At 51.9% G+C, this 51,358-nt stretch carries 48 protein-coding genes and 2 riboswitches (1 of these 50 only partly in view); of the genes, 27 read left to right on the top strand and 21 right to left on the bottom strand.

The annotated features are described in order from the left end of the window. The 4 genes from OGV67_RS10830 to OGV67_RS10815 all read right to left on the bottom strand — a co-directional run. The coding region (locus OGV67_RS10830; protein WP_012132456.1) for a dimethylsulfoxide reductase iron-sulfur subunit DmsB at positions 1 to 614 on the bottom strand (614 nt) is incomplete at its 3' end. A gap of 10 nt (positions 615 to 624) precedes the next feature. Beyond that, complete coding sequence (gene ynfF, locus OGV67_RS10825; RefSeq protein ID WP_047457179.1) at positions 625 to 3,060, bottom strand: selenate/tellurate reductase subunit YnfF; 2,436 nt, start codon at positions 3,058 to 3,060, stop codon at positions 625 to 627. A gap of 142 nt (positions 3,061 to 3,202) precedes the next feature. Continuing rightward, positions 3,203 to 5,641, bottom strand: coding sequence for a selenate/tellurate reductase subunit YnfE (gene ynfE, locus OGV67_RS10820; protein WP_353654558.1), 2,439 nt, complete (start codon positions 5,639 to 5,641; stop codon positions 3,203 to 3,205). A 171-nt stretch (positions 5,642 to 5,812) separates the two neighbouring features. After that, complete coding sequence (locus OGV67_RS10815) at positions 5,813 to 6,121, bottom strand: DUF1161 domain-containing protein (RefSeq protein WP_012132453.1); 309 nt, start codon at positions 6,119 to 6,121, stop codon at positions 5,813 to 5,815. Between the two features lie 102 nt (positions 6,122 to 6,223). On the opposite strand from OGV67_RS10815, the gene OGV67_RS10810 reads away from it, so the two are divergent. After that, positions 6,224 to 6,958: a YnfC family lipoprotein gene (locus tag OGV67_RS10810; protein ID WP_024130347.1), complete on the top strand. Its 735-nt coding sequence runs from the start codon at positions 6,224 to 6,226 to the stop codon at positions 6,956 to 6,958. 4 nt (positions 6,959 to 6,962) lie between these two features. On the opposite strand, the gene speG is transcribed toward OGV67_RS10810, so the two are convergent. Together speG and OGV67_RS10800 are read right to left on the bottom strand one after the other, a co-directional pair. Further along, on the bottom strand, positions 6,963 to 7,523 hold the full coding sequence (gene speG, locus OGV67_RS10805; RefSeq protein ID WP_012132451.1) for a spermidine N1-acetyltransferase: 561 nt from the start codon (positions 7,521 to 7,523) through the stop codon (positions 6,963 to 6,965). Positions 7,524 to 7,557: 34 nt separating this feature from the next. Further along, positions 7,558 to 7,899: a DUF1283 family protein gene (locus OGV67_RS10800; protein ID WP_012132450.1), complete on the bottom strand. Its 342-nt coding sequence runs from the start codon at positions 7,897 to 7,899 to the stop codon at positions 7,558 to 7,560. A gap of 145 nt (positions 7,900 to 8,044) precedes the next feature. On the opposite strand from OGV67_RS10800, the gene OGV67_RS10795 reads away from it, so the two are divergent. The 5 genes from OGV67_RS10795 to OGV67_RS10775 all read left to right on the top strand — a co-directional run bounded on the left by OGV67_RS10795 (position 8,045) and on the right by OGV67_RS10775 (position 13,809). After that, positions 8,045 to 8,371, top strand: coding sequence for a YnfA family protein (locus OGV67_RS10795; RefSeq protein WP_024130346.1), 327 nt, complete (start codon positions 8,045 to 8,047; stop codon positions 8,369 to 8,371). Between the two features lie 109 nt (positions 8,372 to 8,480). Next, entirely contained in the window at positions 8,481 to 9,695 is a 1,215-nt protein-coding gene (gene rspA, locus OGV67_RS10790; RefSeq protein ID WP_112002428.1) for a starvation-sensing protein RspA, read from the top strand. Between the two features lie 13 nt (positions 9,696 to 9,708). After that, the gene (locus OGV67_RS10785) at positions 9,709 to 10,728 is read left to right on the top strand and encodes a Zn-dependent oxidoreductase (RefSeq protein WP_012132447.1); all 1,020 of its coding nucleotides are present in this window, start codon (positions 9,709 to 9,711) and stop codon (positions 10,726 to 10,728) included. Between the two features lie 53 nt (positions 10,729 to 10,781). Further along, a complete protein-coding gene (locus OGV67_RS10780) occupies positions 10,782 to 12,161 on the top strand; it encodes an MFS transporter (protein WP_012132446.1) in 1,380 nt (459 codons plus the stop codon). A 175-nt stretch (positions 12,162 to 12,336) separates the two neighbouring features. Next, positions 12,337 to 13,809 carry a mannitol dehydrogenase family protein gene (locus OGV67_RS10775; RefSeq protein WP_115614806.1) on the top strand — a complete coding sequence of 491 codons (1,473 nt, stop codon included), beginning with the start codon at positions 12,337 to 12,339 and terminating at the stop codon, positions 13,807 to 13,809. A 107-nt stretch (positions 13,810 to 13,916) separates the two neighbouring features. Here the strand turns inward: OGV67_RS10775 and OGV67_RS10770 are convergent, their stop codons facing one another. Continuing rightward, complete coding sequence (locus OGV67_RS10770) at positions 13,917 to 14,603, bottom strand: GntR family transcriptional regulator (protein WP_012132443.1); 687 nt, start codon at positions 14,601 to 14,603, stop codon at positions 13,917 to 13,919. An 87-nt stretch (positions 14,604 to 14,690) separates the two neighbouring features. After that, the gene (gene ydfG, locus OGV67_RS10765; protein ID WP_024130344.1) at positions 14,691 to 15,437 is read right to left on the bottom strand and encodes a bifunctional NADP-dependent 3-hydroxy acid dehydrogenase/3-hydroxypropionate dehydrogenase YdfG; all 747 of its coding nucleotides are present in this window, start codon (positions 15,435 to 15,437) and stop codon (positions 14,691 to 14,693) included. 137 nt (positions 15,438 to 15,574) lie between these two features. Here ydfG and dcp point away from each other — a divergent pair, with 137 nt between their 5' ends. The 3 genes from dcp to OGV67_RS10750 all read left to right on the top strand — a co-directional run bounded on the left by dcp (position 15,575) and on the right by OGV67_RS10750 (position 20,072). Beyond that, positions 15,575 to 17,620, top strand: a complete 2,046-nt coding sequence (gene dcp / locus OGV67_RS10760; protein WP_115614805.1) for a peptidyl-dipeptidase Dcp — start codon at positions 15,575 to 15,577, stop codon at positions 17,618 to 17,620. A gap of 200 nt (positions 17,621 to 17,820) precedes the next feature. Then, complete coding sequence (locus tag OGV67_RS10755) at positions 17,821 to 18,999, top strand: serine hydrolase domain-containing protein (RefSeq protein WP_115614804.1); 1,179 nt, start codon at positions 17,821 to 17,823, stop codon at positions 18,997 to 18,999. A 182-nt stretch (positions 19,000 to 19,181) separates the two neighbouring features. Continuing rightward, positions 19,182 to 20,072 (top strand): diguanylate cyclase, encoded by an 891-nt coding sequence (locus tag OGV67_RS10750; RefSeq protein WP_024130343.1) that lies wholly within the window; start codon positions 19,182 to 19,184, stop codon positions 20,070 to 20,072. A gap of 332 nt (positions 20,073 to 20,404) precedes the next feature. Here the strand turns inward: OGV67_RS10750 and mgtS are convergent, their stop codons facing one another. Further along, positions 20,405 to 20,500, bottom strand: a complete 96-nt coding sequence (mgtS, locus tag OGV67_RS10745) for a protein MgtS (RefSeq protein ID WP_000901367.1) — start codon at positions 20,498 to 20,500, stop codon at positions 20,405 to 20,407. A gap of 329 nt (positions 20,501 to 20,829) precedes the next feature. Here mgtS and OGV67_RS10740 point away from each other — a divergent pair, with 329 nt between their 5' ends. From OGV67_RS10740 to urtE, 6 genes are all read left to right on the top strand, one after another. Next, on the top strand, positions 20,830 to 21,933 hold the full coding sequence (locus OGV67_RS10740) for a cobalamin-independent methionine synthase II family protein (protein ID WP_110494271.1): 1,104 nt from the start codon (positions 20,830 to 20,832) through the stop codon (positions 21,931 to 21,933). Between the two features lie 263 nt (positions 21,934 to 22,196). Next, positions 22,197 to 23,468 carry an urea ABC transporter substrate-binding protein gene (urtA, locus tag OGV67_RS10735; RefSeq protein WP_012132435.1) on the top strand — a complete coding sequence of 424 codons (1,272 nt, stop codon included), beginning with the start codon at positions 22,197 to 22,199 and terminating at the stop codon, positions 23,466 to 23,468. A gap of 44 nt (positions 23,469 to 23,512) precedes the next feature. Further along, positions 23,513 to 25,087, top strand: coding sequence for an urea ABC transporter permease subunit UrtB (gene urtB, locus OGV67_RS10730; RefSeq protein ID WP_012132434.1), 1,575 nt, complete (start codon positions 23,513 to 23,515; stop codon positions 25,085 to 25,087). Continuing rightward, the gene (gene urtC, locus OGV67_RS10725) at positions 25,087 to 26,160 is read left to right on the top strand and encodes an urea ABC transporter permease subunit UrtC (RefSeq protein WP_115614803.1); all 1,074 of its coding nucleotides are present in this window, start codon (positions 25,087 to 25,089) and stop codon (positions 26,158 to 26,160) included. The genes urtB and urtC overlap by 1 nt, the downstream gene beginning before the upstream one ends. Beyond that, on the top strand, positions 26,160 to 26,957 hold the full coding sequence (gene urtD, locus OGV67_RS10720) for an urea ABC transporter ATP-binding protein UrtD (protein ID WP_024130341.1): 798 nt from the start codon (positions 26,160 to 26,162) through the stop codon (positions 26,955 to 26,957). The genes urtC and urtD overlap by 1 nt, the downstream gene beginning before the upstream one ends. 9 nt (positions 26,958 to 26,966) lie before the next feature. Then, positions 26,967 to 27,665 carry an urea ABC transporter ATP-binding subunit UrtE gene (gene urtE / locus OGV67_RS10715; protein ID WP_012132431.1) on the top strand — a complete coding sequence of 233 codons (699 nt, stop codon included), beginning with the start codon at positions 26,967 to 26,969 and terminating at the stop codon, positions 27,663 to 27,665. A 46-nt stretch (positions 27,666 to 27,711) separates the two neighbouring features. Here urtE and ydeE read toward each other — a convergent pair whose 3' ends face one another. Then, entirely contained in the window at positions 27,712 to 28,899 is a 1,188-nt protein-coding gene (gene ydeE / locus OGV67_RS10710; protein WP_047457146.1) for an efflux MFS transporter YdeE, read from the bottom strand. A 195-nt stretch (positions 28,900 to 29,094) separates the two neighbouring features. On the opposite strand from ydeE, the gene eamA reads away from it, so the two are divergent. Continuing rightward, entirely contained in the window at positions 29,095 to 29,994 is a 900-nt protein-coding gene (gene eamA, locus OGV67_RS10705; RefSeq protein ID WP_047457143.1) for an O-acetylserine/cysteine exporter, read from the top strand. Positions 29,995 to 30,026: 32 nt separating this feature from the next. Here eamA and marB read toward each other — a convergent pair whose 3' ends face one another. Genes marB through marR form a run of 3 tightly spaced genes read right to left on the bottom strand, consistent with a single transcriptional unit; the run spans position 30,027 to position 31,112 of the window. Then, on the bottom strand, positions 30,027 to 30,245 hold the full coding sequence (gene marB, locus OGV67_RS10700; RefSeq protein ID WP_110494266.1) for a multiple antibiotic resistance protein MarB: 219 nt from the start codon (positions 30,243 to 30,245) through the stop codon (positions 30,027 to 30,029). A 30-nt stretch (positions 30,246 to 30,275) separates the two neighbouring features. Continuing rightward, the gene (marA, locus tag OGV67_RS10695; RefSeq protein WP_024130339.1) at positions 30,276 to 30,659 is read right to left on the bottom strand and encodes an MDR efflux pump AcrAB transcriptional activator MarA; all 384 of its coding nucleotides are present in this window, start codon (positions 30,657 to 30,659) and stop codon (positions 30,276 to 30,278) included. An 18-nt stretch (positions 30,660 to 30,677) separates the two neighbouring features. Then, entirely contained in the window at positions 30,678 to 31,112 is a 435-nt protein-coding gene (gene marR / locus OGV67_RS10690; RefSeq protein ID WP_012132424.1) for a multiple antibiotic resistance transcriptional regulator MarR, read from the bottom strand. A 250-nt stretch (positions 31,113 to 31,362) separates the two neighbouring features. Here marR and OGV67_RS10685 point away from each other — a divergent pair, with 250 nt between their 5' ends. Further along, complete coding sequence (locus OGV67_RS10685; protein ID WP_012132423.1) at positions 31,363 to 32,028, top strand: MarC family NAAT transporter; 666 nt, start codon at positions 31,363 to 31,365, stop codon at positions 32,026 to 32,028. 53 nt (positions 32,029 to 32,081) lie between these two features. Here the strand turns inward: OGV67_RS10685 and OGV67_RS10680 are convergent, their stop codons facing one another. The 3 genes from OGV67_RS10680 to ptrR all read right to left on the bottom strand — a co-directional run bounded on the left by OGV67_RS10680 (position 32,082) and on the right by ptrR (position 35,332). Then, positions 32,082 to 33,275 carry a sugar transporter gene (locus OGV67_RS10680; RefSeq protein ID WP_012132421.1) on the bottom strand — a complete coding sequence of 398 codons (1,194 nt, stop codon included), beginning with the start codon at positions 33,273 to 33,275 and terminating at the stop codon, positions 32,082 to 32,084. Between the two features lie 164 nt (positions 33,276 to 33,439). Next, a complete protein-coding gene (locus tag OGV67_RS10675) occupies positions 33,440 to 34,384 on the bottom strand; it encodes an L-lactate dehydrogenase (protein ID WP_049011690.1) in 945 nt (314 codons plus the stop codon). 81 nt (positions 34,385 to 34,465) lie between these two features. Further along, complete coding sequence (ptrR, locus tag OGV67_RS10670) at positions 34,466 to 35,332, bottom strand: putrescine utilization regulator PtrR (protein ID WP_115614802.1); 867 nt, start codon at positions 35,330 to 35,332, stop codon at positions 34,466 to 34,468. A gap of 104 nt (positions 35,333 to 35,436) precedes the next feature. On the opposite strand from ptrR, the gene sad reads away from it, so the two are divergent. From sad to OGV67_RS10645, 5 genes are all read left to right on the top strand, one after another. Further along, entirely contained in the window at positions 35,437 to 36,825 is a 1,389-nt protein-coding gene (sad, locus tag OGV67_RS10665) for a succinate-semialdehyde dehydrogenase (RefSeq protein WP_115614801.1), read from the top strand. 102 nt (positions 36,826 to 36,927) lie between these two features. Further along, positions 36,928 to 38,517: a methyl-accepting chemotaxis protein gene (locus tag OGV67_RS10660; RefSeq protein ID WP_115614800.1), complete on the top strand. Its 1,590-nt coding sequence runs from the start codon at positions 36,928 to 36,930 to the stop codon at positions 38,515 to 38,517. Between the two features lie 63 nt (positions 38,518 to 38,580). Next, positions 38,581 to 39,507 carry a glutaminase B gene (glsB, locus tag OGV67_RS10655; protein WP_104868674.1) on the top strand — a complete coding sequence of 309 codons (927 nt, stop codon included), beginning with the start codon at positions 38,581 to 38,583 and terminating at the stop codon, positions 39,505 to 39,507. Further along, on the top strand, positions 39,507 to 39,866 hold the full coding sequence (locus OGV67_RS10650; RefSeq protein ID WP_115614799.1) for a DUF4186 domain-containing protein: 360 nt from the start codon (positions 39,507 to 39,509) through the stop codon (positions 39,864 to 39,866). The genes glsB and OGV67_RS10650 overlap by 1 nt, the downstream gene beginning before the upstream one ends. A 149-nt stretch (positions 39,867 to 40,015) precedes the next feature. Then, positions 40,016 to 41,467, top strand: a complete 1,452-nt coding sequence (locus tag OGV67_RS10645) for a tagaturonate reductase (protein ID WP_115614798.1) — start codon at positions 40,016 to 40,018, stop codon at positions 41,465 to 41,467. Positions 41,468 to 41,627: 160 nt separating this feature from the next. Here the strand turns inward: OGV67_RS10645 and OGV67_RS10640 are convergent, their stop codons facing one another. Then, positions 41,628 to 41,954 carry a GFA family protein gene (locus OGV67_RS10640; protein ID WP_024130336.1) on the bottom strand — a complete coding sequence of 109 codons (327 nt, stop codon included), beginning with the start codon at positions 41,952 to 41,954 and terminating at the stop codon, positions 41,628 to 41,630. Positions 41,955 to 42,277: 323 nt separating this feature from the next. Here OGV67_RS10640 and OGV67_RS10635 point away from each other — a divergent pair, with 323 nt between their 5' ends. Beyond that, a complete protein-coding gene (locus OGV67_RS10635) occupies positions 42,278 to 42,799 on the top strand; it encodes a GNAT family N-acetyltransferase (protein ID WP_115609309.1) in 522 nt (173 codons plus the stop codon). Between the two features lie 35 nt (positions 42,800 to 42,834). On the opposite strand, the gene OGV67_RS10630 is transcribed toward OGV67_RS10635, so the two are convergent. Further along, the gene (locus OGV67_RS10630) at positions 42,835 to 43,548 is read right to left on the bottom strand and encodes a GNAT family N-acetyltransferase (protein WP_012132412.1); all 714 of its coding nucleotides are present in this window, start codon (positions 43,546 to 43,548) and stop codon (positions 42,835 to 42,837) included. Between the two features lie 243 nt (positions 43,549 to 43,791). Here OGV67_RS10630 and OGV67_RS10625 point away from each other — a divergent pair, with 243 nt between their 5' ends. After that, positions 43,792 to 44,388, top strand: coding sequence for a GNAT family N-acetyltransferase (locus OGV67_RS10625; RefSeq protein ID WP_115614797.1), 597 nt, complete (start codon positions 43,792 to 43,794; stop codon positions 44,386 to 44,388). Between the two features lie 280 nt (positions 44,389 to 44,668). On the opposite strand, the gene OGV67_RS10620 is transcribed toward OGV67_RS10625, so the two are convergent. After that, positions 44,669 to 45,448 (bottom strand): HAD-IIB family hydrolase, encoded by a 780-nt coding sequence (locus tag OGV67_RS10620; protein WP_047463680.1) that lies wholly within the window; start codon positions 45,446 to 45,448, stop codon positions 44,669 to 44,671. Positions 45,449 to 45,650: 202 nt separating this feature from the next. Beyond that, positions 45,651 to 45,725, top strand: a riboswitch (Fluoride riboswitch). Positions 45,726 to 45,961: 236 nt separating this feature from the next. On the opposite strand from OGV67_RS10620, the gene OGV67_RS10615 reads away from it, so the two are divergent. Together OGV67_RS10615 and eno are read left to right on the top strand one after the other, a co-directional pair. Then, on the top strand, positions 45,962 to 46,390 hold the full coding sequence (locus tag OGV67_RS10615; protein WP_012132409.1) for a universal stress protein: 429 nt from the start codon (positions 45,962 to 45,964) through the stop codon (positions 46,388 to 46,390). Positions 46,391 to 46,405: 15 nt separating this feature from the next. Further along, positions 46,406 to 47,692, top strand: coding sequence for a phosphopyruvate hydratase (gene eno / locus OGV67_RS10610; protein WP_115614796.1), 1,287 nt, complete (start codon positions 46,406 to 46,408; stop codon positions 47,690 to 47,692). Here the strand turns inward: eno and OGV67_RS10605 are convergent. Next, on the bottom strand, positions 47,689 to 49,224 hold the full coding sequence (locus tag OGV67_RS10605) for a MutS-related protein (RefSeq protein WP_115614795.1): 1,536 nt from the start codon (positions 49,222 to 49,224) through the stop codon (positions 47,689 to 47,691). The two genes, eno and OGV67_RS10605, sit on opposite strands and share 4 nt — an antisense overlap. Beyond that, positions 49,221 to 50,780, bottom strand: a complete 1,560-nt coding sequence (locus OGV67_RS10600) for a MutS-related protein (RefSeq protein ID WP_286465495.1) — start codon at positions 50,778 to 50,780, stop codon at positions 49,221 to 49,223. Before OGV67_RS10600 ends, OGV67_RS10605 begins: the two co-directional genes overlap by 4 nt. Positions 50,781 to 50,830: 50 nt before the next feature. Further along, positions 50,831 to 50,893, bottom strand: a riboswitch (Fluoride riboswitch). 75 nt (positions 50,894 to 50,968) lie between these two features. Between OGV67_RS10600 and OGV67_RS10595 the strand changes: the two genes are divergently transcribed. Next, on the top strand, positions 50,969 to 51,358 hold the 5' end (the start) of the coding sequence (locus OGV67_RS10595) for a glycoside hydrolase family 10-like protein (protein ID WP_047463675.1). 933 nt of this gene lie beyond the right edge of the window; 390 of the gene's 1,323 nt are visible here — the first part of the coding sequence; the start codon lies at positions 50,969 to 50,971; the stop codon falls past the right edge of the window.

Genomic DNA, 51,358 nt, shown 5'->3' with positions numbered 1-51,358 from the left:
ACCTCCTTCGGATTTGCCAGATAACCCGTGGTATCCCCGGTCGGGCGGCTGTTGGCGTTGGGTTTAATCACAATGTTCGGTCTGGTGAAGTGCGCGCCCGGCAGCGGCGCAACGGCCGCCAGCGTGCCATGTTTCTTCCGCAGCTCTTCTATCGGGCCAAAGTCCAGCGCGCGCAGCGGGCAGGACTCGACGCAGATCGGCTTTTTGCCGTCGGCAACGCGGTCATGACAGCCGTCGCATTTGGTCATGTGGCCTTTGGCGGCGTTGTACTGCGGCGCACCGTACGGGCAGGCCATATGGCAGTAGCGACAGCCGATGCAGACATCCTCATCCACCACCACAAAACCGTCCTCGCGTTTGTGCATCGCGCCGCTCGGGCACACTTTCGTGCAGGCCGGGTCTTCGCAGTGGTTGCAGGAGATGGAAAGATAGTAGGCAAAGACATTCTGGTGCCAGACGCCGTTATCCTCCTGCCAGTCGCCGCCCGCATATTCATAGATGCGGCGGAAGCTGACGTCCGGGGTTAAATCTTTGTAGTCTTTGCAGGCCAGTTCGCAGGTTTTGCAACCGGTGCAACGACTGGAGTCAATAAAAAATCCATATTGGGTTGTCATCGGTTACTCCTTATACCTTCTCAACCTGAACGAGATTGCTGTGAGACGGGTTCCCCTTCGCCAGCGGAGAAGGACGATGTGATGTCAGAATGTTGATGGAACCGCCGTGATCGACCTGGTCGCCAAACATATCCGCCTTGAGCCAGGCGCCTTGTCCGATGGCGGTAACGCCCGGCAAAATGCGTGGCGTAACTTTTGCCGGGATCAGCATCTGCCCGTTATTGTTAAATACGCGCACCGTGTCGCCCTGTTTGATGTTGCGCGCTTTCGCGTCAATGGGGTTAATCCAGATCTCTTGCGGGCACGCTTGCTGCAACACATCAATATTGCCGTAGCTGGAGTGGGTGCGGGCTTTATAGTGGAAGCCGGTCAATTGCAGCGGATAGGTTATTCGGATGGGATCGTCCCAGCCATCAAACCCTGGCGCATAGGCGGGTAGCGGATGAACGATCTCATCGTTTTCCAGCTCCCAAGTGTCGGCGATGGTCGCCAGCCGCTCGGAGTAGATTTCAATCTTCCCTGATGGCGTTTTCAGCGGACTGGAGGCAGGATCTTCGCGGAATGCGCGGAAGGCGACATAGTGTTCCTCCGGGCATTTTTTCTTGAAGATGCCGGTGGTTTTCATCTCTTCGTAGTCCGGCATTTCCGGGTTACGCGCTTTGGTTTTGGCATGCAGGTATTTCACCCACTCATGCTGGGTACGGCCTTCCGTAAATGTCTGGTAGACGTCCGGGCCGAGGCGTCTGGCGATTTCGCTCAGCGTCCAGTAGATCGGCTTTCTTTCAAATTTTGGTGAGGTGGCCGGTTGCCCCAGGATGACATAACCCATGTTGCCTGCGGATTCGTGCGAAATAAGATCTTCCTGTTCCGTTGGCATCAGATCCGGCAGCAGAATGTCGCAGTATTTGGCGGACGCCGTCATGAAGTGCTCAATCCCGACGATCATTTCGCACTTGCTGTCGTCCTGTAATACGTCATGAGTGTGGGCGATGTTGCCATGCTGGTTAATCAGCGTATTGCTGGCGTAGCACCACATAAATTTGATCGGGACATCAAGTTTATCTTTACCGCGCACGCCGTCGCGTGTGGCGGTCATTTCCGCGCCATGATCGATGGCGTCTGTCCAGGTAAAAACGGAGATCTGCGTTTTTACCGGGTTATCCAGCATAGAAAACCACTCTACGCCGAGGTCCCAGGTGCCTTCACGCACGCCGGAGTTGCCGCCGTTGATCCCGACGTTGCCGGTCAGGATAGAGAGCATGGCGATCGCGCGCGCAGTCTGTTCGCCATTGGAGTGACGCTGCGGCCCCCAGCCCTGACAGATATACGCCGGTTTTGCTGAGCCGATTTCCCGTGCCAGCTGGATGATTTTTTCCGCCGGGATACTGGTGATATGCGCGGCCCATTCCGGTGTTTTGGCTATACCGTCCGGGCCATCGCCCAGAATATAGGCTTTATAGTGTGCATTACGCGGCGCGCTGGCGGGTAAGGTCGTTTCGTCGTAACCGACGCAGTATTTATCGAGGAAAGGCTTGTCGATCAGATTTTCGGTGATGAGTACCCAGGCGATCCCCGCCGCCAGCGCGGCATCAGTACCGGGACGAATAGGGAGCCATTCATCTTCGCGACCCGCCGCCGTATCGTTATAACGCGGATCGATGACGATCATTCTGGCGTTGGAGCGTTCGCGAGCCTGTTCCACATAGTAGGTCACGCCGCCGCCGCTCATGCGCGTTTCTGCCGGGTTGTTGCCGAACATTACCACCAGTTTACTGTTGGCGATGTCATCTGGGCTGTTACCGTCATTCGTGCCGAACATATAACTCATTGCGGCGCTGATTTGTGCGGTACTGTAGCTGCCGTAACGGCTGAGATAACCGCCGCATGAGTTCATCAGACGATAAGGCACGTTGGAGTTCGTGATGTTCCCGCCATCCACGCCGGTGCCATACAGCACATGTACGGCTTCGTTGCCGTAGTCTTTCAGAATACGCTTCAGGTTGTCGCCAATGGTATCCAGCGCTTCATCCCAGCTGATACGTTCAAATTTGCCTTCGCCGCGTTTACCGACGCGTTTCATCGGGTATTTAAGGCGATCCGGGTGATTCATACGGCGACGGATTGAGCGTCCGCGCAGGCAGGCCCGCACCTGATGATTGCCGTAGACGTCATCGCCGGTGGTGTCGGACTCGACCCAGTACACCGCATCATCTTTCACATGCAGCCGTAGCAGACAGCGACTCCCGCAGTTGACGGTACAGGAACTCCAGACCGCTTTTTCTTCCACTGGCGCAGGCGAAAGGCCGTCAGCGGCGCGGGCGATTCGGGAGAAAGGAAGCGTGAAGGCGCTACTGGCGAGCGCGAGACCACTAATGGCGGATGTTTTCACCAGACTACGACGGCTGATAGTGGCCGTCATGAGCGCCTCAGGCGTGGTGATTTTCATAGTTACTCACTTTGCTTATTGATTAAAAAAAAGAAACGCGATTTATAAAATTTGTTTTTACAGGACGTTGGTTTGTTCGCATGACCGATGGACGTGCGAACACATCCCCCGAAACGCCTGTAATCGTTTCAGGGGATGGGGGTTACACTTTCTCGATTTCGACCAGATTGGTGTGCTGCGGATTTCCTTTCGCCAGCGGAGAGGGGCGCTGCGTCGTTAACGTATTCACGCAGGCGCCATGATCGATGCGATCGCCTGACATATCGGCATCATGCCAGGCGCCCTGGCCCATCGCGCTCACGCCGGGGAGAATGCGTGGCGTGACTTTCGCCGGAATGCGGACTTCGCCGCGATCGTTAAATACCCGCACCATATCCCCGTTGGCGATACCGCGTTTTTGCGCATCCACGGGGTTAATCCAGACTTCCTGACGGCAGGCGGATTTGAGAACATCAATGTTGCCGTAAGAGGAGTGCGTGCGTGATTTATAATGAAAACCAAAGAGTTGCAGTGGGAATACGCTGCGCTTAGGATCGTCCCATCCTTCGAACGTTGAGGCATAAATGGGAAGCGGGCTGATGACGTCGCCTTTTTCCAGCTCCCAGGTTTGGGCGATTTTAGCCAGGCGGCTGGAGTAAATTTCTATCTTGCCGGACGGCGTTTTCAGCGGGTTTGCCTGTGGGTCTTCACGGAATTTTTTATAGGCCACGAAATGGCCGTTGGGATCTTTACGCTTGTAGATCCCCATTTTTTTCAGCTCGTCATAGCCCGGTAACTCCGGGTCTTTAGCCAGCATTTTGGCGTACAGATATTGCAGCCACTGTTCCTGGGTTCGCCCCTCGGTAAACCTCTGGTGCACGTCCGGGCCCAGCCGCTTCGCGACTTCGCTCATTATCCAGTAAATGGGCTTACGCTCGAATTTAGGGGCGGTCGCGGGCTGGATGAAGATTAAATAACCCATATTGCCCGCGTAGTCGTTAGGAATGATGTCTTCCTGTTCGACCGTCATCAGGTCCGGCAACAGAATATCGGCGTATTTCGCGGAAGAGGTCATAAAGTTGTCGATGACCACGATCATTTCGCACTTCGATTCGTCTTGCAGGATCTCGTGTGTTTTATTGATATCCGAATGCTGGTTGGTGATGGTATTGCCCGCGTAATTCCAGATGAACTTGATCGGCACATCCAGCTTTTCTTTACCGCGCACGCCGTCGCGCAGGGCGGTCATTTCCGGGCCGCGGGCAATGGCGTCCGTCCAGGTAAACACGGAGATCTGCGTTTTTACCGGGTTTTCCGGTAACGGCATGCGTTCAATGGTGATGGTATAGGTGGATTCGCGCGCGCCGCTGTTCCCGCCGTGAATACCGACATTGCCCGTCAGAATCGGCAGCATCGCAATCGCGCGTGCGGTGAGTTCACCGTTCGCCTGACGCTGCGGGCCCCATCCCTGACAAATACAGGCCGGTTTAGCCGCGCCAATCTCTCTGGCGAGCTTAATGATGCGATCCGCCGGAATACCGGTAATGCGCGACGCCCACTCAGGTGTTTTGGCCGTGCCGTCTTCGCCCTGGCCCAGAATATAGGCTTTATAGTGACCATTCGCTGGCGCATCGGCCGGTAGTGTTTTTTCGTCGTAACCCACGCAGTAGTTGTCGAGGAAAGGCTGGTCGACAAGATCTTCGGTGATGAGCACCCAGGCCAGTCCGGCGACCAGCGCGGCATCGGTGCCGGGACGAATAGGTATCCATTCGTCTTCACGTCCTGCCGCGGTATCGGTATAGCGTGGATCGATAACGATCATGCGCGCATTTGAACGTTCCCTGGCCTGTTCCAGGAACCAGGTAATTCCGCCGCCGCTCATACGGGTTTCTGCCGGGTTATTACCGAACATCACCACCAGTTTGGTGTTCTCGATATCGGAGGTGCTGTTACCCTCGTTCGAACCATAGGTGTAGGGCATGGCCGCCGCGATTTGCGCGGTGCTGTAGGTGCCATAGTGGCTAAGAAAACCGCCGTAACAGTTCATCAGGCGGGCCACCAGAGAGGCATAAGGCGAGGATCGGGTGATGTTGCCGCCGACGATACCGGAGGTGTAGTTAATGTACACCGCCTCGTTACCGTATTTATCGACCGTGTTTTTCAGGTTGTTGCTGATGGTATCCAGCGCTTCTTCCCAACTGATGCGCTCAAATTTTCCTTCGCCGCGTTTGCCTGTGCGTTTCATCGGGTAGTTGAGGCGATCAGGATGGTTAATTCGCCGACGGATTGAACGTCCGCGCAGGCAGGCGCGCACCTGGTGATTGCCATAGACATCTTCGCCGGTGTTGTCGGTTTCCACCCACCAGACTTCATCATCTTTGACATGGAGACGCAGGGCGCAGCGGCTACCGCAGTTGACCGAACATGCTCCCCAGACCACTTTGTCTTCAGCGGGCTGGATTGCCTGCTGCACGGCAGACGCCGCGGTACGCATCCCGAAAGGCAAGGAGAGCCCTCCGGCAGCGAGCGCCAGCGATCCTATCGCGGTGGATTTCACTAACGTCCTGCGGCTGATGCCTCCCTGTTGTTCAACATCGGACATAATTCACTCCATTATAGTTATCGTTATATAATTATGTTTATAACGAAATTAATAGGATACTAATGAAAGAGTGATTTTAACCCCTTATAGGTAGGGGTTATTAATCCATGTCAAAATTGAGGGAATCTTTCTAAGAGGGAGTAAGAGCCTGGTATATCAGGCTCTTATCTGTTACTGAGGTTCGACAGCATGCCCGTCCTGAGAAGGACTGGTACTGGCAGGAGCGTTTCCGCTGCTGGTGCGGGTATACAAAATTTTATGGGTATCGTTTGCACAGTGGCCTACGACCTGGGAATCGGGCTGATCCGCCTGGTCATTAGGAACAATAGTTAACGTAAAACTGGACTCCGCCACACCATTGTTAATGATGCGCTGTTCGATGTCGCTTTTGACTCTTTCACATGACTCCGGCGCCGCCAGTACCTGCGGGGAGGCGACGATGAGCAGACACGCTGCAATTCCTGCTGAGATTTTCATCATTCACTCCTTTATGAACACGATAATGAAAGCTTAGCATTTCTAGTGTAAACAACTGTATTTGCTAATATGATTGAGAATCATCTCCTTATCCTGGTGAATAACGTGAAGAAACAGACCCTGGTGAGCTTTCTGTGTGTGCTGCTTGTTGGATGTGATAACGCCACTGTTCTGGTCTCCTTTACCCCGGAAATGGCCAGCTTTTCCAATGAGTTCGATTTTGATCCGTTGCGCGGCCCGGTTAAAGATTTCAGCCAGACGTTGATGAACGACAAAGGGGAAGTGACGAAGCGCATCAGCGGAACGCTTTCGCAGGAAGGCTGCTTTGATACGCTGGAACTGCACGATCTGGAAAACAATACCGGGCTGGCGTTGGTACTGGATGCAAACTACTACCGCGATGCCGAGACGATGGAGAAAAGAGTTCGCTTACAGGGGAAATGTCAGTTGGCGGAGTTGCCCTCGGCAGGCGTGGTCTGGGATACGGACGATAACGGTTTTGTTGTTTCCGCAACGGGAAGAGAGACGAAGGTACAGTACCGCTATGATGCGGAAGGGTATCCGTTGGGTAAGACCACCATCAGTAAAGACAAAACGTTATCCATTGATGCAAAACCGTCGGCGGACCCGCTTAAAAAGCTCGACTATACGGCGGTCAGCCTGCTGAACGATCGCCCGTTAGGCAATGTGAAGCAGACGTGTGAATATGATAATTACGCCAATCCGATCAACTGCCAGCTTGTGATCGTTGATGAAAGCGTCGAACCCGCCGTTGCGCGGAGCTATACCATTAAAAATACGATTGATTATTACCCGGCTGCGTCTGACACAGCCGGGTAGCGGCTTACTGTGCGGTAGGCTTCAGCAGGCTTGAGCCCGGCGTTTTGTGATCGTCCAGATATTGCTGCTGGAAAATGCACATACGAATGGTGTTGCGGTATTGGCCATTGATAAAGAACTCATGAATCAGTTCACCTTCAACCATAAAACCTAACTTACGGTAAATGTGAATGGCTTTTTCGTTTTCTTTATCAACGATCAGATACAGCTTATAAAGGTTGAGTACGGTGAATCCGTAGTCCATCGCCAGCTTCGCTGCGCGCGAAGCCAGCCCTTTTCCCTGGTATTCCGGCGAGATGATGATTTGAAATTCAGCCCGGCGGTGAACGTGATTAATTTCTACCAGTTCGACCAGACCGGCTTTTTCGCCGTTGCACTCCACGACAAAGCGCCGTTCGCTCTGGTCATGAATGTGCTTATCATACAGGTCAGACAGCTCGACAAACGCTTCGTACGGCTCTTCAAACCAGTAACGCATTACGCTGGCGTTGTTATCAAGCTGGTGGACGAATCGTAAATCTTCGCGCTCCAGCGGGCGCAACTTAACACTGTTGGCGTGGGTCATTTTGTGTCCTTACCGTCTGTCGCTCAACGCACTGTTATGGCGCAACGGTACGGCCAGTACGACGATCCAGGCAACGCAGCGTATTCGGTTCCCAGTACGCGTTAAGGTTGGCGCTCTGTTCGCACTTGTCGCGGTTATCAAACGCGGCGTCGGCTTTGTCCCACTCTTTCTCCGTGCGCGTGTTCACTTTCTGGCGCAGGCTGCGGGTATCATTCCATTGTTCCTTTTCCATGGCTGCGTGTTGGCGGCTTTGCGCGCTGTCTCCAGATTCAATGATCAGTTTGCTGGTATTCGCGAATGCGGAGGTGGTATACACGACAGCACCCAGCGCAAGCATTGCCGTCAGGCACAGGCGTTTGCTAAGTGTATTGTTCATGGTTAATTCCTTTCATGATAGAGGGATAAAACTTGTTTAAATTCTACACCATTCCTGGCGCAGGGCATACCCATCCTGCGGGTATGGATACGAAGGCGCTATTCTGGCGTATCATGCTTAAACCTGACGTAACGCAATGATGATGATGCTAAAAACAACACTTCTTTTTTTCATGACCGCACTGTGCGAAATCGTGGGCTGTTTTCTGCCCTGGCTATGGTTGAAGCGGGGCGCAACGGCCTGGCTGCTGGTTCCGGCGGGAGTCTCACTGGCGTTATTCGTCTGGCTGCTGACGTTGCACCCGGCCGCCAGCGGCCGCGTCTATGCGGCTTATGGCGGGGTCTATGTCTGTACTGCGCTGTTATGGTTACGCTTTGTTGACGGCGTCAGACTCAGTCTTTATGACTGGTCAGGCGCACTGATCGCACTCTGTGGAATGCTGATTATCGTTGCCGGGTGGGGGCGCGCTTAAGCGCCTCATTTTGTGATCGATGAGCGATTTTTTGATCATTATACTTGTATGGTAGTAGTTCAGGTGTGTAAATTTCCTGCATCGCACAGAAGAGATGTAAGGAACAACAATGAAGATTGTAGGGGCTGAAGTTTTTGTCACATGTCCGGGACGTAACTTTGTCACGCTGAAAATCACCACCGAGGACGGTATCACCGGCCTGGGCGACGCTACCCTGAATGGCCGTGAGCTGTCGGTGGCATCCTATCTGAAAGATCACCTTTGCCCGCAGCTTATTGGCCGCGATGCGCACCGTATCGAAGATATCTGGCAGTTCTTTTATAAAGGCGCCTACTGGCGTCGCGGGCCGGTCACGATGTCTGCCATTTCAGCCGTTGACATGGCGCTGTGGGATATCAAAGCGAAAGCCGCCAACATGCCGCTGTATCAGTTGCTGGGCGGCGCATCCCGCGAAGGCGTGATGGTCTATTGCCACACGACGGGTCACACCATCGATGATGTGCTGGAAGATTATGCGCGTCACAAAGAGATGGGGTTTAAAGCGATTCGCGTGCAGTGCGGCGTGCCGGGTATGCAAACCACCTACGGCATGTCTAAAGGCAAAGGCCTGGCCTACGAACCCGCTACGAAAGGCCAGTGGCCGGAAGAGCAACTCTGGTCAACCGAGAAATACCTCGATTTCACGCCGAAACTGTTTGACGCCGTACGTGCTGAATTTGGTTTTGAAGAGCATTTGCTTCACGACATGCACCACCGCCTGACGCCGATTGAAGCCGCCCGTTTTGGTAAGCGCGTTGAGGATTATCGTCTGTTCTGGATGGAAGACCCGACGCCTGCGGAAAACCAGGAATGCTTCCGTCTGATTCGTCAGCATACGGTGACGCCGATTGCCGTCGGGGAAGTGTTCAACAGCATCTGGGACTGCAAGCAGCTCATTGAAGAGCAACTGATTGACTATATCCGCACCACCATTACCCATGCCGGCGGCATTACGGGGATGCGCCGCATTGCGGATTTTGCCTCGCTTTACCAGGTGCGCACGGGGTCTCATGGGCCTTCTGATTTGTCGCCGGTTTGCATGGCCGCAGCGCTTCACTTTGATCTGTGGGTGCCTAACTTTGGCGTTCAGGAATACATGGGGTACTCCGAACAAATGCTTGATGTCTTCCCGCATAGCTGGACGTTCGATAACGGCTATATGCACCCAGGCGACAAGCCGGGTCTTGGTATTGAGTTTGATGAAAAACTGGCGGCGAAATATCCGTATGACCCTGCGTATTTGCCGGTCGCCCGTCTGGAAGATGGCACGTTGTGGAACTGGTAAGGAGTGATATGACATGAAAAGTATAGTGATTGAAAAACCTGACACGCTAGTTTTAGCGGAGCGTCCTATCCCTGAGCCTGCGGCCGGGGACGTTCGGGTTAAAGTGAAACTGGCGGGGATCTGCGGTTCTGATAGCCATATCTATCGTGGGCATAATCCTTTTGCAAAGTATCCGCGTGTTATCGGGCATGAATTTTTTGGTGTGATTGACGCCGTAGGCGAAGGTGTTAGCCACGCCAGAGTGGGGGAACGCGTATCGGTCGATCCCGTCATCAGTTGCGGGCATTGCTATCCCTGTTCAATAGGCAAGCCCAATGTATGTACCTCGCTGGTTGTTCTGGGCGTACACCGCGACGGCGGATTTAGTGAATATGCGGTCGTTCCGGCGAAAAACGCGTTTACGATCCCGGATGCCATTGCTGATAAGCACGCGGTGATGGTTGAACCTTTCACCATTGCGGCGAACGTTACCGGGCAGGTTAATCCGACAGAGAACGATATTGCGCTGATTTATGGCGCAGGGCCGATGGGACTGACGACGGTTCAGGCGCTGAAGGGCGTTTATAACGTTAAAGAGGTGATTGTTGCCGATCGTATTGATGAACGACTGGAGATGGCGAAAGAAAGCGGTGCCGACTGGGTTATCAATAATGGACAGCAATCTCTGCAAGATTTCCTGGACGAAAAAGGGTTAAAACCGACGCTGATCGTCGATGCGGCGTGTCATCCGTCTATTTTACAAGAAGCCATCTCGCTGGCGTCGCCCGCCGCGCGCATTGTACTGATGGGGTTCTCCAGCGATCCTTGCCAGATTGTGCAGCAGGGGATTACCGGCAAGGAGCTGTCAATTTATTCGTCCCGTTTGAATGCGAATAAATTCCCGGTCGTTATTGGCTGGCTGGAAAAAGGTCTGATCGATCCCGATAAGCTCGTCACGCATACGTTTAATTATCACCATGTCACTGACGCGATTGAATTGTTTGAGAAAGACCAACGGCACTGTTGCAAGGTTTTACTCACATTCTCTGAATAATATTAATAAATGCGAGAGAGTGGTACGCATCTTACCTCTTAGAGATTGCCAATATGACTCAACAAAAACATGAACGGTCAACAAAAGATTTAATCAGAGCCGCCGTATCCGGTTGGCTGGGAACCGCCCTTGAATTTATGGATTTCCAGTTATATTCTCTGGGCGCTGCATTAGTTTTCCATGAGATATTTTTCCCGGAACAGTCCGCCGCAATGGCGCTTATTCTGGCGATGGGAACCTATGGCGCAGGATATATCGCACGTATTGTCGGCGCGTTTATTTTCGGCAAAATGGGCGACAGTATTGGGCGTAAAAAAGTCTTGTTTATCACTATCACCATGATGGGGATTTGTACAACCCTCATTGGGGTTCTGCCGACCTATGCGCAAATTGGTATATTTGCGCCTGTTTTACTGGTGACGTTACGTATTGTTCAGGGGTTAGGCGCCGGGGCGGAGATCTCCGGGGCGGGAACGATGCTGGCTGAGTATGCGCCTAAAGGGAAACGCGGCATTATTTCCTCGCTTGTCGCAATGGGAACAAACTGCGGTACGCTGAGCGCAACGGCAATCTGGGCAGTGATGTTCTTTGCGCTTGACAGAGAACAGCTTCTGGCCTGGGGATGGCGTATCCCATTCCTGGCGAGCGTTGTTGTCATGATCTTCGCTATCTGGCTGCGTATGAACCTCAAAGAAAGCCCGGTATTTGAAAAGGTCAATGAAAGCGAAAATGCGCCAGCGTTAAATAACGCATCAGAAAACACATTGGGTGCCATGTTTAGCAGTAAATCCTTCTGGCTGGCAACCGGTTTACGTTTCGGTCAGGCGGGCAATTCTGGGTTAATTCAGACATTCCTTGCAGGATATTTAGTGCAGACGTTATTATTCAATAAGGCGATTCCTACCGACGCGTTAATGATTAGCTCTGTCATTGGTTTTATTACTATTCCACTTTTGGGGTGGTTATCTGATAAATATGGTCGCCGCCTGCCTTATATTTTATTGAATATATCTGCGATTATTCTTGCGTACCCGATGTTGTCTATCATCGTGGATAAAACCTATAGCCCCGGCGTGATTATGACCGCGCTTATTGTTATTCATAACTTTGCCGTGCTGGGTCTCTTCGCGCTGGAAAACATTACGATGGCCGAGATGTTTGGTTCGCGTAATCGCTTTACCCGGATGGCGATTTCAAAAGAAGCCGGTGGATTAGTCGCCGTTGGATTTGGTCCTGTACTGGCGGGTATTTTCTGTAATATGACCGATTCCTGGTTGCCTATATTAGCGATGATCATTGCCTATTCTCTTATCGGCTTAATTTCAGCGATTTTGATGCCGGAAGTGAGAGATCGCGATCTGAGCGTGCTGGAGGATGCAGCGGACCTAAAGGCGGCAAGTAGCGTTCAGGGTTCGGCAACGCAGGTAGGGTAACGTCGCACAGGGCATGACCGGAATGGACAGGGAATGTTGAATTTCGGTCATGTTGTCACATAACTTTAAAATGATGTCATACCAATTGCAAAAAGCTTAATTCAAATCAAATCATACAACCCTACAGGCGTTACTCTGAGACAGTCCTGAATTCATTCATACAATAGGTCATACCATGCAAAACAAGCTCTTAACGGCTAAGGCTTCGCTTCCTCATTACGATCGCGCCAGACTGGTTCCTCGCATTGTGCATTTGGGCTTTGGCGCATTCCATCGCGCGCATCAGGGTGTCTACGCGGATATCCTCGCGGCGGAACACAACAGCGACTGGGGATATTGTGAAGTCAACCTGATTGGCGGCGAGCAGCAGATTGCCGACCTGAAGCAGCAAGACAACCTGTATACCGTGGCGGAAATGTCAGCGGATGCCTGGACCGCAAGGGTTGTTGGGGTGGTAAAAAACGCGCTGCACGCGCAGGTTGACGGTCTGGAAACCGTCCTGGCTGCCATGTGCGAGCCGCAGGCGGCGATTGTTTCCCTGACGATTACAGAAAAAGGGTACTGCCACTCTCCGGCGACCGGTCAGTTGATGCTGGATCACCCGATGATCGCCGCCGATCTGCAAAACCCGCAGCAGCCGAAATCCGCGCCTGGCGTGGTGGTGGAAGCGCTGGCGCGTCGTAAAGCGGCTGGCCTGGCGCCATTTACCGTGATGTCCTGCGATAACATGCCTGAAAATGGACACGTCATGCGCAATGTGGTTACTGCCTATGCCCGTGCGGTAGATGCAGAGCTGGCCGCGTGGATTGAGCAACATGTGACGTTCCCGTCCACGATGGTTGATCGTATTGTACCGGCGGTGACGGCTGACACGCTGGATAAGATCGAACAGTTAACCGGCGTACGCGATCCTGCGGGTGTGGCGTGTGAACCGTTCCGCCAGTGGGTGATTGAGGATAATTTTGTCGCGGGTCGCCCTGAATGGGAAAAAGCGGGCGCTGAACTGGTGGCAGATGTTATCCCGTTCGAAGAGATGAAACTGCGTATGCTTAATGGCAGTCACTCATTCCTGGCGTACCTTGGGTATCTGGCGGGCTATCAGCACATTAATGACTGCATGGAAGATGAAAATTACCGCCTGGCCGCGCATGCGTTAATGTTGCAGGAACAGGCGCCGACGCTGAAAGTGAAGGGGGTGGATCTGAAGCGTTATGCCGATTTGCTGATCGCGCGCTACAGCAACCCGGCGTTGCGTCACCGTACCTGGCAAATTGCGATGGACGGTAGCCAGAAACTGCCGCAGCGTATGCTGGACTCCGTTCGCTGGCATATCGCGCATAACAGCCATTTCGACCTGCTGGCCTTAGGCGTGGCGGGCTGGATGCGTTACGTTGGCGGCGTTGATGAGCAGGGGAATCCGATTGAAATTAGCGATCCGCTGCTGCCGGTTATTCAGCAAGCGGTTCAGGGCAGTGAAGAAGGGGAAAGTCGCGTTCAGGCGCTGCTGGCCATCGATGCGATTTTCGGTAATGAATTGCCGCACGTTGAGCTGTTTACGAATAAGGTGAAAGAAGCGTATCTGTCGCTGCTTGCCAACGGTGCGAAAGCAACCGTTGCAAAATATGCGGTGAATATCGCATCAGCGTAATCTCTGCGTGGTTGTAGGCCGGATAAGGCCTGCAACGTTCAACATCATTGACTATTGTAGGCCGGATAAGGCGGTTACGCCGCCATCCGGCTTGTTTGTCAGCGGGATTACTCTTCGCTGAACCAGTCGCTGTTTTCCTGGCGGATAAGCTGAACGGACTCGCCAATCTCCTGTAGATGCACAGTCATTGCGCGTTCCACCGCGTCGGCGTCATGCTTTTCCAGGGCGGCAAAAATATCATGATGCTGGCGCAGCAACATTTCAGGCGGCGACACATGATCCAGACTCATATAACGCACGCGGTCGATGGTGGCTTTAATATTTTCAACCGTATCCCACGCCAGCTGGCAATCGGCAATTAATGCCAGTTTCTGGTGAAATTCATCATCAAGCTGGAAGAAATCGTTGAGCTGCTTGCGGTCGATGGCGATCCGCTGCTGGTGAAGGTTCTGCTCCAGCTGATAGCACTGGCTGTCGGTGATCATCAACGCCGCGCGACGAACGACCGCACATTCGATGGCCTGTCGGACAAAACACCCATTCTGCACCTGCGATAATGAAATCTTATTCACATAGCTGCCGCGCTGAGGGCGGATTTGAATCAAACCGTTTTCCGCCAGCTTAATAAACGCTTCACGTACAGGCTGGCGCGACACGTTAAAGCGCACGGAAACCTCTTTCTCGGAAAGCGGTGTGCCTGGCGCAATCAGACAGTGCACGATGTCACGTCGGAGAATGCGGTAAATTTGCTGATTTACAGGCTGCGTAGGATTGAGTTGGGTTTCAACGGTCATTCGTTCTTACTTTTTAGAGAGTTAACCAGAGTACTCTACCACTTTTTTGTCACTATCTATACCCGGCCCGTGGGCCGGGTATAAAAATTAACCCCGATGAACGCTCAGTCCGGCAAAAGACTGCGTAACCGGCATCATTTCCAGCGTATTAATGTTCACATGCGCAGGCAGATTAGCGACCCACCATACCGCTTCTGTGACATCATCCGGCGTGAGCGCGGTTGTGTTCTCGTAGGTTTTACCCGCTTTGTCGTCATCGCCTTTAAAGCGGACGTTAGAAAACTCCGTGCCACCGACCAGACCGGGTTCAATATCGGTAACGCGTACCGCCGTACCGTGTAAATCCGTGCGCAGATTCAGACTGAACTGACGCACAAACGCTTTGGTTGCGCCATATACGTTGCCACCCGCGTATGGCCAGCTACCCGCGGTAGAGCCAATATTGATGATGTGGCCGCGATTGCGCTCCACCATGCCAGGCAGAACCGCGCGGGTCATGTAAATAAGACCTTTGTTGTTCGTGTCGATCATGGTTTCCCAGTCTTCCACGCTGGCTTTATGCGCGGGCTCAAGCCCCAGCGCCAGCCCGGCGTTGTTGACCAGCACATCAATGTTGCGCCACTCTGCGGGTAATGACGCCAGCATATCTTCAATGGATGCACGGTTACGCACATCTAAACGAGCGATAAACAGATTGTCGCCCAGCTCATCTTTCAATTCTTGCAGGCGTTCCTGGCGACGGCCAGTGGCAATCACTTTGTGTCCATTCTCAATAAAACGACGTGTAATGCATTCGCCGAAACCTGCGGTCGCACCGGTGACTAAAACGATCATCTCACTGTTCCTCAACGCTTTTTGTGTTGTATTACCATAGCACGCCATCTCTGTTCAGGGGTAATCCTCGTTAATGGGATTGCGGTCATTTCAAGGGAGACCTACTCTAATGAACAAATCGTTTGCAGGAGTGAAAAATGTCGTTAACGAATCCATTCTTTAGCCAGAGCGTATTGCCTTACCAGGCCCCGCGTTTTGATCTGATTGAAGACCGCCATTACCGCCCGGCGTTTGACGAAGGGATGCGGCAAAAGCGCGCTGAAATTGATGCGATTGTCCAAAACCCGCAAGCGCCTGATTTTGAGAACACGTATCTGGCGCTGGAGCAAAGCGGCGCCTTGCTCACCCGTGTGACAAGCGTGTTTTTCGCCATGACAGCGGCGCATACCAATGACGAATTACAGCGCCTTGATGAAGCCTTTTCCGCTGAACTGGCGGCGTTGGCAAATGATATTTATCTCAACAGTACGCTCTTTGCGCGTGTGGATGCGGTCTGGCGACAGCGGGAGACGCTGGCGCTGGATGCCGAGTCGTTGCGTCTTGTGGAGGTTATCCACCAGCGTTTTGTACTTTCCGGCGCGCAGCTTGGCGATGACGATAAAGCGCGGCTCAGGAGCCTGAATACCGAATCCGCCACGCTGACCAGCCAGTTTAATCAGCGGCTGTTGGCGGCGAATAAATCCGGTGGGATGGTGGTTGATTATCGCCATCAACTGGACGGATTGAGCCAGGAGGAGGTCGCTCTTGCCGCTGATGCCGCCAGGGAAAAAGGGCTGGCGGATCGCTGGCTTATTCCGCTTCTCAATACCACACAACAACCGACACTGGCCGTTTTACGCGATCGCCAGACCCGTGAAAATCTGTTTAACGCCGCATGGACTCGTGCGGAAAAGAACGACGCTAACGACACGCGAGCGATTGTTCAGCGTCTGGTGGACATCCGTACCCGGCAGGCAACATTACTCGGGTTTGCCAGTTATGCCGCCTGGAAAACCGCCGATCAGATGGCGAAAAAGCCTGACGCGGCGCTCGCTTTTATGCGTACCATTGTCCCGGCCGCGCGTCAGCGCGCGCTGGATGAGCAGGCTGAGATCCAGAAAGTGATCGATGATGAGCAGGGAGGATTCACGACCCAGGCGTGGGACTGGGCGTACTATGCTGAGCAGGTACGCCGTGGAAAATACGCGCTGGATGAAGCGCAGCTCAAACCTTACTTTGCGTTAGATACGGTACTGAACGACGGGGTGTTCTGGACGGCAAACCAGCTGTTCGGCATTAAATTTATCGAGCGCTTTGATATCCCGGTTTACCATCCTGATGTCCGCGTCTGGGAAATTTTCGATCATGATGGCGTCGGCCTGGCGTTGTTTTATGGTGATTTCTTTGCCCGCGAGTCAAAAAGCGGCGGCGCATGGATGGGCAATTTTATTGAACAATCCACGCTTAACGAAACCAGACCGGTTATCTACAACGTCTGTAATTACCAGAAGCCAGCGGCAGGGCAGCCTGCATTGCTGCTTTGGGATGATGTGATCACCTTGTTCCATGAATTTGGTCATACGCTGCACGGCCTGTTTGCGACACAGCGCTATGCGACGCTGTCGGGGACGAACACCCCGCGCGATTTTGTCGAATTTCCTTCGCAGATTAATGAGCACTGGGCGAGTCATCCGCAGGTGTTCGAACGCTATGCGCGCCACGTCGGGACGGGTGAAAAAATGCCCGAAGCGTTGCAGGAAAAAATGCGGCGGGCAAGCCTGTTTAACAAAGGCTATGACATGACGGAACTGCTCAGCGCCGCATTGCTGGATATGCGCTGGCACAGTCTTGAAACCTTTTCGGCATCGCAGTCGGTCGATCTCTTTGAACAGCAGGCGCTGGCGGCGGAAGAACTCGATCTTCCGGCAGTGCCGCCGCGCTACCGGAGCAGCTATTTCGCCCATATCTTCGGTGGCGGGTATGCGGCAGGCTATTACGCCTATTTGTGGACGCAAATGCTGGCGGACGACGGCTACCAGTGGTTTGTTGAACAGGGAGGGTTAACGCGTGAGAACGGACAGCGTTTCCGTGATGCCATCTTGTCACGCGGCAACAGTACGGACCTGAAACGCCTCTACCCGGCGTGGCGGGGTCATGAACCGCGTATCGAACCCATGTTAAAACACCGGGGTTTAGACCGCTAAGCGCAAGGGCGCTGCCTGAATGTTTATCAGGCAACGCTCTGATTTTTTGTCAATGTTAAGTAAGCTGCCGGGATACTGGTGTACAATGCGGGCTTCTTTTTATCCGGGGCCCCTGTTTTCATGTGTTCGTATTCTCTTCCGCTTTTCTCTTTGTTTGAGAAAAAACTTGTTGTGTCTGTGAATCAGAACTGATGCGAACAATGAAAATTAAACACCAGATGCTCTGCGTATCCTTATTTGCGCTCATCGGGTGTGGCAACAGTACGCTTTCACAGCTGGATATGCCTGCGCAAAAAAGCGCGCAAGTTGTGGTGGGATACTACGGGCGCGGTATTGATCCGATGATTCGGCAATATATGCGGGAAAAAGAGGTGACTGGCGTCGTTGTTGCTGTTATTCAGAATAATGGCCCGGCAGAATTTCACAGTTACGGGATAACCGATGATAAAAATCGTTATCCCATCACGCCAGATACGCTGTTCGCTTTAGGCTCGCTGAGTAAAGGCGTGACGGCAGAAGTGACGACGATGCTGGTGGATGAAGGGGTGTTTAACTGGACGGATACACTGGAAACGTTGCTTCCACAGAATACGCCTTTAAGCCCTGACGCCAAAAATATTACGCTCCTCCAGTTGGTGACTCACACTTCCGGTTTGCCCCGGCAGCCTATGGATTTGCTGACGCTGGAAAACTTAATGCGCTATTTCAGTAACGGCGAGAACTTTTATACACAGCTGGACAGCGACGCCGTGCTGGGTTATCTCAGTGATTTTACTGCGCCGGACGCGCGTGTTCCGCAGTATTCCAACATCGGCTACGCCATCCTGGGGTATATTTTGCAGCGCAGAACGGGAGAGCCGATCCAGGCGCTGGCGCAACGCATGATATTTGAACCGCTGGCGATGACAAACAGCAGTTATACGCCCACCTTATTGAAGGCATACCCGCGAAGAGCGCTGGGCCATGCTGGCGATCAGCCTAAGCTCATTACCCGTGGTCATCTGACGCCAGACTGGGTTTTTAACAAAAATATGATGGGGGCGGCCAGTTTATACAGTAGCGCCCGCGATCTGGCTAATTATGCCCGCGCGCATTTTACATCCACAACCGTTTCGGCTATCGATCTGGCTTTTGCTGAAGCCACACAGACTTATTATTATCGACAGAAAGAAGCAGCGAATATTGCGTGGGTGAGTGATGAGTTTTCTGCGCAAAAGATCACCTATCAGGTCGGATATATTGGTGGGTATTCCAGCTATATTGGGTTTGATAAAAGAAATCGCAACGCGGTAGTGGTTTTGCAAAATAGTTTCAACTGGAGTAATTATATCGGTCAGACGATCCTGACTCGCCTGGCGCAGCAGGGGAAGGGCGATTAAAGATGTTAAGTGCATTGCAAATATTCCAGGATTATTCACTTTTTTCCTTTATTACCACTTTAAAATCATAGCGTTATAGATTCTCCATTTCCTGGCTCGGCCTTCTATTAATAAATTGACATAAATTTGCTTTTGTACCGCTAGACTACGGTACATCAAGGATGTATGCCCAAGGAGTGGCAATGATTAAAAAAACGATAGAAATCGATACCATCTTGTTAGATCTGAACCAGTCTATTGATGCCCACTATCAGTGGCTGGTGAAAATGTTTCGTTGCACAGTGTCTGGCGATGTCAATCAACCCGATATTTTCGATATCAATTCTCACTGTCTGTGTCAGTTCAGCCAATGGCTAAATAATCATCCGGTACACGAACCTGAAGAAAAGGGCTTTGTTATCAAGATTATTATTGCTCATGAACACATGCACACACGAGGTCGGGAATTACTGCGGGCGATCGCGGAAAAACGTTCGGAAGATCACCATTTTGACCGTTTTCAGGAAGCGTTATTAGCATTTACCTCGGCGGTGATGGACTACAAAATATATCTGCTCAATATTCGCAGTAATATGGATATATTAACCGGATTACCCGGGCGCAGAGTCCTTGATGAATCTTTCGATCGTCAGCTTATTGATGCACAACCGCTTAATTTATATTTGCTGCTTTTTGATATTGACCGCTTTAAATTGGTCAATGACAACTATGGTCATCTGGTCGGTGATAGCGTGCTGCGCACCCTGGCGTCGAATTTATCCGTCTGGACGCGCTACGATGAAACGCCTTACCGCTATGGCGGGGAGGAGTTTGTGATTATCATCCGTACAAAAACGGATGAACAGGCCTGTCGGGCAGGGTTACGTATCTGCCAGCTAGTGGCGGATAATCCGATTAACTACCCTGATGGAGAACTTTCGATAACGGTAACTGCGGGCATTACCCAGGCGCAGCAGGGAGAACCGCTGGATGTCGTCATCGGACGCGCAGACAGGGCAATGTACCGGGGTAAACAAACCGGAAGGAATCGCTGCATGTTTATGGACAAAGATCAGCAAATCACGCGTGTGTAACATGAGCCGAACGGCACGCTCTTTACATAACCGGTTATTCACTGACATAAGTGTGCAAAGGGATGGAAACGCGAAACACCGGTTTTGCTGGTTTAGTTCTATGTTGTTTAACCTTCATTGATATTGCCTGTGTCAGGATGGTCAACGATCCGTTATCTGCGCAGGGAATTGCCTGATAACGCATAAGGTAAAAACACAAATCTATCCATGCAAGCATTCACCGCTGGTTTATCCGGCGGTTTTTTTTGTCTGTCTGCCGGGCGGGTAAAAAAATGGCCCCTTGTGCAGTTACGCTACAAGGGGCCTTGTCGGTGAGGAGCTATCTCCGTTCATTAATCATCCCATTTATGACTGAAATACGCGGCCAGAAAACCAGAAAATAAAATAATTCCCAGAACGGCCATGAAAACGTTCATATTACCCAGCATATAATGCCTCCTTTTATTTGTGTGTTTCCTCTCTTACCTTAATTCACCTCATGAGCACCCATAGTAGCAGATTAAATCTAAACAAATGCTGAATTAGGTGATTATTTCAACGTTAACGTCAGGATTTTTCCGGTATGGGATTTCAGACTATGAAAAAGCGTCACAAAACGATGAGGCAATGTGAATTTATTTCAAGGGTGATGAATTTTTCTCGGTTGTCAGTGAGCAGGTTGCATGTCATTTTTAGACGCATAGCCATCCAGAAGTCTAAACTTCAAATAATAAATTATCACGTCAGGCAACTAATGCCGGGTGAATGAGGAGATCACATGCAAAAACAACAGGCCCCGTTTCGCGCAGACATCGTCGGCAGTTTTTTACGCCCGGACACGATCAAACAAGCTCGTTTGCAATTTGCACGCGGTGAAATAACGGCGCAACAATTGCGTGCGGTGGAAGATGACGCTATCCGCACCGTTGTGGAACAGCAGTGTGCCTGCGGGCTGCATGTCGTCACGGATGGCGAGTTTCGCCGCGCCTGGTGGCATTTTGATTTCTTCGATGGACTGCAAGGCGTTGAACGCTATGACGCTGAGAAGGGGATCCAGTTTAATGGCGTGCAGACAAAAGCGCACGGCGTGCGCGTTACCGGAAAACTGGGGTTTGGCGATCACCCTATGCTGGAAGACTTCCGCTATCTGAAAAGCATTAGCGGTGCAGCCGAGCCCAAAATGACCATTCCATCCCCCAGCGTGCTGCATTTCCGTGGCGGGCGCAAAGATATCGATGCTACCGTTTATCCGCATCTGGACGCTTATTTTGATGATTTGGCTACCACCTGGCGCGATGCGATTCATGCTTTTTATGAAGCTGGCTGTCGTTATCTGCAATTGGATGACACCGTCTGGGCTTACTTGTGCTCCGACCAGCAACGTCAGCAGATTCGTGAGCGGGGTGACGATCCTGACGAACTGGCGCAGATTTATGCCCGCGTGATTAACCGTGCGCTGGAGGATAAACCAGCCGATCTGACGGTCGGGCTGCATGTTTGCAGAGGAAATTTCCGTTCGACGTGGATCTCTGAAGGGGGCTATGAACCGGTGGCGGAAGTGTTGTTCGGCACGGTGAACGTTGATGCGTTTTTCCTGGAATATGATAACGATCGCTCCGGTGATTTCGCGCCGCTGCGCTTTGTTCGGCCCGGACGTCAGCAGGTGGTTCTGGGACTGGTGACCACGAAAAACGGCGAGCTGGAAAACCCGGAAGGGGTGAAAGCCCGCTTGCAGGAGGCAGAGCGCTATGTCGCAAAAGAGCAGATCTGCCTTAGCCCACAGTGCGGATTTGCCTCCACGGAAGAGGGGAATACGCTGACGGAAGCCCAGCAATGGGGCAAAGTACGCCTCATCACCGAAATCGCCAGTCAGGTCTGGTAAGTTGCCTCTCTTTGTTACACAGCGTTGCACATTCGTAATGCAACGCTGTTTCATTCTGGATCATTTTCCTCGTTGTATTTCCCGCCTTGTGGTTTCCGATTTTCTTATTTCAGCCCTGTTGCTGGTTAATAAATTGATATTTATAGATATTTAAAAATCTGGCACCGATTTTGCCTTATCACTTCTGAACATCCTTAATTTGCACCATTTGCCCGTCCGGTTGCACCGGGACTTCCAGCAAGCTTAATTTCAGGAGTGAAACTATGCAGCGTCGTACATTATTAAAAGCCTTTGCACTGTCCGCCTCGGTGGTTGCGATGGGGCTGAGCTTTAGCGTTCAGGCGGCCGATACGATTAAGGTCGGCATCATGCATTCGCTATCCGGCACGATGGCCATTTCGGAAACCCCGCTTAAAGATATGGCGTTGATGACGATTGATGAAATCAATGCTAAAGGCGGCGTGCTGGGCAAAAAGCTGGAACCGGTGGTGGTTGACCCGGCCTCAAACTGGCCGTTGTTTGCAGAGAAAGCGCGTCAGCTGCTGAGCCAGGATAAAGTCGCGGTCGTGTTTGGCTGCTGGACGTCGGTATCGCGTAAATCGGTGTTGCCGGTATTTGAAGAGTTAAACGGGCTGCTGTTTTACCCTGTGCAATACGAAGGGGAAGAGTTATCACCGAATGTTTTCTATACCGGCGCAGCGCCAAATCAGCAGGCTATTCCGGCTGTCGAATATCTGATGAGTGAAGACGGCGGCAGCGCGAAACGCTTTTTCCTGCTGGGAACCGATTATGTCTATCCTCGTACCACCAATAAGATCCTTCGCGCCTGGCTGCATGCCAAAGGCGTCGAGGATAAAGATATTGAAGAGGTGTATACCCCGTTCGGACACAGCGATTACCAGACTATCGTCGCCAATATCAAAAAATTCTCTGCGGGCGGCAAAACGGCGGTGGTCTCCACCATTAACGGCGACTCAAATGTTCCGTTCTACAAAGAGCTGGCGAATCAGGGGATAAAAGCGACAGACGTGCCGGTCGTGGCATTCTCGGTCGGTGAAGAGGAGTTGCGCGGTATCGATACCAGACCGCTGGTGGGCAACCTGGCGGCGTGGAACTATTTTGAATCTGTCGACAACCCCACTAACCAGAAATTCGTTGCGGATTACCGGGCATACGCCAAAGCGCATAAGCTGCCGAATGCCGACACCGTCGTGACCAACGATCCGATGGAAGCGACCTATGTGGGCCTGCATATGTGGGCGCAGGCAGTAGAAAAAGCCGGCACGACCGACGTCGATAAAGTCCGCGAGGCGATGGCGGGGCAATCCTTCGCTGCGCCGTCTGGCTTTACCCTGACGATGGACGCCACCAACCACCATCTGCATAAACCCGTCATGATTGGCGAAATTGAAGATAACGGCCAGTTCAATGTGGTATGGCAAACCGACGAACCGGTTCGCGCCCAGCCCTGGAGCCCGTTTATCGCCGGTAACGATAAAAAATCAGACCAGCCTGTTAAAACCGCCAGCAACTGATCTTTTGCCCTCCTGCGGGAGGGCACATTCTGGAGAACACTTTCATGAAAGCCATGCGCTTTATTCGGGGTGTGTTGCTAATGACGTGGCTGGTGCCGTGGATCGTGCAGGCAACCGATGCCGATGTGTTTGTTGGCGCCAGCCGGGCGCAACAGGCGACGTTATTAGAACAATGGGCCATCACGCCTGAGGCGCAGCGTTTGCCTTTGTTGAACGCATTAGCGCGTGAGAATGTGCTGACTGATAGCGCAAAACACGCTTTCATTCGGCAGGGTACGCAGGTTCTGCCGCTTGGCGCTGTCGCCGCGCCCGATGGCGAACTGAAAAAGGTTCGTCTGACTAACCGTCTGCGAAACCTGGTCAGCGGGGCGTTAGCCACGCATCAACTATTAAGTGACAATGTCACGGAAAGAGCCGCTGCCGCCAGCCTGTTACAGCGGGAGGCCACGCCCGCGATGCTGCCGCTTTTACAGCAGCGGCTGGCGCAGGAAACGGAAAGCGAAGTGACATCACGTCTGGAGATTGCGCTGGCTAACCTGCAACTGGTGAGTCCTTCCGCTGACGTCCGGCGTCAGGCGATTGTCTTACTGGGGCAGTCGGGCGACCCGGAAACGCAATCACGCCTGCAACCCTTTACGGATGCTGAACATGAACCGGATGCGCGTGTTCGCGAGGCCGCGACAGAAAGCCTGAACGCAATCGCGCAGCGGATGGTGATTGGCGATCTCCTGGGGCAGGCATTTATGGGGCTGTCGCTGGGATCGATTCTGCTGCTGGCGGCCCTGGGGCTGGCGATCACCTATGGATTACTGGGCGTAATCAATATGGCGCACGGTGAAATGCTGATGCTTGGCGCGTACAGCACATGGATGGTTCAGCAGTTTATGGGGCAGTTCATGCCACAGTGGCTGGCGTTTTATCCCGTTGTGGCGTTGCCGGTTGCCTTCCTGATCGCTGCCGGAACTGGAATGGCGCTGGAGCGCGGCATTATTCGCCATCTTTATGGTCGTCCTCTCGAAACGCTGCTGGCGACCTGGGGGATTAGCCTGATGCTGATCCAACTGGTACGCATGACCTTTGGCGCGCAAAACCTGGAGGTTGCCAACCCTGCGTGGCTTTCTGGCGGGGTGCAGGTCTATGCCAACCTGACGTTGCCCTGGAACCGTATCGTGGTGCTGGGGTTCGCCATGCTGGTGCTGTTTTTCACCTGGCTATTGCTGAATAAAACCCGCCTTGGGATGCGCGTTCGCGCGGTAACGCAGAACCGCAGTATGGCGGCGTGTTGCGGCGTGCCGACGGGACGCGTGGACATGCTGGCGTTTGGCCTCGGGTCGGGGATCGCCGGATTGGGCGGCGTGGCCTTGTCGCAACTGGGCAACGTCGGGCCGGAACTGGGTCAGGGATACATTATTGATTCATTTTTAGTGGTGGTGCTCGGTGGCGTCGGACAACTGGCGGGAAGCGTGGCCGCCGCATTTGGGTTGGGTATCTTCAATAAGATTCTGGAACCGCAAATGGGCGCGGTGCTGGGCAAAATCGTCATTCTGATTGCGATCGTTCTGTTTATCCAGAAACGGCCTCAGGGATTGTTTGCGCTGAAAGGGAGGGTTATTGATTAATGACCATGCCAATGACATTAACACTGGCGCGTAGAGCGCCGCGTACTGTCCAGGTTTTTGGCCTTTGCCTGCTGGCGGCGCTGCTGATTCTGCCTTTTCTGGCGCTGCTGCCTGCGGATCACCCGCTGGCTGTCCCGGTCTGGGTGTTAACGCTGGCCGGGAAGATCCTCTGTTACGCCATTGTCGCTGTGGCGCTGGATCTGGTGTGGGGTTATGCCGGGATGCTGTCGCTGGGGCACGGTATTTTCTTCGCGCTGGGCGGGTATGCGATGGGAATGTATCTGATGCGTCAGGCTTCTGGCGACGGACTTCCCGCGTTTATGTCTTTCCTCTCCTGGAGTGAATTACCGTGGTTCTGGTGGGGAACGCAGCACTTCGCCTGGGCGATGCTGCTGGTCGTGCTGGTTCCGGGACTGCTGGCGCTGGTGTTCGGCTATTTTGCCTTTCGCTCAAAAATCAAAGGCGTCTATTTTTCCATTATGACCCAGGCGCTGACGTTCGCAGGCATGCTGCTGTTTTTCCGTAACGAAACCGGGTTTGGCGGCAATAACGGGTTTACGGGGTTTACCACGTTGCTGGGCTTTCCTGTTGCGGCGACCTCCACGCGCGTTGTGCTGTTTCTCGCGACCGTCATATTACTGGTGCTGGCGCTGTGTCTGGGGTATCTCCTTGCACGCAGTAAGTTTGGCCGCGTTCTGACCGCCGTGCGCGATGCGGAAAATCGCCTGATGTTTTGTGGGTACGATCCGCGTGGCTTCAAACTGCTGGTATGGACGCTCTCCGCTGTTCTGTGCGGTCTGGCGGGCGCTCTGTACGTTCCTCAGGTCGGCATCATTAACCCCAGCGAAATGTCGCCGACCAACTCTATTGAAGCGGCCATCTGGGTCGCGCTGGGCGGGCGCGGCACCTTAATTGGCCCGGTGTTTGGCGCAGTGCTGGTGAACGGCGCTAAAAGTCTGTTTACGGTGATTATGCCGGAGTACTGGCAGCTGTTTCTCGGCCTGATCTTTATTGGCGTTACGCTGTTTTTACCGCGCGGCGTCATTGGTCTGTTTCGCAAAGGAGAAAAATGATGCAACCGGATGACGGACTTTTTACCCGCCAGTTGCCGGGGGATCGTTTTCGCGATCAAACAGACCCGGTTCTGCAACTGGAAGGGATCAACGTCAATTTCGACGGCTTCCAGGCGCTGACGGATTTAACCCTGAACATTGGCGTAGGGGAATTGCGCTGCGTTATTGGCCCTAATGGCGCCGGAAAAACCACCTTAATGGATGTGATTACCGGTAAAACCCGGCCGCAAAGCGGACGCGCGATTTACGATCAGTCCACGGACTTAACTTCGCTCGATCCTATTGCGATTGCCCGCCAGGGCATTGGGCGTAAATTTCAGAAACCGACCGTGTTTGAGGCCCTGACGGTGGAGGAGAATCTGGAACTGGCGATGAAAGAGGATAAATCCGTCTGGGCCACGTTAAGAGCGCGCCTCTCGGGCGAACAGCGGGATCGCATTGACGAGATGCTCGGGTTATTGCGTCTGGGCGCGGAGCGTGGGCGTCGCGCCGGGCTGCTTTCGCACGGACAAAAGCAGTTTCTGGAAATCGGTATGCTGCTGGTACAGGAGCCGCACCTGCTGTTGCTGGATGAACCTGCGGCGGGGATGACGGACGCGGAAACGGAGTATACCGCTGAGCTGTTTCGCACTCTGGCGGGGAAACACTCGCTGATGGTGGTGGAGCATGACATGGGGTTTGTCGAAACCATTGCCGACCATGTTACCGTTTTGCATCAGGGGCGCGTGCTGGCGGAAGGGAGCCTGCGCGACGTCCAGGCCAATGAACAGGTTATTGAAGTTTACCTCGGGCGATAGGGAGGACGGATGTTACAGGTGAATGAACTGAATCAATATTACGGCGGCAGTCATATCCTGCGCGGGGTAAGTTTTGAGGCCCGCATTGGCGAAGTAACCTGTTTGCTTGGGCGTAACGGCGTGGGAAAAACCACCTTACTGAAGTGTCTGATGGGGTTAATCCCGGCACGCACCGGCAATGTGATCTGGCAGGGGAAGAACATCACCCAGCGTAAACCGCATCAGCGCGTGCGGGCTGGTGTCGCCTATGTGCCGCAAGGGCGGGAGATTTTTCCTCGCCTGACGGTAGAAGAAAACCTGCTGTTGGGGCTGTCGCGTTTTTCCGCCCGCGATGCAAAACAGGTGCCGGATGATATTTACGCGCTTTTCCCGGTGCTTAAAGAGATGAAGCACCGGCGAGGGGGCGATCTTTCCGGGGGGCAACAGCAGCAGCTGGCAATTGGCCGGGCGCTGGCCTGCCGTCCTCAGCTGTTAATTCTGGATGAACCGACCGAAGGGATACAGCCGTCGGTGATCAAAGAGATTGGGCAGGTGATTTCACATCTGGCGCGTCAGGGGGATATGGCGATTTTGCTGGTGGAGCAGTTCTATGATTTTGCCGCCCAACTGGCGGATCACTACTTACTGATGTCGCGGGGAAGCATTATTCAGAGCGGCAGGGGCGAGAATATGGAAGCGGAGGGCGTTCGCGGGCTGGTCGCGATCTGAGTTCCGGGACTGCACCGGACGTTATCCGGCACAGTCTGGCGTGCCGTCAGCACATTGCGGGCTGCCCCCAGGGTCTGGCCCGCATCCCTTTTAGCATCAGCGCCCAGGCAAGAATAATCGCAACGATCAGCACCGCAAACAGGGACCAGGCGGGCAAGGTGGTGAGGATCACGCCGCTGACCAGCGGGTTGACCGCCGCGCCGAGCCAGCCAAGCGACTGCGCTGAGAAGTAGCTTGCTTTCATCCCCGCCGGAGCAATGTTATCGATCAGCATATATTCGCCCGGGGCATAAATAACCTCGCCAATGGTGAATACGGCGGCGGAGAGCCCCCAGAGCAACAGGCTGTTTCCTGAAATCATAAAACCAACCAGCCCAGCCACGAAACAGATTGTGCCGGCCGCCATCAAGGGTCTGATATTTGCGGTCGTTAACCGACGGCCTACGGCATATTGCAGACTGACGACAATCGCCGCGTTGACGGGGAGTACGACAGCCACCACTTTTTCGGCAAAATTACCGTTCGCGACGACCATGACATACTGGGAAATACATGAGGCGAACGCGCCGCTGACAAATGACGCCAGGAAGGCCGACAGGGTAAACCAGAGCAGGGCTTTATCGCGTAACAGCACAGATGGCGACCAGACTGACGCCGTTGTTCCTTCAACGGGCGTCTCTGCGCGCTTCACCCAGGTCTGGATAAACACCAGCGGGAAAGCAGAGCAAATGGCCGCAAGCCAGAACGGCAGGTTGATGCTTTGCATGACCAGCAGGGTGCCAAGCGGCGGCCCGACGGTCCAGCCAATATTGAGCACGGTATAGTTGAGGGAAAATATTTTGCTCCTGGTTGTGGCGGAAAGATTGTCGGCAAACCAGGCTTTCAACACGGTGGCAAAGACGGAGTAGGCGCAGTTTATCAGGGCGAAAAGCAGCACCACCAGCGTGACGCTGTGCACCAGGGGGATGGCGATAAAGCCCAGCAAGAACGCCGAAATTGCCAGAAGCATATAGCGCTTTTTATCGAACTTATCCGCGAGGATGCCGAAACCCAGGCTGAAAATCACGCCGATGGTTAACGCTACCGTCATGGCATAGCCGATCAGATCGACGCTCAGATCGTACTGGCGGTTAAGATAGATCGTCATGAAAGGAAGCGTGGCGCCGCGCCCAATGGTCAATAACAGTGATGAGGCGAGTAAAGCGAGGGTGGAGCGTCTCAGCGTTGTGTTCATTTTCCTGCCCGACAATGCGTTTCATTATATTTATTGGTGATTTAAAGCAATAGCACGGCAAAAGTGTGATGTATACCCGGGATGTTGTTCGAAAATGCTCATCCCACCCTACCTGAATTAATGATCTGTTCCGGGGCGATGATTTCCGTTAACTTAACTTGTTTACAAAAATTTAATATTTGCAGGGGCCGTGGTATGTCGCGTAAAGACGGGTTATTGGCGTTACTGGTCGTGGTGGTGTGGGGGCTTAACTTTGTCGTCATCAAAGTCGGGCTGCACAATATGCCGCCGCTGATGCTGGCGGGATTACGTTTTTTGCTGGTCGCGTTTCCGGCCATCTTCTTCGTTGCGCGCCCGAAAATCCCGCTGTCGCTGTTACTCGGCTACGGCCTGACCATCAGTTTTGGTCAATTCGCGTTTCTCTTTTGTGCGATTAAATTCGGAATGCCTGCCGGGCTGGCGTCACTGGTGCTACAGGCGCAGGCGTTTTTTACCATCGTACTGGGCGCGTTTGCGTTCGGCGAGCGCTTGCAGGGCAAACAGGTGGCCGGTATCGCGCTGGCGGTGTTTGGCGTTCTGCTGCTGATAGAAGCCAGCCTCAATGGGCAACATATTGCGATGCTCGGGTTTATGTTAACGCTGGCGGCGGCGTTCTGCTGGGCGTGCGGGAATATTTTCAATAAGAAGATCATGCAACATGCCACTCGCCCGGCGGTGATGTCGCTGGTGGTCTGGAGTGCGCTGATCCCGATTATTCCCTTCTTTCTGGCCTCTTTGATTCTGGACGGTTCTGCGCAGATGGTTCAGAGCCTGATCGCGATTGATATGACGACGATTTTATCGCTGGTGTATCTGGCGTTTGTCGCCACGATTGTCGGTTACGGGATCTGGGGAACGTTGCTCGGACGCTATGAAACCTGGCGCGTGGCGCCGCTGTCTTTGCTGGTGCCGGTCGTGGGGTTGGCCAGCGCGGCCGTGTTGCTCAATGAGACGCTTACCGGGTTACAGTTTCTTGGCGCGGTGCTGATTATGGCGGGTTTGTACATCAACGTGTTTGGTTTTCGGCTGCGCAAAGCGGCGCAGGTAAGGGGATAAAAAAAGCCCCGCAGTGGCGGGGCAAAAACGAATTACAGGCTGTGTCCGTTGTAATACGGTACGCCTAATTCGTCGGATTTATCGCTTCCCGCACCCATATGATTGAAATCGAATGGCGACTGATCATGCGCAGACGGCATGACCATCGCATCGCGATTATTTTGTGTTCCAGGTTGTGCGGTTTGCTCCGCAATGCTTGGGCCAGAGACGACAAGCAGCACAGCCAGCATTGCGGAAGACAGAGATTTCATGATTTCCTCGATTACGTCATTAACAGGCGATTAGCAATTACAATGGTTGAGTGGATGCAAATACCGGGATTCGCCATGCATATTGGTAATACGGTACTTATGCGGTGGAACGTCGAAATAGTTTTTAAATGTCCGGGTCAGCGTCTGCTGTGACTCAAAGCCATAACGTTCCGCCAGGTACAGGATCGGTTCGTTACTTTCTTTTAATTTCTGGGCTATTTCAGTCATTTTGCGACTGCGGATGTACTGGCCTAATGAGTGACCGGTCTCTTTTTTAAACATCCGTTGCAGGTGCCATTTGGAGTAACCTGAACGCTCTGACACTTTTTCCAGTGAGAGCGGCGATTCCAGGTTATCTTCGATCCAGTCCAAAATGCTATGAATGGTAATAGCGTCAGTATTGCGTCTGGACATCGTCATACCTCTTTCTGTTTACGGCAGGATTTTCTTAAGCAAAAGCTCAAGTGTTGCCACTTCATCCGCCGTTAAGTTTTTTGTTAGTTCCTGGTGCAGGTCTTGTCCTACTAACTGATGACATTGCTCACAAATTGCCGCGCCGTGTTCGGTGAGTTTCACCAGCACGCCGCGTTTGTCATGTGGATTTGGCAGTCTTTCGATCCAGCCTTTACAGACCAGCCGATCAAGCATGCGCGTCAATGCGCCGAGATCGACAGACAGCACTTTCTTCAGCTCGACCGGGGTAATGCATACCGCGCAACGGATAGAACAGAGCACCTTAAACTGCGATGCGGTGATATCCAGCGGCGACAGATAGTCGTTCAACAGACGATCTTTTTTCTGATTGACCATGTAGATCAAGCGACCCAGCGGGATGATTTCGTTGAATAGGTCACTGGTGCTTTTCACAATGGTTGCCCCGGCAAGTAGTTAGTCACGGCAGATACTATTGCCCAGGCAAATATAAGTCAATCGAATGAATAAGGGGATGCCACGATTTGCTAAAACGCGTCAGTGCAGGGGCTGCATCACGGGGTAATTTATTAATAATAATTACTGGTTATGCTTATTCGACATAATGAATGCTTAATGGCGAAACGCCGCGTTTTCCCTTTATACTTGCCGCTTACAACGAGCTTGATGGGGAAGAGATGGCATTATGATGGATTTGTTTAAAGCGATAGGGCTTGGGCTGGTTGTCCTGCTGCCTTTGGCGAACCCGCTAACCACGGTGGCGTTGTTTTTAGGCCTGGCCGGTAATATGAACAGCGCGGAGCGTAACCGTCAGTCGCTGATGGCCTCCGTGTATGTGTTCGCCATCATGATGGTTGCGTATTACGCCGGTCAACTGGTGATGAACACCTTTGGAATTTCCATCCCCGGTTTGCGCATTGCGGGTGGGCTGATTGTCGCCTTTATCGGCTTTCGGATGTTGTTCCCGCAGCAGAAGGCGCACGAATCGCCGGAGGCGAAAAGCAAGTCAGAAGAGCTGGAGGATGAGCCTTCCGCCAATATCGCTTTTGTTCCGCTGGCGATGCCGAGCACCGCAGGGCCGGGGACGATCGCGATGATCATCAGTTCGGCCTCTACCGTACGTCACGGCGTCGATTTTCCCGGCTGGGTTATTCTGGTGGCGCCACCGCTTATTTTTCTGGCGGTGTCAGTGATTCTGTGGGGTTCTCTGCGCAGCTCAGGGGCGATTATGCGCCTGGTCGGCAAGGGGGGAATTGAAGCTATTTCCCGCCTGATGGGCTTCTTACTGGTCTGTATGGGCGTGCAGTTTATCATTAACGGCGTGCTGGAAATTATTAAGACTTACCATTAAGTAAGGATTCCCCCCGAAAGTCTCAGTAGTATTCAGTCGGGGAGAACTTATCCTCAATGCTGCGGCTGCTCTTCCAGCGAAACAGGCCAGCGGCGAAAGATAATGATCGACCACACCAGCGCCGCCAGGGCTGGCACTGCGCCGACGTAGCCAATAGTGGACATCGACCAGTGTAAACTCACCTGATTCCCCACCAATGCGCCAGCGCCAATGCCAATATTAAAAATGCCTGAGAACAGCGCCATTGCCACATCGGTGGCGTCCGGCGCCAGTGCCAGGACTTTCACCTGCATCCCCAGGCCTATCACCATAATGGCGATGCCCCAGAAAATACTCAGCACGGCAAGATGGCTTTCGCTGTCTGCTGCGGGCAGCAGGAGCATCAGGCAAATCACCAGCAGCATAATGGCAATGCTGATAAGCGGCGAGGCGTACTGATTACCCAGTTTGCCGAATACCACGCTGCCGATAATCCCGGCGCCGCCGAGGATCAGCAGTAATACCGTGGCAAAGTTTGCGCTCAGACCCGCCACCGTTTGTACAAACGGTTCAATATAGCTGTATGCCGTATAGTGTGCGGTGACCACCACGACCGTCAGTAAATAAATACTCATTAGCGCCGGGCGACGGAACAGCAGCGGCAGGCTTTTTAGTGACCCAGAATGTTCGCTGGGCAATTTCGGCAGCAGTTTGATCAGGCATACCAGCGTGATTAACGCCCCTATACCAATGGCGAAGAACGTTGTTCGCCAGCCGAAGTATTGACCAACGATACGCCCGATAGGCAGCCCCAACACCATCGCCAGCGCGGTTCCGGTGGCGATCAGACTCAGTGCCTGCGCACGTTTGCCTGGCGGCGCAAGGCGAATGGCCAGCGAAGCGGTAATAGACCAGAAGACGGCGTGTGCAAATGCGATCCCGATGCGGCTGATCACCAGCACGGTAAAATTCCATGCCAGGAAGGAGAGCACATGGCTGGCAATGAAGAGAACAAACAGGCAGATTAGCAGCTTACGCCGCTCAACCTGACTGGTCAGCAACATAAAGGGCAACGACATCAGCGCCACAACCCAGGCATAGATCGTCAGCATAATCCCGACCTGCGCGGTCGGCATAGCAAAACTCCGGGCGATGTCCGACAGTAAGCCAACAGGGACAAACTCTGTGGTATTGAAAATAAAAGCGGCAATAGCAAGCGTAACTACCCGTAGCCACGCGACCTTGCGGGAAACAGTGTTTGTTGTCATAAGAGTAAATCGGGTTAGTTGCGAAAAGGCGAGGTCACGATCTTAAAACGTTTGCTGGCGAAAATACAATCATTTTGTGATGTATGTCTCATTATCGTTGATGAGCCGATTGATGAAACAAACGGAATAGCGTCCGGGTATGGAAATCATCCCGGACACCGTATTCAGGGGAGTTTTGCGATATTCGCTTTGATGACTTCGGCGGAGTATCTGAATTTCGCCAGCTCATCATCGGCTAACTGTAATTCGATAATTTGTTGAACACCGCTTTGAGTCAGCACCGCCGGTACGCCGATGGCGACGCCGTCAACGCCGTATTCCCCCTCCAGTACGCAGGAGATGGCCAGCGCCCGATGGCTTCCGGTGAAGACGTTCCGGCAAATTTCCGCAATGGTTCCGGCAATACCATATTCAGTGCAGCCTTTGCGGTTATAGATTTCAAACCCATGTTTGCGCACTTTTTCCGCCATCGCCTCGACGTCCAGGATTTTACCCGTACGGCGTTGATAAACATCCGCAATCGGAGAACCGTAGACGGAGGAGTGGGACCAGACCGGGAATTGCGTATCGCCATGCTCCCCCAGAATAAAGGCATCGATGCTTTGCGCGCCGATATCCAGTTCCTGCGCCAGCGCGCGCCGCAAACGGGTGGTATCCAGCCAGACGCCGGTGCCGATTACCTGGCTGCGCGGCAGGCCTGATAGCGTCCATACCTGCCAGGTAATGATATCGCAAGGATTGGTGGCGATAAGAAAGATGCCGTTAAAGCCGCCATCCATCATTTCCGGCACGATCTTTTGTACAATCCGCGCAGTGTTGTTCAGCTCATCAAGCCGTGTTTGCCCAGGTTTTAATGCGCCGCCGGAAACGGTAATCACGGCGATATCGACATCGGCGCATTCACGCGCCTCCCGGGTGGAAATGGTCATCATCCCCGGCATATAGGCCGCTGCGTCGGCGAGATCCAAAGCATGGCCTTCCGAACGATCTCTGTTCAAATCGACCAGAATCAGTTCTTCACAAATATTCTGATTGAGCAGAGCGTAAGCTGCTGATGCGCCAACATTACCTGCCCCAATGATCATCACTTTACGCGCTTTGGTGTTCATGACTGTTCCATATCCGTTTTCGTCTTACGCAGTATAAAACGCTTCTCCCGGCAGGCGTAGCCCCAAACCCATAGGATAATGCTATGGCTGCGGGGACGGATTCAGCAGGGCGATAAACGCGTCCAGTTGACGGGTCATTGCCCCGCGACGCCACACAAGCCAGGTGTCCAGCCATCGCCACTCTTCGCTCAACGGCCAGGCTTCGACCTGATGATGCCCGGGCATACTTTCCAGCATGGTACGAGGGATCAGCGCGATGCCCGCTCCGGCGATAACGCACGCCAGCATGCCGTGGTACGACTCCATTTCATGAATGGTGCCGGGCATCGCGCGATCGGCATGAAACCAGCTTTCAAAGTGACGGCGATAAGAGCAGTTTGCGCGAAAGGCGTAGATATTGCTGCCATTCACGTCTTTTGCCCGCCGTACGGGGGAATGCCCATGAGGGGCGACAATCATCATCTCTTCACGGTATACCGACATACCTTCAAGACCCGGATGAGTAATCGGGCCATCAACAAACGCTGCGTTAAGTCTGCCTTCCAGAACGCCTTCGAGCATTGTCCCGGAAGGCCCGGTAGAGAGGGCGAACTGAATTTTGGGGTAACGCTGATTGTACCCGGCAAGCGTGGCCGGGATGCGTACCGCTGCGGTGCTTTCCAGTGCGCCGAGTGAAAACAGTCCCTGAGGTTCATCACCAGCAACCACCATTCGCGCTTCATCAACCAGCGCCAGGATCTGCTGGCTGTAGCGCAGAAAGTTATGTCCGGCGGGCGAAAGGCGCAGCCGCTGACTTTCACGAATAAACAGATCCACGCCAAGATCGGCCTCAAGCTGGCGGATTCGCGTAGTGAGGTTCGACGGGACGCGATGCACCTTCGCCGCCGCCTGCGTAATACTGCCAGTTTCGGCCACGGCATTGAACATTTCCAGCTGAGTCAGATCCATAGTTTTCTCTTTTTGTGAACGCAGTGCTTAATATTATTCATTTTTCAGAAAGAGTAAATGCGCCCATTATGCAGGCATATCCCGCAACGTAGAGAGACAAACCGATGACAATGACACCTGCTACACATGCGATTTCCGTGGATCCGACAACCGGTGAAACGCTGGCGATGATGCCGTGGGCCAGCGCTGATGATATTGAAAATGCACTCACTCTGGCTGCCCGTGGATTTGAGGAATGGAAACGCACGACGGTGGCATACCGGGCGCAGAAACTTCGCGATATCGGGCAAGCGCTGCGTAACCGTACAGACGAGATGGCGCACAGTATTTCCCGTGAGATGGGAAAACCGATCCGGCAGGCGTGCGCCGAGGTGGCGAAATCTGCGGCGCTCTGTGACTGGTATGCAGAACATGGCCCCGCGATGCTTAACCCGGAACCGACGCTGGTGGAAAATCAGCAGGCGGTGATTGCATATCGTCCGCTGGGGACAATACTGGCGGTCATGCCGTGGAACTTTCCGCTCTGGCAGGTATTACGCGGGGCGATTCCCATCCTGCTGGCGGGTAACGGCTATTTACTAAAACATGCGCCGAATGTGATCGGTTGCGCTGAACGTATTGCGCAGATCTTCGCCGATGCCGATATTCCGGCGGGCGTTTATGGCTGGGTAAATGCCAGTAACGACGGCGTTAGCCAGATGATTAACGATCCCCGTATTGCCGCCGTGACGGTAACGGGCAGCGTGCGTGCCGGGGCCGCGATTGGCGCGCAGGCCGGGGCTGCGCTGAAAAAATGCGTGCTTGAACTGGGCGGTTCCGATCCGTTTATCGTTCTTAACGATGCCGACCTGGATCTGGCTGTTAAAGCCGCTGTCGCCGGTCGCTATCAAAATACCGGGCAGGTATGCGCGGCGGCGAAGCGCTTTATTGTTGAAGAGGGGATTGCCGGGGAATTTACTGAACGGTTTGTTGCCGCCGCCAGCGCATTGAAAATGGGCGATCCGCTGGCGGAAGAGAACGATCTCGGTCCTATGGCGCGTTTTGATCTACGGGATGAGCTGCATCAGCAAGTGGAGGCATCAATAGCAGAAGGCGCGCGTTTATTACTGGGCGGTGAGAAGCTCGCCGGGGAAGGCAACTATTATGCCGTTACGGTTCTGGGCGATGTGACGCCTGAGATGACGGCGTTTCGTCAGGAGTTGTTTGGGCCCGTGGCGGCGATTACCGTGGCGAAGAACGCCGAACATGCCTTGCAACTGGCTAATGACAGCGACTTTGGGTTGTCGGCGACGCTGTTCACTGCGCGTGATGCACTGGCTCAGGAGATGGCATCACGCCTGGAATGCGGCGGGGTGTTTATCAATGGATACAGCGCCAGCGATCCGCGAGTGGCATTTGGCGGCGTGAAGAAAAGCGGCTTTGGTCGCGAGCTCTCCCATTTTGGCCTGCATGAGTTTTGCAACGTACAAACTGTCTGGAAAAACCGTCTGTGATCATTCCGGCGTCTTCTTGAGGCGCCATGTCACATTACTGCAATAGTTCTGTCATTTTCTCTCCGTACACTCGCGCATAACGCATTGATACAGAAGAATATCATGAACTTAACGCAAATTTTTCGAGGCTTAATTCGTCGTTTCACTCCCCGCCAGTTTGGTCTGTTAACGGGAATATTTTGCATTATCGCGCTGTTTTCTATTTTGCAGGTTGCGTCATCCCTGATGCTGTCGTTTTCCGTGCGAGACGCTCAGCGTAACGAACAACGTAACCAGCAGGCACTGCTGCAACAAACGAAGGTGGATGAGGCGAGGGTAGCGCTGTTGTCCGCAAGCGATCTGCTGAACCGGGCGGGCGTTTACTTTATGCAGGATGCCGCAACGGGATCAGAAGGCAGCTGGCGCCCGTTGATGGATGAAGCTCAGCAGGCGCTGGTACAGTCAAAAACGGCCTGGGATGCCTGGCTTGCAATGGCCCCTCATAAAGACAACGGCCTGATTGAGAGTTATCAGCGTTTTTATAGCGGTATTCAGGAACAGGCGGATGGTCTGAGCCAGACTCACGCCATCGACGCGTTCTTTGCAGTTCCTGTTCAGGCGTTTCAGACAGATTTCAATGAAAACTATGCCCGCTTTCAGCAAGAGAGCGGGCGTCAGACAGAGGGTGGCAGGCAGCAGCTGATTGCCAGCCTGGAAGGGTTGCAGCACCTCTTTTTGTTCATCCCGTTTGTGCTGGTGGTGATTGCCCTGCTGGTCTGGAGCGGCATGTCTCGTTGGGTTATTTCTCCGCTGCGCCGCCTGATCGCCCATATTAATATTCTGGCCGCAGGCGATCTGTCCGAACCGATGCCGAAGGTGAGCGGGTTTAACCGCGAGGTCGCGCAACTCAGTTCACGCATTGATGCGATGCAACAGGGGCTGAGGCAGCTGGTGCAGCAGGTGAGCGATGCCACCACCGCAATGGTCGGCAACATCGATCAGCTTGCGCAGAGCAACAAACAGCTTTATCAGCAATCGGCGAAACAGAGCGAAGAGTTAAGTAGTGTCACCTCGCATATCTCGTTTCTGGAAACGCATGTCGAGGACAATAGCGGCTTTGCCAGACTGGCTAATCAACGTGCAGCCGAGGCTCGTCAGGTAGCGGCTGGCGGCGATCGTATGATGGAGACCGTTAACCGTTCGATGCAGGCGATTGTTGAGCGATCGTCAGAAATGCGCGGGATCATCTCTCTGATTGACAGCGTTGCGTTCCAGACCAATATCCTGGCGCTGAACGCGGCTATCGAAGCGGCTCATGCCGGAGAACAAGGTCGCGGATTTGCCGTGGTGGCAAAAGAAGTGGGGCTGCTGGCCCGTAAAAGCAGTCAGTCCACGCAGAACATACAGGAACTTATCCACCACTCCTTGCAGGGAATCGAGGAGGGTTCACATGCAGTTAACCGGCTGGAAGAAAATTTACAGCAGGTGATTTCGTTAGTAGACAATCTGGGCATACTGTTGAATGACATCTCTGGCGCCACGTTAAGCCAGGGAGACAGCATCCACCAGATGACGGGGCAGCTACAGGCGCTTAACCGTGCGGCGCAAGAGACCAGTAGCCTGGTGAATACCGCATCGGCGTCATCGCTGCAACTGCATCATGAATCTCATCAGCTTCTGAACGCGGTGGCGCGATTTCGTCTTTCTGCCTGACGCCGCACATTCAGCTCTGTTATACTCGCAGGCCTTTTCAGACCTGCGAGCAAGGAGCACATTGTGGCCAGGGCCATGGACAATTCAATTTTAGAGACCATCCTTCAGCAGGTGCGCCCGTTGATTGGACAGGGGAAAGTGGCTGATTACATCCCTGCGCTGGCTTCTGTCGATGGGTCAAAACTGGGGATCGCCATTTGCACCGTTGACGGGCAATACTATCAGGCTGGCGATGCGCAGGAGCGCTTCTCAATACAATCCATATCAAAGGTGCTGAGTCTGGTGGTGGCGATGCGTCACTACCCGGAAGAGGAAATCTGGCAACGTGTCGGAAAAGATCCCTCCGGGTCGCCATTCAATTCACTGGTGCAACTGGAACTGGAGCAAGGGATACCGCGTAACCCGTTCATTAATGCCGGCGCGCTGGTGGTCTGCGATATGCTGCAAGGGCGACTGAGCGCGCCACGCCAGCGTATGCTGGAAGTGGTCCGGGCGCTTAGTGGCGTGTCGGATATTGCGTATGACGTCACGGTTGCCCGTTCTGAATTTGAGCACTCCGCACGCAATGCTGCTATTGCCTGGCTGATGAAGTCATTTGGTAATTTCCAGCATGATGTCACTACCGTTTTGCAAAATTACTTTCACTACTGCGCGTTGAAAATGAGCTGTGCAGAACTGGCGCGTACATTTGTTTTTCTGGCCAGACAGGGGCAGGCGTTTCACCTTGATGAACCAGTTGTCACGCCGATGCAGGCCCGACAAATCAACGCGCTGATGGCGACCAGTGGAATGTACCAGAACGCAGGCGAATTTGCCTGGCGAGTAGGATTACCTGCCAAGTCAGGCGTTGGCGGCGGGATTGTGGCGATTGTCCCGCACGAAATGGCGATTGCGGTATGGAGCCCTGAACTGGACCCGGCGGGCAACTCCCTGGCGGGTATTGCGGTACTTGAACAACTCACCCAACAATTAGGTCGTTCGGTTTACTGATGAACGCGCTTGATCCACTTTTTTCTCGCCTGTCACGCTCGCCATTTCGCGCGCGGTTTCGTCTTGGCGCAAAAGAAAGGCAGTATTGCTGGGATAAAGGCGCGCAGGTTATTGATCAACATGCCGCCGAGTTTATTGCTAAGCGGCTGGCCCCGGCTTTTTCGCGCAACGATGGTAAACAAACGCCGATGCGCGGCCACCCCGTATTTATTGCCCAACACGCGACGGCGACCTGCTGCCGTGGTTGTCTGGCGAAATGGCACAACATTCCCCAGGGAGAACCGCTGAGTGAAGAACAGCAGCAGTATGTTGTTGCCGTCATTCACCACTGGCTGGTTATCCAGATGAATCAGCCGTAAATCTCCGCGTCGTGAGAGATGTTAAAGCATAAAACAGTTTTGATTAATCGTGACTACTTGATCAAAACAGGGTTTCAATATCATAAAGTTTGCTAACCTGTTCTACCAATTCAAACAGGTTGTATGACTAATTAAGAAGGGAACCCATTGTGAAAACTCTAAACCGTCGCGATTTTCCCGGTGCCAGCTATCCTGAGCGCATCATTCAGTTTGGTGAGGGAAACTTCCTGCGCGCCTTTGTTGACTGGCAAGTTGATCTGCTGAATGAACATACCGATTTGAACGCCGGAGTGGTCATTGTTCGCCCTATCGAAAGCACGTTTCCGCCGTCATTGAGTACCCAGGACGGGCTCTATACCACGATTATTCGTGGTTTGAATGAAAAGGGCGAGGCGGTTAGCGACGCGCGTTTGATCCGTTCTGTTAACCGTGAAATCAGTGTCTATGATGATTACGATGAATTCCTGAAACTGGCGCATAACCCGGACATGCGTTTTGTTTTCTCTAATACCACAGAAGCCGGTATTAGCTACCATGCCGGTGACGCATTTGATGACGCGCCCGCGGTCAGCTACCCCGCGAAGCTGACGCGGCTGCTGTTTGAACGTTATACCTGTTTTGACGGCGCGCTTGATAAAGGCTGGATTATCATTCCTTGTGAACTGATTGATTACAATGGCGAGGCGTTGCGCGAGCTGGTACTGCGTTACGCTCAGGAGTGGAACTTGTCCGCTGCGTTTGTGCAGTGGCTGGATCAGGCGAACACCTTTTGTTCCACGCTGGTTGACCGGATTGTGACCGGATATCCGCGTGATGAAGTGACGCAACTTGAAGCGGAACTTGGCTATCACGATGCTTTTCTCGATACTGCGGAGCATTTTTATCTGTTTGTGATTCAGGGGCCAAAAAAGGTAGCGTCTGAGCTGCGTCTTGATAAGTATCCGCTCAACGTGCTGATTGTTGATGACATCAAGCCGTACAAAGAGCGTAAGGTCGCGATCCTGAATGGTGCGCATACGGCGCTGGTGCCCGTTGCGTTCCAGGCCGGGCTGGATACCGTTGGTGAAGCCATGAATGACCGCGACATTTGCGCCTTTGTTGAAAAAGCCATCTATGAAGAGATTATTCCGGTGCTGGATTTACCTCGCGACGAGCTAATGTCGTTCGCCAGTGCGGTGACGGGGCGTTTCCAGAATCCGTATATTAAACACCAGTTGTTGTCGATTGCGTTAAATGGCATGACTAAATTTCGCACCCGTATTTTACCGCAGCTACTGGCAAGGCAGCAGGTCAGCGGCGTTTTACCGGCGCGCCTGACGTTTGCGCTTGCGGCGCTGATCGCATTTTATCGTGGTGAACGTCGCGGCGAGACGTATCCGCTCCAGGATGATGCGCACTGGATTGAGCGCTATCAACAGTTGTGGCATCAACATAGCGACGGTCTTATCAGCACACAGGATTTGGTTCATGCCGTGCTGGCCGCGGACGCGCATTGGGAGCAGGACCTGACGCACGTTGCAGGTCTGGTCGAACAGGTCACGACCGACCTGGACGCAATCCTGACGAAAGGGATGCGTGAAGCGGTAAAACCGCTGTGCTAATCATCTGACCCGGCTACTGCCGGGTTTTGTTTTCATGTTATTTAGTTACAACATACTTTTGAGGGGGAAATTAATCGCTGTCTGAAACTTCCGTGCGTTTACCCGTCAGGCAGAAAAGGGAGAGCTGGAGAAACAGGCAGACAGGGTGAGGGCGATGTGCTTAATGCGCATGAAGATCTTCATCCTGAGGCTCGTCAAATACGCCAGTTAACAACGCAACGGTAGGCGCATCATCAATTGCGCCTACTGAACTTCCGCAGTGAGAACAAAATGCCCGACTGGAGATATCCGAAGAGCGCCAGACCGCAGGCTTGTCTCCTTGTCCTGTCCACGTCACATCCTGAGCGTCGAACTCGACCCAACTGACTGAATATGCACCTGTATGTTTTTGGCAAATCGAGCAGGAACAGGTATGTGGATTTTTCGGCGCTACTGCCGAAAAACGGATAAAACCGCACAGACAGCCGCCAGTATAGACTTTGCTCATCGTCATTTCCGTTAAATATTCATTTGCCGACACTATCAGATGATCCCACACTCAACCAGTGATGAATGGCAGAAAGGAGAACAGACGCAGGATCATAATGACAAAGCGGGATCTGTGTTACAACGGAGGCTAAACAGATATCTCAATGGCTGGAAAACCGTGTCTATCTGTCTATTGGAATTTGCCAGCGACAGCGCATTTGTTGCGTTTTTCCGTCAACACACGGGATTAACGCCAACGCGTTATCCACAGAAAGTTTTGGACGGAATGAGTGGATAACTCAGTTACAATAGAAGCAACGTAAGCATAATGAGTGGAAAATAATGTCTGCTATCGTCACGGAAAGATTCATTCTGCGCCCTCAAGTCATCACAGATTATGATGTATGGTATCCGATGTATTCAGACCCTAAAATATTTCATCTGGTTAATGCCCCAGGCTTTACGCCGGAAGAGGCGTGGAACCGTCTGTTGAGAAACATTGGGCATTGGTCTGTTTTTGGTTACGGTATATTTTCTATTTTTCAAAAGTCTGACGGCACGTTTTTAGGCGAAACAGGGCTGGCTAATTTTCATCGTGGCATTGATGAAAACTTTGAGAACTGTGTCGAGGCATCATGGGTTATTTCACGTTCAGCTCAGGGGGCTGGCGTAGCAAAGGAAGCCGCCGTCGCTGCGCATCAGTGGTTTGTCCATTCGTTTTCACCTTCGAAGACAATTTGTCTTATCGCAAAGAATAACATTCCGTCCATTCGTGTTGCTGAGCATGTGGGCTACCGTATTTATGATGAATGCTTATACAAAGGCGCTGAGTGTTTAAAACTTGAATGCTTATGGGATAAATAAAAGCATGGGCCGTCGTCACGGCCCCGTATTCCAGATTACACTTCAGGCTCCGCCAGGTAGTGCCGTAAAGGGTGAATCTGATGTCCGCGCTCGTCGAGATTTTCCGTTCTTAGCCAGACAGATATCGCACTGGATATCTTCGGCCACTCGGCGCTAATAATTGAATATGTTGCGATATCCACGCTCCTTGATTTTATGATTTGCTTATCACGTAAGATTCCTTCTTTCCGAAACCCAATTCTTTCAGCAGCATTCATTCCAGCATGATTAAGCGTGTCTGTTTGCCACTCACAACGACGATATTTAAGAACATCAAAAACATACATCAGTAAAAGATAAATTGCTTCCGTGCTTAAAAAGGTGCGTTTTATCGCTGGCGTGAGATGTACATATCCGATTTCCGCAACGCCATTATTCTTGTCTATATTAAAAAGGGCGAGGGTGCCTCGGGCTTTCGCAGATTTATTTTCTATTATGGCATAATATGAAATTCCGCCCTGACTGATGATGCGTTTGATATAGTCAAAGGTTGCTTGCCTTGTCTCGGGGCGTTCATCAGGAAGATAAGTCCAGTCCCGTGGGTCTTCTATGCTATGCCAGCCCTGATAAAGATCATCACAGTGGTAAGTCGCAAGGGGTTGTAAGTGACAATAACGGCCTGACAACTGGCGCGTGTCAGGTAAAATAAAATCAAGGTTACCCTCAAGATGTCTGCCTACATATTGACCGAAGATATTAAGCTCTTTCATACTCTTCTCCTTAAAATAATAACGACAAGGATTTAAACGAGTAATATCGGTATGTTTATGTGAGTAAGCGACAGGTTCCTTAGTATGTTAACAACAACTGATGGATGTACCCGATGAAAACATTATATATTAACCATAGCATATTTTAATCTTGCTACAGCACTTCTGAGCGCTTTGTGATAAATATCATATTCAGCATTATGTTGTGCGTTAACTTAAATTTAAGCCGTTTCAGGAGAGTGTATGAACTTGACCATACGTTATGCTGTACCTGCCGATACCCCGATATTGCAAACGTTGGGGAAGTCAAGTTATTACCATCATTTCAAAGAGTTATGGGATTGCCCTGTAGAGCTTCGACAATTTATTGACAGTGAGTACGCGCCGGACCAACTTGAAAATAGTTTAAATGATCCGTCAGTCACCTGGCTCATTGCGGAAAGCGATAAGCCAGTAGGTTTTGCAAAGATAAGCTGGGACCGTCCAGTTAGCGGTGGTAATCACTCAGGAGCGCTCTTAAACAAACTGTATTTTGCACCCGGAGAAACCGGTAAAGGATATGGCCGAATTCTTTTCGAAAAAGCTATCGAGATAGCAAGGCATAAGGAGCAGCATTTTTTCTGGTTGCAGGTTCTTAAGGGTAACGACAGCGGGCGTCGGTTTTATGAATCCCTGGGGATGCAGCATCTTGCGGATGAGGAATTCACAACGCCTAAGCAAAAAAAGCGTGTTACATGTATTTGGAAAATGTATTTAGACATCGCGGGAAGTGCCGGAGATGTGAAACAGAGCCCCAGAATCAACGGAGTCGTGCTGGAGAAAGTGCTTCAGAGACTATAGCGGCCAGCACAAGCAAGGATGACTACAAAACCACAGATTCTCCCTTTATCCTCTTTAGTACGCATAATGTATATTATGTTAAATTGAATTTATGACGCCCAATACAGGCTTACTCCCTTGACTCATAATGCATCCCTCGCCTTTTTCTGCATGCCTTCCATCGTGTCCTGTGTGAATTCTGCAAACTGTTGGCGGTTATCCTGCGTCAGATTTCATGTAGCGCACGCATTAAAAACCCGGCCACTGTGACCGGATAAGCCAATGGGATCTGCGTTTCTCACTATCTGGCGGCAATTACCGCATCTGCAATTTCCACAAAACCAGCACCTCCCGGGCCACGGGTAATCCACTGCGGAGGTTTCGGGATTTGATCAAGGTAATCTGATACCGTGCTCACTCCAACCGTATGTTCAAAGAATGAAAACATCGGCGCATCATTCGTCGAGTCGCCGCTATACAATACGGCAGAACGTTCGGCATCAATGTCGAGATCGTAAAAATCCCTGAGCACTCGTCGGGCCATAGATAACTTGTCATATTCTCCAGACCAGCCAAGAATCCAGAGATTGTTTACGGTGGTTGTAGCGCCTGCTTGCGTCAATGCGTTAAGTATTAATGAACACTGATGGGCTTCTGACGGTTTAGCAAAGGCAATGGACGTCATCCTGAAAGGTTGATCGTCGGCAAAATGAGCGGCAGGAATTTCCCTTTTTATCTGTTCCCCAATTTGCGTCAGGCGCTCAGCGACGTCAGGATATTTTTCTGTGCCGTGCCAGAAGAAACGCTCAATGCCATGACCGTCATTTCGCCTTCTGAAAAACACACCGCCATTTTCACCAATGACGCCATCAACTGGCCACATCCGTGCCATCTGGTCGCACCAGCCTGCGGGCGCGGCTGTGACCGGTATCACTTTTACTCCCGCGTTCTGCAACCGTTCCAGCGCCAGATAGGTTTCAGCCGCAAGGCGCCCCTTGTAAGTCAGCGTTTCATCCATGTCTGTGAGAACAAAACGCACATGTTTAAATGTTGACGAATCTGCGGAACAGATCTCTTTCATAAGCACACTCGAAGACTTGTAGATACAATAATTGTCTATAATTAAACGACTTATGGAATTGTTAAAGTCAAAATCGTACTAAGTTATAATTTTTATTGCGTTATTTCCGCCGCAGATTTCGTTGACTACCCTCTCCTTCTTCGCGATCCATGCGCAACAGATTTACTTCTCATTGATTTCCGCCTGAACCTGCTATACGCTTAGTTCACAAGGTGATGGTGTTCCACCTTTCCCAACCGCCGGTTCGCTCGAATCGGATGATGACGCCTGATATACAACTGTTGCTGTTTTTCTTAGGCATGTATGTCGGGTATCGCTATGAATAGTAAAACAACCACTTCATTACTTCCTGAATCTCATCTTTTTGAAAAGAAAGATGTTATCCATGCCTTTGACTATCACAACATCAGTAACAACGTAGCGCTCACCGGCTCTTGTTATGTCCATCGGCCCGTCTGCAACACATTGTTCATTTGCGATGCTGAACGTTTCTCATTACTTGAGAGGTGGCGTATGCATATGTACAAACACGCATTATTACTGGTCCAGAATGAAATCGATGGTGTGCTGTTGCTGCACCATGCTGAACGTCTGGCAAAAGAAATGGGGACTCAGATCACCCTCGGGCATATCAGTTCTGATTACCGGGAGCTGGATTACACGAGTGATGCTTTAACCCGGGATCGACAATCACATGAAGTGATCGAGGCCAAAGCGATGCTCAGTCGCCTGGCGGAATCCAGCAGTATTCATGTGCAAGTGAAATCAATTATCAGCATTCAACGTTTCAAAGATGTTGAAGCGGTTATCCAACATGAGGATATCGACCTGGTCATGCTGGGTCATAAGAATCGCCTGTTTGGGGTTTTTTCCTCGTTCTCTTTTGAGTTCATCAATCATCTCTCGGTTGATGTGCTCATTAAACATATATCCACTCCATAAAATAAGGTCATTTCTATGAGCTATGAAATTGAACGTGTGATCGCAAGAGAAATTCTGGACTCCCGAGGTAATCCGACCGTTGAAGTCGAAGTCTCCGCCATCGGCGGCGGTGTTGCGCGCGCGTCAGTCCCTTCCGGTGCCAGTACCGGTTCACGCGAAGCCATTGAGCGCCGTGATGGAGATAAGTCGCGTTTTGGCGGCAAAGGTGTATTGGGCGCGGTTCAGAGTATCAATACTGAGATTGATAATGCGCTGCGGGGATATGATGTCCGCCGCCAGAAAGATATCGATAACCGCCTGATAACTCTTGATGGTACGGAAAATAAAAGTCGTCTCGGGGCCAATGCTATTCTCGGGGTATCGCTTGCCGTGGCGCGTCTGGCCGCGCAGCTATCAAACATTCCGCTGTATCGTTACCTCGGCGGCGTTGGCGCTAACCTCCTCCCGGTTCCTTGTATGAATATCATCAATGGCGGCGTTCACGCTCGCTGGCAAGGCGCCGATTTTCAGGAGTTCATGATTGCCCCCTGGGGCGCAAGCTCTGTTCGGGAAGCCATTCGCTGGGGTAGCGAGGTGTATCAGAATTTACGTCAGGTCTTACTGGAGAAAGGCTTGTCTACTGGCGTGGGCGATGAAGGTGGATTCGCGCCAGCCGTCTCGTCAAACCGGCAACCGCTGGAATTGATTGTCGAAGCGATCGAAAAAGCCGGTTATAAACCCGGCGAGGATATTGTTATTTGCATGGACCCTGCATCCAGCGAATTTTATTCAGACGGAAAATACACCCTGCGCAGCGAAAATGCGCAATTCGGTGCGGAAGAGATGACGCGCTATTATGAGCGGCTGGTCAACGAATTCCCCATTGTTCTGATCGAAGATGGCCTGGCCGAAGATGACTGGGCTGGCTGGCGAATTCTGAGCGATACGCTTGGCAATAAGATTGAACTGGTGGGTGACGATCTTTTTGTGACTAACGTGAAATATATCCAGCGAGGAATTGATGAAAATCTGGCGAATGCCGCGCTGATCAAATTGAACCAGATTGGTACGTTAAGCGAGACAATCGAAGCGGTTCAATTGTGTCATGATCATCACTGGGGCAGCTTTATCTCACACCGTAGCGGAGAAACAATAGACAGTTTCATTGCTGATATGACGGTAGGCTTACGCGCCGGACACCTCAAAACGGGAGCGCCAAGTCGTGGAGAACGCATCGAGAAATACAATCAGCTAATGCGTATTGAAGATGAACTTGGCGATGCCGCCGTTTTCGCCGGTAAATCTGCCTTCAGAAAAGGTTAACGCTCTGAAACCTCTCCCGTATTCCGGTATACGGGAGAGGCATCAAAAACATCCCGGTACAGATCTTCGCCATAACTGATATCCAGAGGCACGCCTTCTGCTATTTTGTATGTCCTTTCTCCATCGTCGCGTCGTTCGGCGCACAAGTATACCGTGTCCTGGCGATCCTCCTGATAAAACGAACATGCAAATTCCGCAGTATGCGTAACAAAAAAGAGCTTCACGTTGCTTTCTGCCAGTGCGGTTACCACGCCTCTGATGATTTCGGCCCCTTCCCGACTGTTTGTTGCAGAGAACGATTCATTAAACAGCACCAGGTCATCACGTTGTAGAGCATCAACAATATCACTCATTCGTCGGAGCTCTTCATCCAGCTTTCCGCTGACCATATGGCTGTCTTCTTCACATTTGTAATGCGTGAATATCTGCCGACAAAGATCTGCGCTATAACATTCAGCAGAAACGAACATCCCCGTCTGCATCATTATCTGCGCCAGCCCGATACTGCGTAAAAACGTGGATTTCCCTCCCTGGTTTGCGCCAGTGATGATAAAAGTATTTTTATTATCTGTTCTTAATGTGTTGCTAACGATTTCCCGATCCGATGTCAGTGCAAGGCAGGGATCAAAGAGTGCCTCAAACACATGATGGCGTTCTCTTTGATATATCGGGACAGGAAAGCACAGTGGAATATTGCGTTTGTTTAAGGCCTGCGCAAGATTAAGGCATGAAATATAAAATCCTAATTCAGTGCGCAGTGACTTTAGAAAATTAAGCAAATGCGCGGTGGATTGCGCCATTGCGTTGGCGATCAATACGAGCCCTTCATCCTTTAAGTCGCTTAATGTCCTGAAGCCATTTTCATCACGCGCGGCTAGCTGTACGGTGTAATGCGCTGGCCTTTTTGTCCAAAGACGCCGGAACCATCCTTTTTGCGGGGGATTGGGCCGCCTGAGTACATAGTCTTTGCCCTGATTACCCTGCCCTAATCGTGCGCTGATTAATACGCCTTTTTTGAAAGTCATCTGCTTCAGATGTCTTTCAATAGTGCTCATATAATCATCGTTTAACTCCTGAACAAGCATCGAGAAAAGACGAACCATCCCCGGAGATTCAACGTGATGGATATTTTCTTGTGCGATAATTTTTATTTTCTGTAAATAGGTCATCAGAAATTGGGTAAACGAGAGAGACTGATGCAGCACAGCGGAAGGATAATGACCAAAAACGCCGTAGTGAAGTTTCTCCTTTTCCATTTGCAGACATTCAACCACCACGTTATAGAATGTTCTGATAACGTCCTCGTTATACAGGCAATCCCGCAGAATAGCCTGCCTGTACTCAATGTCAGGAATGCCCGATAGCAGCACAGAACATGCCTTCCTGACGACGGAATAAAGAAAATCATCCCCATCAGACAACGCATGAAACAACACCGCCAGCTCCAGATCTTTCATGGCAAATTTGATGTTCTCTGGAATATTATCGTCAACGATAAAATCGTTATCTTTATACATCAGATACGCGTTCATCCGTTTAACCTCTTTTTTATCTGCTCATATGTCAGCCCATGCTTTATCACCAGCGTCGTTGACCATGCGATACCATCGGCCGGTTTCCTGGTGATTTTATAGGTTCTTAATGCCGCATTATTATGCTCAACCGTACTCATTAAGCTGACGATGGACGGGTCTAATGCCGTAAGCTCGTCGATAAACGTTACACAGACACAAAGCGCATCGAGCATGACTATTTTCTTGATTACCCGCGTTCCCAGATAAATGGCGTCCCGCGATGTGGTTGACGTAAAAATCTCATTCATGATAATCAAACTGTGTGATGTGGCAGCATCAAGGATCGCTTTTATTCTCACCAGGTCGTCATACAGTTTTCCCCGGAGGTTATAAATATTTTCGCTTTTCTCAAAATGCGTAAAAATAGTGTCTGTCAGAAAGAGCTTTGCCTGCCTGGCAGGGACATAAATGCCCAGCAAGGCAAGAAAATGCAGTTGCCCTATCATGCGGGCAAAGGTGGTTTTCCCGCCCTGGTTGGGGCCCGATATGACGAAAATACGTTCATGCTTCTGGAAGCTGAAATCATTGCAGACAACCTTCTCCTTTTTCTCAAGGATGACCTCTGCAAGCGCGAGATCGAAAGCCGCAACAGCCGAAATAGCTTTTTTATCTCGTTGTATCTCCGGGATACAAAACGGCAGCCCTTTCTGCCGAAATTTTTCAATGTATTCCACAACAGCCAGATAAAACTGCACTTCACGTTCAAAAAGATCCAGCGTGTTATCTCTGTAGCGCCTGTTGGCATCTATAAACACATCAAGTTGATGAAACTCGGCGGGAAATAGTCTGGCAACACAATCCAGAACTTGTGCTTCAATATGGTTCATCCCGAAGCTGTGATGTCTACTTTCCACCTCGACATTCACATCATGCTGCTTAAATTTTGAGAACACATCGAGGATCTCATCGCTATAGTTTTTCTCCTGGTGATACCGTTCAACAATAATGGCGTCACCTTTAATTTTCAGGCCGTACTGAACCGCCTCCAGACTTTTTCTTATCATAGTGGCGGTTGAATATAACCCGGTAAAATTTTCACTCTCGATATACTGACGAAGATAATGCCTGAAATTAATCATACCGTCGGAAGACAAAGACAGCGGCGCTATACGCTCATACAGCACCGTAACGGCCTGGCAATACAACAAAATGCACTCAAGCTCCCAGCGCCGCTGTTGATAGAAGTAAAACCGGTTTGTTTTTTCTTCTGAAATCTCCCTGATATTCTTCATCTCTGCGGAATATGTCATTAGCGCCTTATAGAGCGCGTGTATTGTCACATCCTGAATAATTTCCTGTCGATAGAGGATATCCTCCAGACATTCGAGCGGTGAATAAAAGAAAGCGCTGATGCCGTACTCTTCCCGCCCCTGAACAATGCGATCGACGATTTTATCAAGATTCAGATCGACAAAATATGCAGGAGCACGATCGCCCGAAGGGGGTGTATGACGACGACCAGAGGCATACAAAACGGTAATAAATTGCAGCGATGTTGTTGAGGTACGGCGCATAATGACTCCTACACAATACACGTTGACTTGTCCACGCGGGGCAACGTCCAGAATGTGCAGGCATCATCAGCCAGAGGGCGGTTATGAGGAGGAATGCCATCTCCTGTAAAAAACGTAGCAATGAACTCTGTAATTAGCCAGATCTCGTGTAAGATTTTTTGGATTAACCAAACGGAAAATTGGCAAATATGATCATCAGCTCTCGTCACGCTCGTCTTGTCAGCAAAGTAAAAAAACGGGCTACGCTTGTCGCCACCGCGTTTTTACTTGCCAGTTGCGCCTCAAAACCTCCCGTTTCTCTGGTTACGCCCCCTTCTTCCGCGACGCCAGCCTCATCCCAGAAAAATCAGCAGCCGGTTCGTGGTATCTGGCTGGCAACCGTTTCGCGTCTTGACTGGCCTCCGGTCAGTTCCGTGAATACGAGTAATGCGGCGGTTCGGGTGCGTCAACAACAGAACGCGTTGATCGAAAAGCTGGATAAGCTAAAAAGTCTGGGAATCAATACCGTGTTTTTCCAGGTCAAGCCGGATGGAACGGCGCTCTGGCCGTCAAAAATTTTACCGTGGTCAGATATGCTG

Source organism: Citrobacter sp. CK188, assembly GCF_030333525.1.
GTDB classification, from domain to species: Bacteria; Pseudomonadota; Gammaproteobacteria; order Enterobacterales; family Enterobacteriaceae; genus Citrobacter_B; species Citrobacter_B koseri.
This window is presented reverse-complemented; position numbering and strand designations above follow the sequence as displayed.

What these genes read in the sequence shown, in the direction of transcription:
- ynfF (WP_047457179.1), bottom strand. Translation starts at nt 3,060, where the DNA reads ATGAAAATCACCACGCCTGAGGCGCTCATGACGGCCACTATCAGCCGT.
- ynfE (WP_353654558.1), bottom strand. Translation starts at nt 5,641, where the DNA reads ATGTCCGATGTTGAACAACAGGGAGGCATCAGCCGCAGGACGTTAGTG.
- OGV67_RS10815 (WP_012132453.1), bottom strand. Translation starts at nt 6,121, where the DNA reads ATGATGAAAATCTCAGCAGGAATTGCAGCGTGTCTGCTCATCGTCGCC.
- speG (WP_012132451.1), bottom strand. Translation starts at nt 7,523, where the DNA reads ATGACCCACGCCAACAGTGTTAAGTTGCGCCCGCTGGAGCGCGAAGAT.
- OGV67_RS10800 (WP_012132450.1), bottom strand. Translation starts at nt 7,899, where the DNA reads ATGAACAATACACTTAGCAAACGCCTGTGCCTGACGGCAATGCTTGCG.
- OGV67_RS10795 (WP_024130346.1), top strand. Translation starts at nt 8,045, where the DNA reads ATGCTAAAAACAACACTTCTTTTTTTCATGACCGCACTGTGCGAAATC.
- rspA (WP_112002428.1), top strand. Translation starts at nt 8,481, where the DNA reads ATGAAGATTGTAGGGGCTGAAGTTTTTGTCACATGTCCGGGACGTAAC.
- OGV67_RS10785 (WP_012132447.1), top strand. Translation starts at nt 9,709, where the DNA reads ATGAAAAGTATAGTGATTGAAAAACCTGACACGCTAGTTTTAGCGGAG.
- OGV67_RS10780 (WP_012132446.1), top strand. Translation starts at nt 10,782, where the DNA reads ATGACTCAACAAAAACATGAACGGTCAACAAAAGATTTAATCAGAGCC.
- OGV67_RS10775 (WP_115614806.1), top strand. Translation starts at nt 12,337, where the DNA reads ATGCAAAACAAGCTCTTAACGGCTAAGGCTTCGCTTCCTCATTACGAT.
- OGV67_RS10770 (WP_012132443.1), bottom strand. Translation starts at nt 14,603, where the DNA reads ATGACCGTTGAAACCCAACTCAATCCTACGCAGCCTGTAAATCAGCAA.
- ydfG (WP_024130344.1), bottom strand. Translation starts at nt 15,437, where the DNA reads ATGATCGTTTTAGTCACCGGTGCGACCGCAGGTTTCGGCGAATGCATT.
- dcp (WP_115614805.1), top strand. Translation starts at nt 15,575, where the DNA reads ATGTCGTTAACGAATCCATTCTTTAGCCAGAGCGTATTGCCTTACCAG.
- OGV67_RS10755 (WP_115614804.1), top strand. Translation starts at nt 17,821, where the DNA reads ATGAAAATTAAACACCAGATGCTCTGCGTATCCTTATTTGCGCTCATC.
- OGV67_RS10750 (WP_024130343.1), top strand. Translation starts at nt 19,182, where the DNA reads ATGATTAAAAAAACGATAGAAATCGATACCATCTTGTTAGATCTGAAC.
- mgtS (WP_000901367.1), bottom strand. Translation starts at nt 20,500, where the DNA reads ATGCTGGGTAATATGAACGTTTTCATGGCCGTTCTGGGAATTATTTTA.
- OGV67_RS10740 (WP_110494271.1), top strand. Translation starts at nt 20,830, where the DNA reads ATGCAAAAACAACAGGCCCCGTTTCGCGCAGACATCGTCGGCAGTTTT.
- urtA (WP_012132435.1), top strand. Translation starts at nt 22,197, where the DNA reads ATGCAGCGTCGTACATTATTAAAAGCCTTTGCACTGTCCGCCTCGGTG.
- urtB (WP_012132434.1), top strand. Translation starts at nt 23,513, where the DNA reads ATGAAAGCCATGCGCTTTATTCGGGGTGTGTTGCTAATGACGTGGCTG.
- urtC (WP_115614803.1), top strand. Translation starts at nt 25,087, where the DNA reads ATGACCATGCCAATGACATTAACACTGGCGCGTAGAGCGCCGCGTACT.
- urtD (WP_024130341.1), top strand. Translation starts at nt 26,160, where the DNA reads ATGCAACCGGATGACGGACTTTTTACCCGCCAGTTGCCGGGGGATCGT.
- urtE (WP_012132431.1), top strand. Translation starts at nt 26,967, where the DNA reads ATGTTACAGGTGAATGAACTGAATCAATATTACGGCGGCAGTCATATC.
- ydeE (WP_047457146.1), bottom strand. Translation starts at nt 28,899, where the DNA reads ATGAACACAACGCTGAGACGCTCCACCCTCGCTTTACTCGCCTCATCA.
- eamA (WP_047457143.1), top strand. Translation starts at nt 29,095, where the DNA reads ATGTCGCGTAAAGACGGGTTATTGGCGTTACTGGTCGTGGTGGTGTGG.
- marB (WP_110494266.1), bottom strand. Translation starts at nt 30,245, where the DNA reads ATGAAATCTCTGTCTTCCGCAATGCTGGCTGTGCTGCTTGTCGTCTCT.
- marA (WP_024130339.1), bottom strand. Translation starts at nt 30,659, where the DNA reads ATGTCCAGACGCAATACTGACGCTATTACCATTCATAGCATTTTGGAC.
- OGV67_RS10685 (WP_012132423.1), top strand. Translation starts at nt 31,363, where the DNA reads ATGATGGATTTGTTTAAAGCGATAGGGCTTGGGCTGGTTGTCCTGCTG.
- OGV67_RS10680 (WP_012132421.1), bottom strand. Translation starts at nt 33,275, where the DNA reads ATGACAACAAACACTGTTTCCCGCAAGGTCGCGTGGCTACGGGTAGTT.
- OGV67_RS10675 (WP_049011690.1), bottom strand. Translation starts at nt 34,384, where the DNA reads ATGAACACCAAAGCGCGTAAAGTGATGATCATTGGGGCAGGTAATGTT.
- ptrR (WP_115614802.1), bottom strand. Translation starts at nt 35,332, where the DNA reads ATGGATCTGACTCAGCTGGAAATGTTCAATGCCGTGGCCGAAACTGGC.
- sad (WP_115614801.1), top strand. Translation starts at nt 35,437, where the DNA reads ATGACAATGACACCTGCTACACATGCGATTTCCGTGGATCCGACAACC.
- OGV67_RS10660 (WP_115614800.1), top strand. Translation starts at nt 36,928, where the DNA reads ATGAACTTAACGCAAATTTTTCGAGGCTTAATTCGTCGTTTCACTCCC.
- OGV67_RS10650 (WP_115614799.1), top strand. Translation starts at nt 39,507, where the DNA reads ATGAACGCGCTTGATCCACTTTTTTCTCGCCTGTCACGCTCGCCATTT.
- OGV67_RS10640 (WP_024130336.1), bottom strand. Translation starts at nt 41,954, where the DNA reads ATGAGCAAAGTCTATACTGGCGGCTGTCTGTGCGGTTTTATCCGTTTT.
- OGV67_RS10635 (WP_115609309.1), top strand. Translation starts at nt 42,278, where the DNA reads ATGTCTGCTATCGTCACGGAAAGATTCATTCTGCGCCCTCAAGTCATC.
- OGV67_RS10630 (WP_012132412.1), bottom strand. Translation starts at nt 43,548, where the DNA reads ATGAAAGAGCTTAATATCTTCGGTCAATATGTAGGCAGACATCTTGAG.
- OGV67_RS10625 (WP_115614797.1), top strand. Translation starts at nt 43,792, where the DNA reads ATGAACTTGACCATACGTTATGCTGTACCTGCCGATACCCCGATATTG.
- OGV67_RS10620 (WP_047463680.1), bottom strand. Translation starts at nt 45,448, where the DNA reads ATGAAAGAGATCTGTTCCGCAGATTCGTCAACATTTAAACATGTGCGT.
- OGV67_RS10615 (WP_012132409.1), top strand. Translation starts at nt 45,962, where the DNA reads ATGCATATGTACAAACACGCATTATTACTGGTCCAGAATGAAATCGAT.
- eno (WP_115614796.1), top strand. Translation starts at nt 46,406, where the DNA reads ATGAGCTATGAAATTGAACGTGTGATCGCAAGAGAAATTCTGGACTCC.
- OGV67_RS10605 (WP_115614795.1), bottom strand. Translation starts at nt 49,224, where the DNA reads ATGAACGCGTATCTGATGTATAAAGATAACGATTTTATCGTTGACGAT.
- OGV67_RS10600 (WP_286465495.1), bottom strand. Translation starts at nt 50,780, where the DNA reads ATGCGCCGTACCTCAACAACATCGCTGCAATTTATTACCGTTTTGTAT.